General features: G+C 35.1%; 44 protein-coding genes, 2 rRNA genes and 7 pseudogenes (1 of these 53 cut by a window edge). 31 read left to right on the top strand and 22 right to left on the bottom strand.

Translation table 11 applies throughout. From position 1 onward, the window contains the following. The first annotated feature begins 36 nt into the window (after positions 1–36). Together LA754_RS01150 and gshB are read left to right on the top strand one after the other, a co-directional pair. Positions 37–633, top strand: a complete 597-nt coding sequence (locus LA754_RS01150) for a BON domain-containing protein (protein ID WP_006279461.1) — start codon at positions 37–39, stop codon at positions 631–633. A gap of 60 nt (positions 634–693) precedes the next feature. After that, positions 694–1,623: a glutathione synthase gene (gene gshB / locus LA754_RS01145; protein ID WP_015589118.1), complete on the top strand. Its 930-nt coding sequence runs from the start codon at positions 694–696 to the stop codon at positions 1,621–1,623. Here gshB and murG read toward each other — a convergent pair. Beyond that, positions 1,608–2,639: an undecaprenyldiphospho-muramoylpentapeptide beta-N-acetylglucosaminyltransferase gene (murG, locus tag LA754_RS01140; RefSeq protein WP_015589119.1), complete on the bottom strand. Its 1,032-nt coding sequence runs from the start codon at positions 2,637–2,639 to the stop codon at positions 1,608–1,610. The genes gshB and murG overlap by 16 nt on opposite strands. Before the next feature lie 69 nt (positions 2,640–2,708). On the opposite strand from murG, the gene LA754_RS01135 reads away from it, so the two are divergent. Further along, positions 2,709–3,101 carry a hypothetical protein gene (locus LA754_RS01135; protein ID WP_006279962.1) on the top strand — a complete coding sequence of 131 codons (393 nt, stop codon included), beginning with the start codon at positions 2,709–2,711 and terminating at the stop codon, positions 3,099–3,101. A 5-nt stretch (positions 3,102–3,106) separates the two neighbouring features. On the opposite strand, the gene lpdA is transcribed toward LA754_RS01135, so the two are convergent. The 3 genes and pseudogenes from lpdA to LA754_RS01120 form a co-directional block, all read right to left on the bottom strand. After that, positions 3,107–4,480, bottom strand: a complete 1,374-nt coding sequence (lpdA, locus tag LA754_RS01130) for a dihydrolipoyl dehydrogenase (protein WP_006279961.1) — start codon at positions 4,478–4,480, stop codon at positions 3,107–3,109. Positions 4,481–4,555: 75 nt separating this feature from the next. After that, positions 4,556–5,469, bottom strand: a pseudogene (locus tag LA754_RS01125) (IS110 family transposase). Between the two features lie 483 nt (positions 5,470–5,952). Continuing rightward, positions 5,953–6,775 (bottom strand): annotated as a pseudogene (locus tag LA754_RS01120) (IS5 family transposase). 302 nt (positions 6,776–7,077) lie between these two features. Between LA754_RS01120 and LA754_RS01115 the strand changes: the two are divergent. From LA754_RS01115 to LA754_RS01100, 4 genes and pseudogenes are all read left to right on the top strand, one after another. Then, the gene (locus LA754_RS01115; RefSeq protein WP_457923653.1) at positions 7,078–7,380 is read left to right on the top strand and encodes a hypothetical protein; all 303 of its coding nucleotides are present in this window, start codon (positions 7,078–7,080) and stop codon (positions 7,378–7,380) included. Continuing rightward, complete coding sequence (locus LA754_RS01110) at positions 7,377–8,435, top strand: hypothetical protein (RefSeq protein WP_457923652.1); 1,059 nt, start codon at positions 7,377–7,379, stop codon at positions 8,433–8,435. The genes LA754_RS01115 and LA754_RS01110 overlap by 4 nt, the downstream gene beginning before the upstream one ends. 249 nt (positions 8,436–8,684) lie before the next feature. Then, positions 8,685–9,625, top strand: a pseudogene (locus LA754_RS01105) (IS5 family transposase). A gap of 304 nt (positions 9,626–9,929) precedes the next feature. After that, entirely contained in the window at positions 9,930–10,433 is a 504-nt protein-coding gene (locus tag LA754_RS01100) for a protein-disulfide reductase DsbD domain-containing protein (protein WP_006279958.1), read from the top strand. A 265-nt stretch (positions 10,434–10,698) separates the two neighbouring features. On the opposite strand, the pseudogene LA754_RS01095 reads toward LA754_RS01100, so the two are convergent. Together LA754_RS01095 and LA754_RS01090 are read right to left on the bottom strand one after the other, a co-directional pair. Next, positions 10,699–11,647: pseudogene (locus tag LA754_RS01095) on the bottom strand (IS5 family transposase). 417 nt (positions 11,648–12,064) lie between these two features. Next, the gene (locus tag LA754_RS01090) at positions 12,065–12,337 is read right to left on the bottom strand and encodes a hypothetical protein (protein ID WP_353285574.1); all 273 of its coding nucleotides are present in this window, start codon (positions 12,335–12,337) and stop codon (positions 12,065–12,067) included. A gap of 21 nt (positions 12,338–12,358) precedes the next feature. On the opposite strand from LA754_RS01090, the gene LA754_RS01085 reads away from it, so the two are divergent. The 3 genes from LA754_RS01085 (at position 12,359) to LA754_RS01075 (ending at position 16,727) form a co-directional block, all read left to right on the top strand. Further along, a complete protein-coding gene (locus LA754_RS01085) occupies positions 12,359–13,702 on the top strand; it encodes an alanine:cation symporter family protein (protein WP_077190267.1) in 1,344 nt (447 codons plus the stop codon). A 35-nt stretch (positions 13,703–13,737) separates the two neighbouring features. Continuing rightward, complete coding sequence (locus LA754_RS01080) at positions 13,738–13,896, top strand: hypothetical protein (RefSeq protein WP_153296804.1); 159 nt, start codon at positions 13,738–13,740, stop codon at positions 13,894–13,896. A gap of 152 nt (positions 13,897–14,048) precedes the next feature. Next, complete coding sequence (locus LA754_RS01075; protein ID WP_457923651.1) at positions 14,049–16,727, top strand: hypothetical protein; 2,679 nt, start codon at positions 14,049–14,051, stop codon at positions 16,725–16,727. Here the strand turns inward: LA754_RS01075 and LA754_RS01070 are convergent. From LA754_RS01070 to LA754_RS01060, 3 genes are all read right to left on the bottom strand, one after another. Continuing rightward, on the bottom strand, positions 16,719–17,315 hold the full coding sequence (locus LA754_RS01070) for a Maf family nucleotide pyrophosphatase (protein ID WP_077190265.1): 597 nt from the start codon (positions 17,313–17,315) through the stop codon (positions 16,719–16,721). The two genes, LA754_RS01075 and LA754_RS01070, sit on opposite strands and share 9 nt — an antisense overlap. Then, a complete protein-coding gene (gene infA, locus LA754_RS01065) occupies positions 17,293–17,556 on the bottom strand; it encodes a translation initiation factor IF-1 (protein ID WP_077190263.1) in 264 nt (87 codons plus the stop codon). Before infA ends, LA754_RS01070 begins: the two co-directional genes overlap by 23 nt. A 112-nt stretch (positions 17,557–17,668) precedes the next feature. Next, on the bottom strand, positions 17,669–20,083 hold the full coding sequence (locus LA754_RS01060; protein ID WP_457923650.1) for a hypothetical protein: 2,415 nt from the start codon (positions 20,081–20,083) through the stop codon (positions 17,669–17,671). Between the two features lie 269 nt (positions 20,084–20,352). Between LA754_RS01060 and LA754_RS01055 the strand changes: the two genes are divergently transcribed. From LA754_RS01055 to LA754_RS01030, 6 genes are all read left to right on the top strand, one after another. After that, positions 20,353–21,137, top strand: a protein-coding gene (locus LA754_RS01055) for an IS5 family transposase (protein WP_238513981.1) whose coding sequence is annotated in 2 segments (ribosomal slippage) — positions 20,353–20,674 and positions 20,674–21,137 — 786 coding nt in all. Because the reading frame shifts where the segments join, the coding sequence is not laid out codon by codon here. Between the two features lie 109 nt (positions 21,138–21,246). After that, positions 21,247–22,258 (top strand): IS630 family transposase gene (locus tag LA754_RS01050; protein ID WP_410530061.1). Its coding sequence is split into 2 segments (ribosomal slippage): positions 21,247–21,726 and positions 21,728–22,258, totalling 1,011 coding nucleotides; the frame shifts between segments, so codons are not numbered across the junction. 132 nt (positions 22,259–22,390) lie between these two features. Continuing rightward, on the top strand, positions 22,391–25,066 hold the full coding sequence (locus tag LA754_RS01045; RefSeq protein ID WP_082246254.1) for an ATP-dependent Clp protease ATP-binding subunit: 2,676 nt from the start codon (positions 22,391–22,393) through the stop codon (positions 25,064–25,066). A 26-nt stretch (positions 25,067–25,092) separates the two neighbouring features. Continuing rightward, positions 25,093–29,844, top strand: a complete 4,752-nt coding sequence (locus LA754_RS01040) for an NAD-glutamate dehydrogenase (RefSeq protein ID WP_077188567.1) — start codon at positions 25,093–25,095, stop codon at positions 29,842–29,844. A 4-nt stretch (positions 29,845–29,848) separates the two neighbouring features. Beyond that, positions 29,849–30,145, top strand: a complete 297-nt coding sequence (gene tatB / locus LA754_RS01035) for a Sec-independent protein translocase subunit TatB (RefSeq protein ID WP_038250226.1) — start codon at positions 29,849–29,851, stop codon at positions 30,143–30,145. After that, positions 30,117–31,499 carry a PleD family two-component system response regulator gene (locus tag LA754_RS01030; RefSeq protein WP_006279452.1) on the top strand — a complete coding sequence of 461 codons (1,383 nt, stop codon included), beginning with the start codon at positions 30,117–30,119 and terminating at the stop codon, positions 31,497–31,499. Before tatB ends, LA754_RS01030 begins: the two co-directional genes overlap by 29 nt. 144 nt (positions 31,500–31,643) lie before the next feature. Here LA754_RS01030 and recO read toward each other — a convergent pair whose 3' ends face one another. Beyond that, positions 31,644–32,366: a DNA repair protein RecO gene (recO, locus tag LA754_RS01025; protein WP_006279453.1), complete on the bottom strand. Its 723-nt coding sequence runs from the start codon at positions 32,364–32,366 to the stop codon at positions 31,644–31,646. Positions 32,367–32,573: 207 nt separating this feature from the next. Next, positions 32,574–32,900 (bottom strand): DUF1016 N-terminal domain-containing protein, encoded by a 327-nt coding sequence (locus LA754_RS01020; protein ID WP_077190109.1) that lies wholly within the window; start codon positions 32,898–32,900, stop codon positions 32,574–32,576. 171 nt (positions 32,901–33,071) lie between these two features. Between LA754_RS01020 and LA754_RS01015 the strand changes: the two genes are divergently transcribed. Beyond that, positions 33,072–33,692 carry a hypothetical protein gene (locus LA754_RS01015; RefSeq protein ID WP_006279909.1) on the top strand — a complete coding sequence of 207 codons (621 nt, stop codon included), beginning with the start codon at positions 33,072–33,074 and terminating at the stop codon, positions 33,690–33,692. A 184-nt stretch (positions 33,693–33,876) separates the two neighbouring features. Here the strand turns inward: LA754_RS01015 and LA754_RS01010 are convergent, their stop codons facing one another. Next, positions 33,877–34,215, bottom strand: coding sequence for an outer membrane protein assembly factor BamE (locus tag LA754_RS01010; protein WP_006279908.1), 339 nt, complete (start codon positions 34,213–34,215; stop codon positions 33,877–33,879). Between the two features lie 131 nt (positions 34,216–34,346). Here LA754_RS01010 and LA754_RS01005 point away from each other — a divergent pair, with 131 nt between their 5' ends. From LA754_RS01005 to tsaB, 3 genes are all read left to right on the top strand, one after another. Next, positions 34,347–35,336, top strand: a complete 990-nt coding sequence (locus LA754_RS01005) for a ribonucleotide-diphosphate reductase subunit beta (RefSeq protein ID WP_006279906.1) — start codon at positions 34,347–34,349, stop codon at positions 35,334–35,336. A gap of 138 nt (positions 35,337–35,474) precedes the next feature. Continuing rightward, a complete protein-coding gene (locus LA754_RS01000; RefSeq protein ID WP_049973631.1) occupies positions 35,475–36,605 on the top strand; it encodes a cation:dicarboxylate symporter family transporter in 1,131 nt (376 codons plus the stop codon). Beyond that, positions 36,605–37,189, top strand: coding sequence for a tRNA (adenosine(37)-N6)-threonylcarbamoyltransferase complex dimerization subunit type 1 TsaB (tsaB, locus tag LA754_RS00995; protein ID WP_006279904.1), 585 nt, complete (start codon positions 36,605–36,607; stop codon positions 37,187–37,189). The genes LA754_RS01000 and tsaB overlap by 1 nt, the downstream gene beginning before the upstream one ends. On the opposite strand, the gene LA754_RS00990 is transcribed toward tsaB, so the two are convergent. Then, a complete protein-coding gene (locus LA754_RS00990) occupies positions 37,184–37,807 on the bottom strand; it encodes a DEAD/DEAH box helicase family protein (protein ID WP_006279903.1) in 624 nt (207 codons plus the stop codon). The two genes, tsaB and LA754_RS00990, sit on opposite strands and share 6 nt — an antisense overlap. Before the next feature lie 280 nt (positions 37,808–38,087). Between LA754_RS00990 and LA754_RS00985 the strand changes: the two are divergent. Continuing rightward, positions 38,088–38,447 (top strand): annotated as a pseudogene (locus tag LA754_RS00985) (class II aldolase/adducin family protein); the annotation flags it as partial. Between the two features lie 62 nt (positions 38,448–38,509). On the opposite strand, the gene tnpA reads toward LA754_RS00985, so the two are convergent. Next, complete coding sequence (gene tnpA / locus LA754_RS00980; protein ID WP_006279552.1) at positions 38,510–38,947, bottom strand: IS200/IS605 family transposase; 438 nt, start codon at positions 38,945–38,947, stop codon at positions 38,510–38,512. Between the two features lie 103 nt (positions 38,948–39,050). Between tnpA and LA754_RS00975 the strand changes: the two are divergent. Further along, a pseudogene (locus LA754_RS00975) lies at positions 39,051–39,754 on the top strand (IS3 family transposase); the annotation flags it as partial. Positions 39,755–40,198: 444 nt separating this feature from the next. Here LA754_RS00975 and LA754_RS00970 read toward each other — a convergent pair. From LA754_RS00970 to pstC, 4 genes are all read right to left on the bottom strand, one after another. Further along, positions 40,199–40,342, bottom strand: a complete 144-nt coding sequence (locus LA754_RS00970; RefSeq protein ID WP_156518021.1) for a hypothetical protein — start codon at positions 40,340–40,342, stop codon at positions 40,199–40,201. Next, positions 40,323–40,667, bottom strand: a complete 345-nt coding sequence (locus LA754_RS00965) for a F0F1 ATP synthase subunit epsilon (RefSeq protein ID WP_006279902.1) — start codon at positions 40,665–40,667, stop codon at positions 40,323–40,325. Before LA754_RS00965 ends, LA754_RS00970 begins: the two co-directional genes overlap by 20 nt. A gap of 12 nt (positions 40,668–40,679) precedes the next feature. After that, the gene (gene atpD, locus LA754_RS00960) at positions 40,680–42,107 is read right to left on the bottom strand and encodes a F0F1 ATP synthase subunit beta (protein ID WP_006279901.1); all 1,428 of its coding nucleotides are present in this window, start codon (positions 42,105–42,107) and stop codon (positions 40,680–40,682) included. A gap of 101 nt (positions 42,108–42,208) precedes the next feature. After that, complete coding sequence (gene pstC, locus LA754_RS00955) at positions 42,209–43,297, bottom strand: phosphate ABC transporter permease subunit PstC (protein ID WP_006279900.1); 1,089 nt, start codon at positions 43,295–43,297, stop codon at positions 42,209–42,211. Positions 43,298–43,404: 107 nt separating this feature from the next. Between pstC and rpmH the strand changes: the two genes are divergently transcribed. From rpmH to LA754_RS00940, 3 genes and pseudogenes are all read left to right on the top strand, one after another. Then, positions 43,405–43,539 (top strand): 50S ribosomal protein L34, encoded by a 135-nt coding sequence (gene rpmH, locus LA754_RS00950; protein ID WP_006279898.1) that lies wholly within the window; start codon positions 43,405–43,407, stop codon positions 43,537–43,539. Positions 43,540–43,606: 67 nt separating this feature from the next. Further along, positions 43,607–43,882: pseudogene (gene rnpA, locus LA754_RS00945) on the top strand (ribonuclease P protein component); the annotation flags it as partial. A gap of 86 nt (positions 43,883–43,968) precedes the next feature. Next, positions 43,969–44,232, top strand: coding sequence for a hypothetical protein (locus LA754_RS00940; RefSeq protein WP_077188558.1), 264 nt, complete (start codon positions 43,969–43,971; stop codon positions 44,230–44,232). A 63-nt stretch (positions 44,233–44,295) separates the two neighbouring features. Here the strand turns inward: LA754_RS00940 and LA754_RS00935 are convergent, their stop codons facing one another. The 3 genes from LA754_RS00935 to LA754_RS00925 all read right to left on the bottom strand — a co-directional run bounded on the left by LA754_RS00935 (position 44,296) and on the right by LA754_RS00925 (position 48,746). Continuing rightward, positions 44,296–45,678 carry an IS66-like element ISWen3 family transposase gene (locus LA754_RS00935; protein WP_006280014.1) on the bottom strand — a complete coding sequence of 461 codons (1,383 nt, stop codon included), beginning with the start codon at positions 45,676–45,678 and terminating at the stop codon, positions 44,296–44,298. A gap of 129 nt (positions 45,679–45,807) precedes the next feature. Then, positions 45,808–45,914: ribosomal RNA gene (rrf, locus tag LA754_RS00930) — 5S ribosomal RNA — on the bottom strand. 66 nt (positions 45,915–45,980) lie between these two features. Next, positions 45,981–48,746 (bottom strand): 23S ribosomal RNA (locus LA754_RS00925). 335 nt (positions 48,747–49,081) lie between these two features. On the opposite strand from LA754_RS00925, the gene LA754_RS00920 reads away from it, so the two are divergent. The 3 genes from LA754_RS00920 to guaA all read left to right on the top strand — a co-directional run bounded on the left by LA754_RS00920 (position 49,082) and on the right by guaA (position 54,551). Then, a complete protein-coding gene (locus LA754_RS00920; protein ID WP_006279417.1) occupies positions 49,082–50,158 on the top strand; it encodes a methyltransferase domain-containing protein in 1,077 nt (358 codons plus the stop codon). Between the two features lie 58 nt (positions 50,159–50,216). Continuing rightward, on the top strand, positions 50,217–52,001 hold the full coding sequence (locus tag LA754_RS00915; RefSeq protein WP_077190107.1) for a ribonucleoside-diphosphate reductase subunit alpha: 1,785 nt from the start codon (positions 50,217–50,219) through the stop codon (positions 51,999–52,001). Between the two features lie 987 nt (positions 52,002–52,988). Then, positions 52,989–54,551, top strand: a complete 1,563-nt coding sequence (gene guaA / locus LA754_RS00910) for a glutamine-hydrolyzing GMP synthase (protein WP_006279524.1) — start codon at positions 52,989–52,991, stop codon at positions 54,549–54,551. A 107-nt stretch (positions 54,552–54,658) separates the two neighbouring features. On the opposite strand, the gene LA754_RS00905 is transcribed toward guaA, so the two are convergent. Further along, positions 54,659–55,372, bottom strand: a complete 714-nt coding sequence (locus LA754_RS00905) for a TerC family protein (protein WP_006279523.1) — start codon at positions 55,370–55,372, stop codon at positions 54,659–54,661. 397 nt (positions 55,373–55,769) lie between these two features. Here LA754_RS00905 and LA754_RS00900 point away from each other — a divergent pair, with 397 nt between their 5' ends. From LA754_RS00900 to mutS, 3 genes are all read left to right on the top strand, one after another. Beyond that, complete coding sequence (locus LA754_RS00900) at positions 55,770–55,952, top strand: hypothetical protein (protein ID WP_006279522.1); 183 nt, start codon at positions 55,770–55,772, stop codon at positions 55,950–55,952. Positions 55,953–56,137: 185 nt separating this feature from the next. Next, on the top strand, positions 56,138–56,953 hold the full coding sequence (locus tag LA754_RS00895) for an ankyrin repeat domain-containing protein (protein ID WP_077190105.1): 816 nt from the start codon (positions 56,138–56,140) through the stop codon (positions 56,951–56,953). A 275-nt stretch (positions 56,954–57,228) separates the two neighbouring features. Further along, positions 57,229–57,671: the 5' end (the start) of a DNA mismatch repair protein MutS gene (mutS, locus tag LA754_RS00890; RefSeq protein ID WP_049973606.1), read on the top strand. The gene runs 2,053 nt beyond the window's last position; 443 of the gene's 2,496 nt are visible here — the first part of the coding sequence; its start codon is at positions 57,229–57,231; its stop codon lies off the right edge, out of view.

The raw sequence follows: 57,671 nt of genomic DNA, 5'->3' as shown, positions 1-57,671 counted from the left end.
TTTCTTAATGAAAGCTCTAAACCATGAAAATCAATAATGAGATTAATAACAAGCTTCTTACTCGCAATTTTTTTGATTACACAAAGTGGTTGCACAACCCTTATAATAGGTGGTGTGGTGGCTACAGCGACAGCAACAGCAATAACAATGCAGGACAAATCCTTGGGAAATATCATTGATGATACGACTATGGTCATCAGAATTAATAAGGGGCTCTTAAAACATGGGCTATTTTCATCCATAAAGGTTAAAGTAAGTGAAGGAAGAGTATTGCTCATTGGAAGTGTTGACACTCCTGAAAAACAACTTACAGCAGAAAAAATAGCTTGGCAGCAAAAAGAAATTAAAGAAGTGATAAATGAAATAAGAGTAATACCAATTCAAATGGCTTCCATGCTAGACACCACTGTAGATGGCATGATAACAGCGGAAATAAGAACAAGACTCCTGGGAAAAAGAAATATTAAGTCAATTAATTATAGCGTTAATACGGTTGATAGAGTTGTTTATTTGATGGGTATAGCCCAAAACAAAGCGGAATTAAAAGCTGTAATAGCAATTGCAAGAAAAGTAAAGGGAGTAAAACAAGTTGTAAGTTATGTACGATACAGGTACAGTAAGTTACGCCATTAGGCAAAAATCGCTTTCAAATTATAACATTTGTACAGTTGTGACAATAGGTAGAGAACATAAATGAAAATTGCCTTTCAGATGGATGAAAATATAAATTTTGAAACTGACACTACATTCGTGCTAATAAAGGAAGCACAAAGGAGGAAGCACGAAGTTTTTGTCTATGCTCCTAACAATTTAGCACTAAAGCTAAACCATCCAATTGCTCTGGCTCAGAAAGTCAGCGTTGATGATTTTAGTTTTATCTCTAAAGAGGATGTAGCAATCAACTTGAATGAAATGGACATCATATTTATCAGACAGGATCCACCCTTTGATATGCGTTATATTACAACAACATATATCTTAGAAAAAACCAGCGCATTGGTAATTAACAATCCAACAGAAATAAGAAATTGTCCTGAAAAATTGATAACTTCATTATTTCCAGAGCTAATTCCGCCAACTTTGATTACTGAAAATATATCAATGATTAGAGATTTCTACTACAACTATCAAGATATTATTCTGAAGCCATTGTATAGTTATGGAGGAAACGATGTGATAAGAATACAAGATGAGAATAGTATTCAAGTAGTAGTGGATCTCATGATAGCAAAATACGAATGCCCTGTGATTGCACAATCATTTTGTAAAAACATAGATAAAGATAAAAGAATATTGCTACTTTATGGCCAACCAATTGGTGTAATGAAACGAATTCCAAAAATCAGTGGAGAGATCAGAACAAACATGCGACTTGGAGCAAGTTTTGAGCCCGCTCAAATGAACGATAGAAACAACGAAATATGTAACAAAATTGGTCCTGAATTAAAGAAAAGAGGGCTAATATTTGTTGGTATTGATATTATAGATGACTTCCTGCTCGAAATTAACACAACTTCACCCACGGGAGTAGTTTATATCAATAAATTGTATAATATATCGCTAGAAAAGGATCTTTGGGACGTGTTTGAAGAAAAAGCAAGCAGCCATCAACTAAACCTGTGAACAATCACCTTAACAAACTCAGTAGTCCCATTCTTTATCCCTGTTTTTTCTGTACTATTGGTCATATCACGCAATTTTTGAGAATTATTTAATAGATCAAATAGTACCTCTGTTAGATTTTTTTTTGCTTCACTATTCTGCTCAACTATTATAGCTGCTCTCGAGTCTTCAATATATTTTGCGTTATAAAATTGGTGATTATCTTTTGAGTAAGGGTAAGGAATATATATAGCAGAACGCCTAGCAAGAGTGATCTCTGCTATTGAAGTTGCTCCTGCTCTGCTAATTACCAAGTGAGCATTGGCCAGTCTATTCTCCATATCATCAAAAAATTCACTCAATTCACAATCGATCTTTTCACTTTTGTATAGACTTTTGACCTTGTTTACATTTTTCTTCGTACATTGCTGCGTCACTCTAATTTTCTTTTTCATTTTAATAGGTAAATCACAAATTACGCTGCTTACTACATCATCAAAAAAATTTGCACCTTGGCTGCCTGCTATGACCAATATATTTAGGATTTTCTCAGTGCTAGAATGGCTCTGTGCTTTTATATCAACAAAATTTCCTGTAAAAATACATTTATTGCCCTCTGCATATTTAGTCTCCGGAAAGCTGGTTGCAATTAATTTTGCACTCTTGAAAAAGAATCTATTTACTCTCCCTAAAACTGTGTTTTGTTCATGTAAAATTATAGGTATAGAAAGAACTCTTGCTGCAAGAAGAGTTGGAAAAGAAGCATAGCTACCAAAACCAATGACCGATTTTGGTTTTAATTTTCTTACTTGATACAGTGCTAACATAGAGCTGTATATCAAGAAAAGGAAAAACTTAAATTTGTTGCTGCTTGGTCTACGTAATGGTAAGGTGTAGCTTTCTATGTCGGTATTTTTATTTGTTTTTTTATCAGTGAATAATATGCAATTGTATCCTTGTGTCTTTAGTGCTTTTGCTAAAGCTATGGCCGGAAAGATATGCCCACCTGTGCCACCTGTTGCTAAAATAATATCCATCTGTAAATAATAAATCCTAGATTGTTAACTGTTATTTAACAATTTGCACGTAGAATTTTATTAAGCGTTATGATAGTTGAGTTAAAAATGCCTAAAAGTAATAGTAAAAAAGAACCTAATGAGAAAAATAAACCTCAAGAACAAAGAGAAGGCAGAAGCGGAGGTTTTTTAGAACTGCTAAAAAATATAATAAAAATTCTTTTCAATTCGGTCGTTGACCTACCTGAGCACGAGCAGCATAATAAAATGAAAAGCACTAATCTACAACAAGGTTTGGATACTAAAGGAAAAGGCCCAGAAGATCTTCATCCAAAGGCAAAGCTTGAAGTTAAAGAAGCAGCTAAGGGATTGAAAGAAGAGTTACAGAATTCTGATGCTGGTGGTAATCAATCTATTGAAACTAAAGTGCCTAATCAAACTACTACTCAAGACATTGACAACTCTAAAACGATGGAACGTTAGTTCAACTATTTAACATCTGCAGCAAGCACTGATTCATGTATCATCTCTGAAATGGTTGGATGAGGAAAAATCGTAGATTTTATGTCGAAGTCTGTTCCTTCTAGTTGCTTTGCAAGAGCAAAATTGCTAATTAACTCCGTTACTTCTGCACCTATCATGTGGCTACCCAGAATTTCTCTGGTTTTTTTATCTATAATCGTTTTCACTAACCCTTCAGTTTCACTGAGTGCAACAGACTTACCATTAAAGTTAGAATGAAATTTTCCTATTTTTATATCATACCCACCTTTTATTGCCTGTTCCTCAGTAAGGCCGATGCTCGCTATTTGTGGATGAGAATAAGTGCAATTTGGTATGCACTCTTTTTTTAACGCATGAGTACCTTTACCAGCAATCTTTTCAATGCAGATCACGGCTTCATGGCTCGCTTTATGTGCTAAACATGGTGGGCCAGCTACATCACCTATTGCATACACATTTGATTCACTAGTTTCATACCATTCATTTATTTCAATAAAACCAGAAGGGCTTAATTTAATTTTTGTATTTTCTAAACCTATATTTTCAGTATTTGCCTGAATGCCAACCGCAACAATCACCCTATCAAATTCTTTGCTCTCACCACTACTTAGTAGCACTTGAGCAGAGTCTTTATTTTTAGTCAAAGCTTTTACGCTACTATTTGTATATATTTTTATCCCCTGTTTTGTGAATATTTCTTGTGCTAAATCTGAAATGTCTTTATCCTCCAGCGGCAAAATAGTGCTCTTTATCTCTATGATTGTTACATCAACCCCCAAAGTACTATAAAAACTTGCAAATTCTATTCCAATTGCACCAGACCCTATAATTAGTAGTGATTTTGGTAATTTGCCCGGCATCATAGCATGCTGCGCATTCCATATTAAATCTCCATCTGCCTCTATTCCAGGCAGATTCCGTGCCCTCACGCCTGTTGCTAAAATGATATGCTTGGAAACAATTTCTTGTTCTTCCTTATCGCCAGCAACTTTTATAGTACCATTGCCTGCAAGTTTACCAAAACCTTGATGAACTTTGATATTATTTTTTTTCATCAAATATGCAACACCGCTTGACAATTTATCAACAACGTTTCTTGAGTATTTCACTATTGATTGTATATCAAAATTCGCTCCCTTTACTTCTATACCAAACTCTTTTGATCTTTTTATTAGCCTATAAACCTCAGATGCTCTAAGCAGTGATTTTGTTGGTATACATCCCCAATTTAAGCATATACCGCCTAAATTTTTTTCTTTTTCCACAATTGCAGTTTTAAACCCAAGCTGTGCCGCCCTAATTGCCGCTATATAACCACCAGGACCGCTACCTATAACCGTAATATCATACTCATTCATCAGTTTTCTTCGTATTCAAAAAGATTATATATAACAGATGAAACCCATACAATCAATGGTCTGTCATCTACCGTCTTAAGAGTCAAGATAAAAGTTGTTATTTTTTATCATGGCATTTAAACAAACGATAATTTTTCTCATGACAGCAACTAATGCAACCTTAGCAGCTTTGCCAGAATCAACCAAACGCTGATAAAACGCTTTCATTTTTCTGTTGTGGCGCATAGCAACAAGAGCTGACATGTATAGTGCTTTCCTTGCATAAAACCTGCCTCCTTTGATTTGAGCTTTGCCAACTTTTCTTCCACTTTCACTAGTTTTAGGTGCAACTCCAACTAAGCATGCAATTTCTCTATTCTCTAATCTACCAAGCTCAGGCACCTCTGTCAGTAGAACGCTCGCCGTCTTTGATCCAATACCTTTATAGCTGATTAAAAGCTCATTTTTTCCTTTCAATTCAGCTATTGCGTCTTCTATGTCTTGCCTAATTTCTTTCAATTGTTTTTCAGCAAACCCTATCTGTCTTTCTATGTATTCTCTAGCTTTTCCCGTCGCACTTTGCAGGCGACACTTGTTTGCATGAATTGCATCATTTAAATTACGCTCAACTGCCCCCAGCTCCTTTAATTCCTCTTGCTTTTGTGAAATTATACATCCTTTTACTTCACCGTCTTTACTGACAAATTCAGCGTATTTTTCCAGTAATTTAGCATCTAACTTGTCAGTTTTTGCAAAATGATTGCAAGCTTTGGCAAATGCATATACCCGATTCGGGTGAGCTTTATGGACAGTTATCTTGCAACAATTCTATAATGAGCTTTTCATAGCCACCAGTTTACATATAACTTGATGGGTAAATCGACTATATTTGTTTCTATAAACTTAGATATAGCATCACTCACGTTTGCTATGCGCTTATGCTTGCCATTAATTGAGATGTCCAATGCTTCCTTGGAAACATCTACTCCCATGAAAATTATTCTAGCCATTTTTGTACCTATAAATATAATCAAACAATAATGCAAAATGCTGTATACAGGATTGTAATTCGATCTTTTAGATCCACCTACCGTTCGTACTACATTTTGTTTTAAGCCTTACTATTACCCACAAATAAAAACATAGTATTGTATTTACTCAAATAATTTAATTTTATTAACCTGAAAGCTTATTAGATTAAAATTATTAAACTAAGAGTTATAATTTTAGCAACTAAAAGCTGTAAATTGCACCATATAAACAGTTATTTCAAGCAAAAGTTATGCCATTAAGAGCTATGCAACAAACATTTATATTTGTGGGTAATAGTAAGATCTAAATCCGATAGAGCATTGTTGGCACACCATCAAAAGTCGCCTCAGACCTCTAATGCATCAATGTACAGACTTACACCTTTTAGTTGGTAATACCATTTTAGACGTTTATCATTCGTTTTAGAAAATACTATAGGAGGTTGTCCACAAACCAGTAAATCAAGCATATTCCCTACTTAACATAACTTTACTCATAGCCAGATATATGAAACTTTCAGTAGATGTTGTAAGTAAATCGTACTCCTTTGATAGCCTTCTATTTCTATTGATCCAAGCAAAAGTCCTCTCTACCACCCACCTTCTCGGCTGTACTGAAAATCCAGGATCCCGTTGTGGCAATAGTTCTAGTGGTGTATCTTTATGCACCCAAAACCTACATGGAGGCCTTTTGACAATTTCAATATCTATCCCATATTCTCTCTTTACGTAATCCTTTAAATCTTTTCCTTGGTATCCCATATCAGCCCACATTTTCTTAATATTGCTGTATTTTTCCTTCATATTGTCCAATGCCATCTTCACCCCATCTCTGTCATTTTCGCTTGCAGCTCCTACATAGCAACCAAGCACAAATCCTTGAGTATCTGTGATTATATGTCTTTTTCTCCCCTTTACCTTTTTCGCACCATCATAACCTTTGCCCCCCCTTTTTCCGTGGTTTTTACCGATTGACTGTCCACTATGCATGCGCTCGGCTTCCCATTTTTGACCTACTATATTTAGTGATATCATAGTTCATTTTCTCAAAAATTCTCTGCTTTTTCCATCTTCTAAACTGTTCATGCACAGCCTTCCACGGCGGAAAATCGTGTGGTAAATAGCGCCATTGACATCCTGTGCGCAGTATATAAAGAATTGCATTTACTATCTCACACTTACTGTATTTTGGTGGCCTTCCTCCTTTCTTGTACGATACTCTGAAGTGTTTTTCTATTCTTGCCCATTCCCTTTTACTTAAATCTGTTGGATATTTTTTCCTCATCTCTTACCTCAATATTCTTTCTTTATATACTACGTATTCCTTGGTTTGTGGACAAACTCTAGTAGCGGAATGACGAATTTTTGTTTTTCAAATTGTCAGTAAATCTAAGTCAGTTTAGCTATATAAAACATAGTATAAAAAGAGCTATTTTAGCAAAATTTTAAACAAATAAAGTTAATTACTTCACAATTGATACCTTACGAGAAAAGCACATTTGATACAGATTTAAAATACAAGTTAACGGATTATTATGATTTTTACCAAGATAATAATATAGTAAGGTTTGGTAGTGAGGTATCAAAATGGGAAAATACACTAACGCATGGTTTTATAAGAAGACTGACCCAAATCATCACGATTGTGCAAATGATGGCACTTGCGGGCAATCTATAAAGGATTTTAGGATTGGTGATTCTGATATTTTCTTCTATGATAGTAATGGAACAGCGATTGCGCAGATACCTAAGTTGCCTAACGGAAACTCTATTACATACCGTAATAATTCATATAAAATTGCACAATCAAAAAACTTTGGTGAGAATACAAAATACGTAGGATTACAAGATGTATTACCTAATCAATTCAATTTTGAATATGGAAGTTGAATTGCGTAATACATTATGACAATGTATCGCAACGGGAGCAAGATCAAATAAAGCTTGATATTCAAAATGCCTATGAGGCATATAAAGCAAAGTTTTGTATGGATAGTGATACTCAAGTGACTGTGCATACCTATGTTTTTAATAATAAATATGATTATAAGGGATATGGCACTTTGGTTCCTGGGTTTTCATGGAATCAATCTTCGCTCAATATTTCTGGTGGGATGACAAATGGAGAAAGCGTATTGCTCTATAAAAACGCTTATACGGACAACGTTTTAGCCCATGAATTTGGTCACGTATTTCAATTCAAGTTTTCCCCAACAAAAGTAAGAGAATTGGACTATAAAAATAGTCAGCTGATGGCAAATGCAATTGGACTTGAGGTAGAAGAAAAAAATTATAAAGCTATTTGCAAGCAGATGGGTGTAGATGAATATGAAGACCGTGGATGGATATTTAGTTTTAAATACAAAGGCACCACTTATAACGTAAGATGCAAGGACTTTTCAGAAGAAGAAAAATTTCAATTTATCAAAGACATTAAGAACTCTCATGAATCGCTCGTTAGTGAATGTGATGGATTGGGGAACGATAATACAACTTTAGTGATTTACATTGATGAAAATAAGGAGATAAGTCGAATGTATTTTCAAAACTCCGACAAAAATATATTCAAACAGCTAGATAAGACATTTATAAGCAGAAGTAAACCTGAACAAGATGTGGAAAAATCAAGTGAAGTAGAACAAAGTAATGTAGAAGAAGAAAAAAGTAGCCAGCAAGACACTCAGCAACCCAGTAATTTCTTATCCAATATTTTTTCAGCAATTAAATCCATTATTGATTCTATCTCATCACTCTTTTCATGGTTATTTGGGTCGAAAGAGAAAGAGTCTAATCAACAATCTGATGATAATCCTTCTTTGTTTAAGCTCGATGCTAATGAGTTAGATCACGAAGTTAAGCCTGATGCCAATGAGTTAGGTCACGATGTTAGAGATCACTTATCAGACAATTATAACCATTACAACTCATCTGATGGGCTAATGTAATATAGCTAATTTACAGTATCTGTTCAGATGCATGGCTAATGTACAAATATTGAAACAAAAATTCCAGTGCCCCTGTGATGTCATTCCAGTGCTTGACACTGGAATCCAGCTTTTAATCGAAAATGTTGTATAGTGCACAATCAATTTTTCTGGATCCCAGTGGGCTTTGTTGCATCGCTCAAGTGAAAAGAACTGGCAGTTACTGACAAAATTCATTATAAATAGCCATTTAACTGTTGAAGAAAAAATATGCCACAAAAAATGAGAGTCAGTAACTGCCATGAATATAACAAATTTCTCCAAGAAAGAGGAAGCATTTTTTGTTATATCAATGACGCCATAGAAAATTGGTACGAGAATTGTCCAAAAATGCAGGGCGGCAACTATATTTATAGTGATAAAGTTGTGATTTTGGTGCATATAATCGTCAGTTTCTTTAGAATTGGTTTAAGACAAACAGTCGGGTTTATAAAAGGGTATTTGCAACAAATAGGAAGAGATTTGGCAGTTATCAGCTATTCACAAGCATCAAGAAGGTTTAAGAAACTTAATATTAAGATCAATGATTGCAGAAAATAATATGGAAGATATCGAAATTGCTATAGACAGTACAGGAATTAGTATATACAACAACACACAGCAAGGAAAATAGCACTGACAGAAAATATCGTGGCTATGAGCAAACGAGAAAATTGCACGTAATGTTGAATATAAACAACAAAAAAGCCATAGCTGTAAAATACAGTAACGGTGTCTACTCTGATCACTATGGAGCTTGTGATTTGCTAAAAGAAGTTGATTTTCAGCATGCCATAAAAGCACTATATGCAGATAGAGCATGTGATAGGCACAAGTTTTATAAGTTGTGTAACGAATATGATATAAAGACAAAAATTCCACCAATAAACAATGCGGCAGAACATCCAGAAATAGATTATATGTCTGACAGGAATGCTGCTATTAGGTTAATAAAATTATACGGTGAAGATGGCATGAAAGAATGGAAAAAAGAAGTAAATTATGGGAAAAGATCTTATATTGAAGGGTTTTTCTCAAGATTAAAGCAAATATTCGGATTTAGTTTTAGGAATAAATCTGAGATAAATCGAGAAAAAGAACTGCTAATCAAATGCTATTTGCTTAATAAATTCACTGATATTGGTATGGCTAAATTTGAGATAGTTATATGAATTTACCATAAATCACCATCTCATAAAGTGTGATGCAACAAAGCCATCCCAGTGTCAAGCACTGGGATGACACCCTCCTTATGGGCCAAAATCACAATGTTCGTACAGTTGTGGATTCATTCGCGGTATCTCGGCATAGATTCCGCTAACAAGTAGCGGAATGACGAATTTGTCGTTTTTTAGATTGTTGTAAGTCAGTTTAGCTATAGCATAATGCTATATTAATAAATAATCTATATAATGCTATTAAATGTAATAATTAAAATCTAAATCACTTTCTCCATAAAAGGAGAAATTTACCTTAATGAAAATATATATATATTTAATATTATTTTTATTTTTTTCTTGCGCTCAACTATATGCTGACGAGGAAATTGCAAAATTTGATTTACTTATTGGCGAGATAAATGAAGCAAGCTTCACTCTTAAAGGTGCAATAAAGGTTACAGTAGAACCAGGCTGGCACATATATTATAAAGATCCTGGAGATTTTGGCCTTCCCACGTCTATTAGTTACAAAGATAATGCATCAGATATAAATATTCACTGGCCTATTCCAAAGGAACATAAAGATAAAGTAGGGAGAGAGACGTTTGTAAGTAACGTATATGAGGATATGGTATTATTTCCCTTTAAGATGAATATATTTTTAAATCAAGGGTATATTGACCTTAACTTCCATATAAATTATGCGATATGTAAAGATAGGTGCATCCCTAAAAATGTTGAGATAAAAATCAGGCAACCATTAAAGGATTTTATAGATTCTGATATCAATAAACTTATAAATGAGTGGTATGAAAAATAGAGTTCTCATGGAGTAGGTGTCATTCCAGCGCGTGACACTGGAATCTCATTTACTTTTTTGTTCACTATGTGAGGAACTTGGGCCTACAAGTATATAAACATAATGGTTTCGCATAAAAAATTTAGATCCCAGTGTCACGCACTAACTGTACGAACATTGAGATATAAGAGTAATTTGTACCAAGAAAAAAGATGTCATCCCAGTGCTTGACACTGGGATGGCTTTGTTGCATCGCTCTTCGGATAGTAGGTAACGCACAATAAATTTATGAAGCTATCTCAAATTTAGCCATACCAATATCAGTGAACTTATTGAGCAAATAGCATTTAACAAGTAGTTCCTTCTCTCTATTTGTCTCAGATTTATTCCTAAAACTAAACCCGAATGTTTGTTTCAGTCGCGAGAAAAAACTTTCTATATAAGATCTTTTTCCATAACTCATCTCTTTTTTCCACTTCTTTATACCATCTTCATCATATGACTTTATGAGCTTGACTGCAGAATTTCTCTCAGCCATATAGTCTAACTTTGGATGCTCTGCTGCGTTGTTTTTCGGAGGAATTTTCGTTTTTATACCATATTGATTACACAGCTTATAGAGCTTTTCTCTGTCATATGCCCTATCTGCATATAGTACTTTTATGACATACTGAAAATCGACTTCTTTTAGCAAATCACAAGCTCCATAGTGATCAGAGTAGACACCGTTACTGTATTTTACAGCTATGGCTTTTTTGCTGTTTGTATTCAACATTACATGCAATTTTCTTGTCTGTTCATAGCTGCGATACTTTCTATCTTCGCTATTTTCTTTGCTATGACCAGGAGTGTTGTTGTATATACTAATTCCTGTACTGTCTATAGCAATTTCGATATCTTCCATATTATTTTCTGCAATCATTGATCTTAATATTGAGTTTCTTAAACCTTCTTGATGATTGTGAATAGCTGATAACTTGCAAATTTTTCCCAATTTGCTCAAGGTATCCTGCTATAAACCCAACTGTTTGCCTCAGGCCTATTCTAAATAAACAAGTTATTATGTGCACCAAAATTACAACTTTATCGCTATAAATATTGTTGCCACCTGGTATTTTTGGACCATTCTCGTACCACTTTTCTATGGCTTCGTTGGTATAATGAAAAATATTTCCTCTTTTTTCTAGAAATTTGTTATATTCGCTATGGTTACTGACCCTCATTTTTTGTGGCATATTTTTTCTTTCAAGGTTAAATGGCTATTTTATAATGAATTTTGTCAGTAATCACTAATTTTTCTGCTGCTATGCAACAAAGCCCACTGGGATCCAGATTGGACACTAAGCTGGTGAGTATAAAAGTAGCTAACCTTATGTTAAAACACAATATTTTTGGTGAGGGGTTGCATTAAAAGCTGGATCCCAGTGGGCTTTGTTGCATCGCTAGCTATGATGGATTAAAGATAAAAAAGATAGCGAATATCAGTAGCTTATTATTCTGGTATTTATAACAAGAACGGTCAATGAATACCTAAATTTGAGTAAAAGAAATTTCACTACCATTTACCAATCCGGCTAAAATTCAAGAATTTCAATGCTTTAGCTATTTTCAATAGAATTAAATTTATTAATATAAATAACAAATTACTATTCTTAAATTTGATCAGATTGATTGCAAAAAAACAAGATTTTCAATAGGTTACTTATAATCCTAACTATAGTTAGCCTTTCATAAGTAGCGATGCAACAAAGCCATTCCAGTGTCAAGCACTGGAATGACATCGTCTTAACATTGTACCATATTACAATGTTCGTACAGTTATGTGTCACGCTACTTGGATGACAAGAAAAGGTTTCTAGAATGACGGAAACGAAGTCATACATAGAAAATAGGTTAGGTATTTTCAATTTTTGTTGTATACTCAAATAAAAATCTCACTTTTACAGATGGATACAGTAAAGTTTGTTTTATTACTGCCAACAATATTACTCATGCTAGTTGCTGGTGTTTACCTATCGATTAAACTAAAATGGCTACAGGTATTTAGATTACCATACGCCCTTTCACTCCTTGGAGCTAAAAAAGGAGAAAATAAATTTTCTTCTATAGCCGCTCTGTTTACAATTTTAGGGGGAAATTTAGGAGTAGGAAATATTTCAGGAACTGCTGTTGCTCTAAAAACCGGAGGACCGGGCTCTATTTTATGGATGGCAATAATTATTGTTATCACTTCTGTGATAAAATATGTCACTTGTTATCTAAGTATAAAAACCAGAAAGGAAAAGAACGAAAGGTTTATAGGTGGCCCTGTAGCCTACATGACTGATGCGTTTAACTCTAGGAAGGCCACAATTGTCTTTCTAGTTATCATGATGATGGTTTCAATAACAGTTGGTAACCTTGTTCAGGTAAATTCTCTATCAATACCACTTAATATGATAGATGTGCCTGTAGTTGTTGGTGGCATTGTAATGGCCATAATATTTTTTGTTGTTGCAGCTCTCAGCTTAAAAAAAATTAAAATTTTTATATCGGCTATGATACCGATAATGACGGTAAGTTACCTCACACTTTGCGGTATCATATTATTTAAATTTAGTGAAAATATTCTTCCTTCTCTAAAACTAATAACAAGCAGTTTTTTTACAACCAGTAGCTTTAACTCTGGTTTATCTCTAGGTTTGATTCTAGAAATGTTGACTATTATTCAAGTCGGAACTTTGCGAGGTATTTTTGCAACAGATATAGGGCTTGGCCTTGAAGGAATCGTACATTCTTCAATTGTTCCTAAGAAAAATAATAATAAATTTATTATTGAGCAGAGTCTAATTACGATAATATCGCCTTTTATAGTTGCGTTTATAGTGTTTATTACAACAATGGTACTGCTTGTCACAGATTCTTGGGTCACTGATTTAGAGAGCACTAACATGTGCATATTTGCTTTTAGAAAGGCAATGAATTGGCCTTATATTGACTATTTAATTATGGCCATAATGTTTTGTTTTGCTTTTACTACTATTTTTACTTGGTTTTTTTGCTCAAAACAGACAATACGCTATGTGTCTATGGATAATAAATACACTAAAATCTGGATTGTAATTTTTACCATGATCATTCCGCTTGGTGCGATAGGTAAAGTCCGGTTGCTATGGGATGTTGCTGATATCTCGATTGCTGCTTTGTTGTTTATCAACATACTCGCTATACTCAAGCTAACCTCTCAAGATCCAGAAGTGTTTACTATGAGTAGCAGACATTTGAAGTTGCAAAAACAGAGCTATAGCTAAAGCAATTTAGGCTATGCAGCTGTTGTGATATAAGAGTGATTTCCGCCAAGAAGGATGTCATCCCAGTGCCCAGACACTGGGATCCAGGAATCTTGATTGGCACTAAGTTAGTGAGCATAAAAGTAGCTAATCTTATGTTAAAACACAACATTTTTGATGGGGTTCGTGAAAGGCTGGATTCCAGACTGGAATGACAACTTAAATCGTTTGATGTTACCATAAAATAGCTTGTGTCATCACATTAGTAACACAACCTTCCTTAATAAAAATTCAACCAATGCTTGTGATAATTATATTAGCTAGTATTAGCTAGAACTAAAGGCAGAGGGTTATTAGTGAGGGATATATGGGCACTAACGATACACAACAAGAACACATTTATAATGAGCGCATTCAAGAAATTTTTCCTTTATTTGATAAAATAAAAAAGGAAGACGACCCAATTTATAATGCTAGAGTTGATTTTAACACAGTAAAGTTTTTAACAAAACACGCCAACTGGAATTGGGACGAAGAAGAAAACAAAGATAAAGCATATGGAGTTATTCTTCAGAAATGCGACAAGACAAAGAAAGCTGGACAAGACCTTGAAAGTGAAGTTAAAGAAAGGTTGAAAGAGTATGTTGATGATGTTGCAGGAGTTTCAATATACGGTAATCACGCAAGTATTACGCTGGGAAATAACAAAAAAGAGTTTAAAATCAGCGAATTTTTAAACAGTGATTTTTGTGAGAAGAATGAAATCTCGGGATTTTCAACATTGCATAGTGATGGAAAGAGCGGAATGCATGGTTTTGTTGCCGAGGAAGAAGGGAAAAAAATAAGACATTATGTCGTAACTGATGGTTCATATGAAATGACTTTAAAGTGGTATGCGGAGGGGAAGGAATGTAAGATCAAAATTAAGATTGATGCTAACGGTGTAGACCTTGTTAAAGGTGATGATTTTTCTCTAGAACGGTTAGAAGTAAACAGAGATGTAAAAATAGGTGGTTTATTCTTGCATGAAATACAATTCAGGGAGAAAGGACAAGGAAAAGCGAATGAGATGCAACATAATAAAGACAGTAACGAGCTATCATCTGAAACTACAACAAGAATTGATGTTAATAGAGGTGTTAGCGTTCAAGCTACTGATATAACTCAAAAAAAAGAAGACCACCATTCACATTTTGGACTACAATCTAACAGCAGAAGGCAGTCTTACGATAGCGGAATTGGAAAAGATTTTGACGATAAAATTAATTCTCAGGAGGCTAAAGAAAAGCGTGAGCTTAGACAAGCAGCACGAGAAGCAAATTCGGGAGGTCAAGTTTATAACCTACAATCGCTTTTTGAGGAGAATCCTCAGAACAAAAAAACTCCTCCGCCACTTCCACCTAGAACTAGTTCACCACCACCTAAAAAAGGTGTTTTCGATGAGCAAGGGGGAGCCAAATCTGGAAGCCAAAAACCAGATGACTTGCGCGAAAATGAGCAAACACCTAATAATCAGCAAAAAGGTGCAACTTCTGATTCTTCAGATAGTTCTACTTTCACCAAGTCTGTAAGCCACAATCAAGATAATAGGCAAGAAGATGAACGGTATGACAATCCTACATTTGGACATGCTGTACCTGGAAGCCAAAAACCAGATAGAAGTGAGCAAACACCTAATGATCAGCAACAACCTAAAACCCAGCAACAAGAAGGAAATAGCAAAGGCGATCTGTTACAAGACATCAGAAATTTCAAGAAAAATAACTTACGGCACATTGATGTTGATGATAGAAAAGCATCAATTGCAGGAAGTAGAAAAAATAACCCATCACCGTTAGAGACATTAAAGGACATAATTCCTTATTCATCTTCTCCAGATAACAGTGATAACCAAGATGCTAGTGATGCTAAGTGGAAAGAAAGTGAACAGCCGCTCTCTGCTACAGCACTCAATAATAAAAGTGACTCGGGCTATTCATCTCCAACTCATGACAATAATGAACAATCTCAAGTAAATCCTGAACAGTTAAAGAAGAGCTTAGAGAACATTGAACAAAGTGATCAAACTCCACCTGAAAATCTTCTTAAAGAAATCAGAGATAGATCACAGCAGGATAATAGAGGATTAAGGCAAGTTGATCCTACTGATAAACTGTCACAAGATAAAGAAGATGGATTGCAAAAAGACGATTTAGCAGATGTAAAAATAGTGGAAGGTCCAACTGTTAGTGTCTCTGCTTCAACACCAAATAGTATAAGTGATTCAGGCTATATATCTCCAACTAATAGTGATAGTAAATCTCAAACAGATTTAAAACAGGTAGGAAGGAAATTAGAAGAACATATTAGACAAAGTAATCTAACTCTATTTGAAGAACTTAAAAATACATTAGGTCAAGAAAATCTCGGGTTAAAACCAGCTGATCAGAGTCAGATTAGCGAAGAAACTAAAAAACGCTTGAGAGAAGTTGGGTTGCTAAAAGACAGCTCAACAGACATAAAAGCAAACGATTCGGGCTATTCATCTCCAACTCATGACAATAATGAACAATCTCAAGTAAATCCTGAACAGTTAAAGAAGAGCTTAGAAAACATTGAACCAAAAGAAATCGGAGATACGAGTGAGTTAAAAGGAGCATTGGGAAACCCGGATAAAGGGTTAAGAGAACCGGCACAACAGGCTACTAAAGAAAATATTCCTAAAGATTCATTCTCAGAAAACATTTTAGAAAAGATAGGAGAAGGTAAACAATATGACCCTATACGTAAGTGGTTAGAAAAAACAGTGGCAGAACGAGAAAATAATGACACTAATCCAACTGTAGATAAAAATAGCGAACTATATAAATTACTAGAGAAAGATGAAGCACAACTGAAAGCTGGAGTAATAGAAGAAGAAAGAGGAGATACTTTAACAGAACACACTGATGGTTATGATCGCAATAGAATTGCATTAGCTAACAGAAATAAAAGACCACTAGATTGGGCTAAACAGGTTGCTGAGTCACAACAAAAAAAAGATACTAATAAAGGTATTTCAATATAAATTGAAGTTAAAATAATTGCTTAGCAAACAATAGGTTTCATGTAATGGTAACCCTATAACGGAAGAGTAGGAGCCGCGTAAGAACAATACGAACACTCCAGCTAGGCCTTGTATATTGCATCCCCCCGCCCTATTTTTCCACTCTTCTGATGCTAAATAATACTTAATTTCTTGTTCACTGAGACGTTTAAATTTCACTATTGTAACCACAGTCCTGATATGTTGTTTAGATTGATCGGGAGTTAATAGACATACACTGGTGTATACTCTATGCCTTCTTCCTGATAACAAGCGGATACATTTTTCTGCTTGCTCAACGTTTTCAGCTTTGAGCAATATCCTTCTACCACAAGCAACAACTGTATCAACACCAAGCACAAAGTAATTTGGATTTGAGCTTTGTATTTTCTCCGCTTTACTTTTTGCCATACGGATTGAGTAATCCTTCGGAAGTTCCTTTTTTAAAGGGGCTTCATCTATATCTGCTGGCAAAATTAAACCTGGCTCAATGTTTATTTGTTTTAGTAAAGCTATACGCCTTTTCGATGATGAAGCAAGAATAAGATTATTTAGAGATCGTTCTTTCACTTGTACCTTTAAGCCTTCTAATGATCCTACCCTTTCTCGCATTCCTATCGTAAATGCTCATCTCAACTAACACCCTATCCCCTATAATGATGCGTATTTTACTTCTTCTCACTTTCCCTGATACATGACAGATAATCTCATGTTCATTGTCCAGTTTCACTCTAAATTCTGCTGCAGGTAGTAAAGCAGTTACTGCCCCTTCCACTTCAAAAATTGTTTTCGATTTCTCGTCTTTTATCATATGCTATATTATAATTTAATAATCTTTTTTAGTCTACTATAGATTTTAAATTATTATCAACACAAAAGACCTTTTGCGCCCCACTTAAGTTGCAACTTAACCCCAACCATCTTCACAATGATACCCTACCTACGTTTCTACTCTCTGCCACCTTCTCAATAGAACTTATAGGACTTATGTTGAAAGATAAATCATTATCACAATTTTCTTCATCGCTATCAAGTCCACTATCAACGCTTAAAGATCTGAGTAATGTTGTCTTCTCTCTCAGTGGAACATAAGACTCATTATCAACGCTTGAAGATTTGGATAACCTTTTCTTCTGTCGTGGAGCATTACCAGACTCATTAGAAATTTCTCCCGTTAATTGATTGTTGAAGCTCCTTTGTTCATCAGCACGAATTTTTTCTTCCAGTCCATCAAGTATTCCTACCAATTCATCACCCCATTCATTTTCTTCTTCTAATAATTGTTTACACTTTTCTTTCTCACGCTCTAGCTCGTTTCTTAACTCTTCGACTTTATCTTCATCTTTAGTGAGTTCAAGTGTAAGCACCTTATCTCCTGGAAATTCCTCGTACTCGTTTTCTAGCTCTTCAATGTTGAGTTTTAGTCTCTCTTCTCCAAGTGTATCTTGTAAATTGCTATCCTGCCTATCTGATTCTTTAATCTTTTGCCCAATTTCTACTTGTACCTTATATTCCTGATCTAATTCTCTTAGCTGATCTTTCAAGCGCTCTTTCTGCTGGCGTCGTTCAACCATTATCTGTTCCGCATCTTCTCGTGCTTGATTTAGCTCTTTTTCCAAATTCTTCTTTCCTGCATTAACAATTTTCAGCTCTTCCTTTAGCTTTCTTTTTTCTTCATATACACCTTTAAGTTCTTGTGCTTTCCTTTGTAGCTCTTTTAACACACCTGCTAATTCTTCATTTTTTTGTGCCAATTCAGTTTGCAATTCCGTGTTTTTTTGCTCCTCTTTTTCAAACCTGTCTTGTAAATTGCTATTCTGCTTCTCTAACTTTACAATTGTTTGATTAGCTTCTGCTTGGGTTGTTTCTAGTTTCTCCTGTAGTCGCTGATTTTCTTGTATTAATTCATGGTGCTTTTTATTTATCACTTGCAACCCTGCTTCTATTTCTTGCTTCAATTCAACAGCTTCTTTTTTCAAATTTGACATTTCTTGCTTCAATTCAACGTTTTTTTCGGACAGCATCTGATTATTTAAAATCAATTCATCCATTTGTTGTGAAGCAAATTCTGTCTGAGTTCCAGTGTGCTGTAAATTGACTTCCGTTTTAGTTTCAATTTGTTGTGAAGCAACTTCTGTTTGAGTTTCAGTGTGTTGTAAATTGACTTCCGTTTGAGTTGATGCATTGCTATTAATAGAAGGAGGAAGGCTATTGTCAGCATCAACTTTAGGGTCTAATTCCCCCTCTGGTTCCTCGCGATAGGCCGCTATAGACTCATTTTGAAAATTATTATTAGCAGTAGGTACAACATCAGCAGCCTTACCTTTTTCTGGTACAGCATCATATAAGGAGAGACCTTGAATATATAATTCATCGTTTTGCTTTATTAATTCTAAGATCTCATCCGATAGCACAAAATCTTCATCATTAAATTTTAGTACTTCAGTTATGCCATCGCTACTCACATTCATAATCATGGTACACATTTCGGATCCATCCTTTACAGGCCAAGTGCTTTTCATTTCATAATATCTTTCCTTACCTTTCCGATGAGCGTGTATTTCATGTTTTTTATTGCAATAGATATTCAGCTCTTTAATATCTTTCTCTTGCTGTAAAATGTCACTAATCCTGGTTGGCTCACTTCTATTGTAATTAATAGAGTTGATATTCAAAACTCTATAAGCGTTATCAGTTTCTGTGTAATAAGCTTGAAGCTCTACGCCTTTCCTTCCAAGATATTTACTTGCAGCTTTTTTTCCCTGCTCTGCCAACTTTATGCATTTATCTATATCTTTCTTAAAGCTCTTATTAGCAGACTCTGTTACTGCTTTATCTATGTACGTTTTTTTAAAATCTCTATCATTTATTAGGTCATAAAAACTCCACTCATCTCTATAAGCCTCCTGTATAGCAGTGAAGTCACTTTCTTCTTTCAAAAGCATTAAGAAGCTTACCTTGTCTTCTAGGTCTTTTAGTTTAAAGCCTGTTATTATCTTCTCTAATTGAGAAAAATTTTCAGCAGGATTATTTAAATTTTTTAACTCTTTGTATAATTTATTATTTTCTGCAATTGAGCGGCAGAACTTTATTATAGCAGAGTCCTTAGTGAAAGAATTGTCTTTTTCCATTTTATTGATACAGTCCTTGAGGGATGTAAAATGCGATTCAAGCCATGACGAATATAGATCGTATTCATAAGATGCCAACAAGCAATGTATTGCATTCCAAGCACATGATGCTACCCTTATAACTGATTCAACATCATAATTCTCTGACTGATTACTTGTTTTTCCTGCCTCTGCTGTTTTTTCTTCCTTAGCCAAACTTCCAGTCATAATACGCCTCCTTAAATATATTTATATTATACCAATTAACATATATTAAAAGAAATCAAACTGTATAACCTCGTCCTACACTAACTTTTATGATTACTTAATTGTGTAAAAATAACTGCAAGTGTTAAACTTGAGCTTTTATTTTTCATTATACATTTCTTAGAGGTTGTCCGGAAACAAGTAAAAGGCTATAATATCTGAAATTTTAGTACGGGGTAAAGATGAGAAAAAAGTATCCAACAGATCTAAGCGAAAGGGAATAGGCAAGAATAGAAAAACACTTCAGAGTATCATACAAGAAAGGAGGAAGGCCGCCAAAGTATAGCAAAAGAGAAATATTAGAAGCAATTTTCTATGTATTGCGTACAGGGTGTCAATGGCGGTATTTACCAAATGATTTTCCGCTATGGAAGACTGTGTATGAGCAGTTCAGGCAATGGAAGAAGCAGGGAATTTTTGAGAAAATGAATTATGAAATTACAAAATATAGTAGAAGAAAAATAGGAAGGAATGAGCAGCCAAGTGCCTGTATAGTAGATAGTCAATCTGTAAAGACTACAGAAAAGGGGGGATCAAAGGCTATGATGGAAGTAAAAAAGTAAAGGGTAGAAAAAGGCATATAATTACAGACACTCAGGGTTTTATACTAGGTTGTTACGTAGGCGCTGCTAACGAAAATGATAGAGATGGTATTAAAATAGCATTAAACAATATGAGAACAAAATATACTAAAGTTAAAAAAATGTGGGCTGACATGGGATACCAAGGAAGAAATTTAAAGAATCACATAAAGGAAGAATATGACATAGATATTGAAATTGTTACAAGGCCTCCATGTAGATTTTGGGTGCACAAAGATACGCCACCTGAGCTACTACCAACAAGAGAACAAGGGTTTAAAGTACAGCCAAGAAGATGGGTTGTAGAAAGGACTTTTGCTTGGGTTAATAGGAATAGAAGGCTATCGAAGGAGTATGATTTACTCACAACATCCACTGAGAATTTCATATACCTAGCTATGAGTAGGGTTATGTTAAAGAGGGAATATGCTTGAATTTACTTGTTTCCGGACAACCTCTAATACCAATTCCCATTACAGGGCAAACAGATGGACAATGATGGAAGAAAAGCCATACTGAAGTAAGTAAAATAGCGAGGTTTAAATGGCATTAAGATCAAAATTATTGGATGAAAAAGTAGTAGAATCAGCAAAAGAAATGCTGAAGAAAGTAAGGAATAATGCATATGTTTCAAAAAAACTAAATGCTGTAATTGCAGCAAAAAAGTACAGTATAACGGCTGTAGCAAAAATATATTGCATTTCAAGAAGCGCACTAACTTCGTGGGTAAAACTCTTGAAAATTGGCAGAGAAGAAAAACTGTTTGCTCCTTCACAACGTCGTAGAAAAACTAAATTAAATCAGGCTCAACTACAGCAAATTGAAGAGTGGATAGAAGAAAATCCTAATATCACCATTAAAGAAATGAGAATAAGAATCCAGGAAAAGTTCGGATTAAATATCAGCAAATCTACAGTACACCGCCATATGCAAAAGATGAAATTCTCATATATTACACCAAGACCAGTTCATAATGGACAAGATAAAAGCAAACAAGAGGAATTCAAAAAAAAATCTCAATTGAGCTATTAGCAAGTATCCAGAAAAAGAGCTATTTTTCTTTGATGAATCACGGTTTGGCACACATTCAAAAGTTGGACATGGGTGGTTTAAAAAGGGGATTAGAACACAGGTTAAAACAAAATTAGGTAGGCAAAATTTCTATCTCTATAGTGCAGTTAATCCTAGAAATGGAGAGAGTTCTAGCTTATTTGCACCAAATGTCAACACTGATTGCATGAACATATTTCTTGAGCAAATTTCGCAATATCTAGAAACACGAGAGGCTTTTCTCGTTATGGACTGTGCTAGTTGGCATAGGTCAAAAAATTTAAAGGTACCTAAAAATATCGACATTATATACCTACCTCCATACTCACCTGAGCTAAATCCTGTTGAGAGGCTTTGGTTATATATAAAACAGAACATTTTGCGCAATAAAATATACGATACAATTGCTCTACTTGAGGGTGCTTTGTGCAAATTTATTACTTCTCTTGCCAGCTCCACAATTAAACAACTCTGCAATGTTTCCTATTTGACTGGACAACAATGAGAATTGGTATTACTATGATAGTTCCTTTTTTAAGAAAGTTTTAAATTTCATACCTAACAATAAACAACTTTAGGTTTAAATTTATGAAATCAGTTGTTATATACATCAGCAAATACGAATTTAACTGGTGTTATGGACTTAAATAAATTTACCGAAAAAGCAAAAAGTATAATTCAAAGTGCTCAAATGAAAGCGTTGGGAGCTGGGCATCAGATTTTTATGCCTGAGCATTTACTAAAAGTGATGCTTGAAGATGAATCAGGTTTAGTTCAGGATTTGATAAACGCTTGTGGTGGAAGTGTGCAAAGTATTTCTGATGCTGTGGATAGCGCAATAAAAAAGTTGCCAGTAATTGAAGGTCCAGGAAGTGGTGGCCTTCAACTTTCAAGAGAAATAGCAAAAGTTTTTGAAGATTCAATTGGTATTGCAAGAAGAAATAAAGATTCATTTGTTGCTGTTGAGCGTTTACTACAGGGCCTCACTGCACAAAAAGATGATACTGTAGGCAAAATTCTGGCAGAGAATGGTGTGACTCTACAAAAACTGAACTCAGTTATTGCAGAAATGAGAAAGGGCAGCAGTGCGGACTCGCCAAACAGTGAGGAAAAATTAAACGCGGCAAAGAAATATACAAAAGATGTTACAGAGCTTGCTATGCAAGGAAAGCTTGATCCTGTAATTGGTCGTGATGAAGAGATCAGAAGAACTATGCAGGTATCACTGAGGCGGACAAAAAATAATCCAGTGCTGATCGGTGAACCTGGTGTTGGAAAAACTGCAATAGTTGAGGGGCTTGCAAATAGAATTGTTGCAAACGATGTGCCACTTGGTTTGCATGATGCAAAGGTCTTAGCTTTGGATCTTGGAGCACTAATTGCTGGCACTAAGTTTAGAGGAGAGTTTGAGGAAAGGTTAAAAGCAGTGATTAATGAGATTTCGAGAGCAGAGGGAAAAATTATATTATTCATCGATGAATTGCACACTTTAGTTGGAGCAGGAGCAACAAGTGGTGCAATGGATGCCTCGAATCTGCTGAAGCCTGCTCTTGCGCGTGGAGAAATTCGCTGTATAGGAGCCACAACTTTAGATGAATATCGTCAGCATATAGAAAAAGATCCTGCACTTGCAAGGCGTTTTCAGCCTGTGTTTATCTCTCAACCAACTGAAACTGATACCATTTCAATACTCAGGGGTTTGAAGGAAAGATATGAGGTGCATCATGGTATAAGAATTACAGATGGTGCAATAATTGCTGCTGCAACGTTGTCCAATAGATATATAACAGATAGGTTTTTACCTGATAAAGCAATTGATTTGATTGATGAAGCAGCAAGCAGGGTGAGAATTGAAATGGATAGCAAGCCTGAAGTTATTGATGAACTTGAGAGAAAGGTTATACAGCTAAAGATTGAAGCAGAGGCTTTAAAAAAAGAAAGTGATGAAAATTCTAAACAGCGTTTAAAAAAGATAAATGAAGAGATCGAAAATCTAAACAGTAAATTTGCTGACTTGAACAGCAAATGGCAGATGGAAAAGAATAAAATAGCTAGAATACAAGAAACAGCCGAAAAATTAGATAACGCTAGAAAAGAGTTGGAATTAGTTCAGCGTAGTGGGAATTTGGGAAGAGCAGGAGAGCTGATGTATGGTGTGATTCCTCAGCTTGAGAATGAATTAAAAAATCAGGAAAAGGTTACTGATAGTTTCTTAAAGAAAGAAGTGACTGGAGATGATATTGCAAACATTGTTTCAAAGTGGACAGGAATTCCAGTTGATAACATGATGCACAGCGAAAAGGAAAAACTTCTCAACATGGAGAATGAAATAGGAAGAAGAGTAATAGGGCAGAAAGATGCAATAGAAGCGATAAGTAATGCAGTTAGGCGCTCTCGCTCTGGTGTGCAAGATACTAATCGACCTTTTGGTTCATTCTTATTCTTGGGTCCAACCGGAGTTGGAAAAACAGAATTGGCAAAAGCCCTTGCTGAATTTCTGTTTGACGATCAATCAGCGCTTTTGCGTTTTGATATGTCAGAATATATGGAAAAACATTCTGTTTCAAAGTTAATTGGCGCGCCTCCAGGGTATGTTGGCTATGAACAAGGTGGCAGATTAACTGAAGCAGTGAGGAGAAGACCATATCAGGTAGTCTTATTTGATGAGATAGAAAAGGCAAATCCTGATATATTTAACCTATTGCTACAGATCTTGGATGAGGGTAGACTCACTGATAGTCATGGCAGATTAATTGATTTTCGCAATACCATACTGATTTTAACTTCTAACCTTGGTGCTGAGATAATGCTTAAAGGAGCAAAAGAAAATAGCCCTCTTGAAAAGCCCTCTGTCATCCAAGTAGCTGACACTGGGATCCAGGAAAAAAAGTGGATTCCAGCGTCACGCGCTGGAATGACATCGGAAGGAGGAGTTGCTAACTCTGTAAAAAGCGAAGTGATGCAAATAGTTAAATCAACATTTCGTCCAGAATTTTTAAACAGACTGGATGAAATTATTATATTTCACAGTTTAACCAGAAATGACATCTATAAAATTATAGATGTTCAATTTTCTTATTTACAAAAAACACTTGCTAAGCGTAAACTGAGTATAAGTTTGTCGCAGGAAGCTAAAGAACTAATAGCACAAACTGGCTATGACCCTGAATATGGAGCAAGGCCCCTAAAAAGGGTGATACAAGAGTGTATTCAAAATAATTTAGCTAAATTAGTTTTATCAGGGGAAGTAGTAGAAAATGATGAACTAATAGTGTACGCTCTTGATAATGAAATCTTAGTTAAAAAGGTTTAAGTTCACTGTGTATTTTTGTTAAAAAAATGTGTATAGATCATAATGTTGACACTGAGTCTTTATTTAAGTTAGCTGATCAAGAAAATCAGCAAGATAAAGAAAAAATTAAAAAATTTATTAAGTATTTTTATAGTTTTGTTTATAAAAGCGACCTAAAAGCCAATGATAAGTTTTTGCTATATATTGTAAACGATGCTTACAATTTTGTTTCTCAAAAAGAGAAAGATGAAAGTAAGTTAGTAGTAAGTAATATAGATGATATACCAGGAATAGAAGGCGATTTTACCACGATTAAGATAACAAACGATGATATGCCATTTTTGGTTGACTCCGTTATTGCAACTATTAAGTCGCACGATTTAACCATATGCTATTACAGCAACAGCATAATTAACATTAAAAGAAAAGATGGCCTAATAGATGAGATTTACCCTTTGGAAGAAAGTAATGGAATAAAAGAGTCAGTTATATATGTAATTATCAAAGGTATAAGTGACAGTTTTGTTGATACATTAAAAGAATCTCTACAAAAAACGCTGAAAGCAGTTAATTGTGTTGTGAAAGATTGGCACTTAATGCTTAAGAAACTTGATGAGGCAAGTCTTTCTGTCATCCCAGTACTTGATACTGGGATCCAGGAAAAGGACACGTGGATTCCAGTGTCACGCACTGGGATGACACCAGACCGAAATCAAGAGCAAAAAGATTTTCTAGTTTGGTTAAAGAATAATAATTTTGTATTTCTAGGTTATCAAGAATATATTGCTGGTAAAGATGAAAAACTCGTCTGTGATGGCAAAAAGGACCTTGGCCTGATGAGAGTAGGTCAAAGTACGTTGATTCCTTCTGCAAACCTTGATTCCCTATACATATTGAGATCAGATCTAATCTCAATAGTCCATCGGCGTACATACATGAATTGTATAGGAGTAAAAGAATTTGATGACCAGGGTAATGTAGTAAAGGAACGGCGTTTTTTCGGGCTATTTACTTCTGTAGCGGAGGTCCAAGATATTCGAACTATTCCAATAATAAAAGATAAAGTTAAAGTTATAGAAAAAAATGCAGGATTTGTAACCGGGGGCCACAACAATAAAGCTTTGATTTCTATTTTGCAAGTGTTCTCTTGTGATGAATTATTCCAATCAAATGAAGACGAATTATTTAAAATTTGCATTTCGATCATGTCTCTTGCGATTAGGCCAAGGGTCAGATTATTTTTAAGAAGAGTCGGGGATTTTATTAGTTGCATAGTGCTGATACCGATGCGTTATGCTAGCGCTAGGCTAATGTTCAAGATACGTGACATATTGAAGGATGAGACAAGTGCAGGAAGTTCAGATATTTATAACAATCACATTATCAATGAATATGATTTGATGAAATTGCATGTAGTGCTAAAGGCTAAAAACGCTAGTGTTCCTGATGATGAAGTTTTGCGTATCGAAAACAAATTAAGGAACATTACGGAAAAATGGGAAGATCGTTTTATAGACAATTTATATAATACTTTTAGCACTGTTGAGGATATATTCATCCGTTATTGCAAGGCATTTCCAATAAGCTATCAAGAGAGTTTCGAACCTCATGACGCATATTACGATATGAAAAAATTGGAGATAGTGAGGAAAAAAAGAGTTAGCGAGGTCGATTTAAGACTTACTCGTGACAATCTTAATTATCAATTAAAGGTTTACACTTCGAGCAATGGAGGTCTTGAATTATCGAAGATATTAAGAATTACTAAGAATTTGGGAGCTAAGATTCTATCTCATAATGGCTATTACATAGAAATTAACGGCGGAATATGGATACACCATTTTGTGTTGTCAAGAGTCGATGAATTAATAGACAACATTACTCTAAAAGAGCAATTTGAAATAACACTTGCGAAAGTGTTTAGCAAGGAAATTAAAAATGACTATTTCAATAGTTTGATCATTATTGCTGGGCTCAAGTGGAAAGAAGTGCTTCTGGTTAGAGCGTTAAGTGCTTACCTAAAGCAGACGTCATTTAACTACAACCCAGAATATATCCAAAAGGTAGTCTCAGAGTATCCAAAAGTAGTAAAGTATTTGATACAACTATTTCATGCAAGATTTGATCCTAACATAGACATTGATAGAGCAGAAACTACGGACATTGTCAGAGAAAAAATTGAGGAACTTCTAAAAGAGATCAGCAATGTTTCACATGATTACGTTTTACGCTCGATATTTAACTTGATAATGGCTATTTTAAGGACCAGTTATTATCAAGACGATAAACCATATTTATCTACAAAATTTGACTCAAGTAAAATAAATGGTTTGCCTGATCCTCGTCCGTATCGCGAATTGTATATTTATTCAAACCTTTTTGAGGGAATACATCTAAGAGGAGGGAAATTAGCCCGTGGTGGCTTAAGGTGGTCGGATAGGACGGAAGATTTTCGCACTGAAGTTTTGGGGCTCATGAAAGCTCAGATGACAAAAAATGCGGTTATTGTCCCTGTTGGTGCAAAGGGTGGATTTGTAATAAAGCAAGCTTATAAAGATAAGAATATTTTAAGAGAGAAAAGTGTTGAGTGCTATAAGAGTTTTATTAGAGGAATGCTTGATATTACTGATAACGTGGTTGATGGTGAAATAATTCCACCAGAGAATGTGATTAGGTATGATGAAGACGATCCATACTTGGTAGTTGCAGCAGATAAAGGCACTGCTTCATTTTCTGATTATGCCAACCAGATAGCCTCTGAATACAATTTTTGGCTTGGCGATGCATTTGCATCTGGTGGATCAGCAGGTTATGATCACAAAAAAATGGGTATTACAGCCAGAGGTGCATGGATTGCAGCACAGAGGCATTTTTGGAAAATGAATAAGGATATTTACCAGGATACAACTGTTATTGGAATTGGAGATATGGCTGGCGATCTATTTGGAAACGGTATGCTGCTTTCAAAAAATATACATTTAATCGGCGCATTTAACCATATGCATGTTTTTGTTGACCCAAACCCTGATGCAGAAAAGAGTTTCACAGAGCGTAAACGTCTCTTTGAGTTACCATTTTCAACTTGGATGGATTATAATAAAGATTTGATTTCTAAGGGTGGAGGAGTATTTGAGCGTAGCAGCAAGCAAGTAAACATTTCTCAAGAAATAAAAGAATGCTTTGATATAACAGAAGATATGCTACCTCCAAGTGATTTGATTAGATATCTGTTGAAAGCAAAAGTGGACTTCATATGGAATGGAGGAATTGGCACGTTTGTTAAGGCAAAGAGTGAAAATCATAGCATGGTCGGTGACAAAGCAAACGATGAGCTGAGAGTAAATGGTAAGGATATTAGAGCTTCTATGTTTATAGAGGGTGGAAATCTTGGTTGTACACAGCTTGGAAGAATAGAATATGCTGAAAAAGATGGATATATCAATGCAGATTTTGTTGATAATTCAGCCGGAGTGATATGTTCGGACCTTGAAGTTAACATTAAGATTGCATTTGTTTCAGCTATGAAAGCAGGGGGTATTTCTTTAGAAAAAAGGAATGAAATACTGGCAAGTATGGTGGATGAAGTTGCATCCAAAGTGCTTGAGAACCACAACAAAATTGAAACAAAAGCATTACTTCTTGAGTGTTTGCAAGCTAAAGAGAGATTGGAGCAGCACCACAGGTTACTGCTCAGTTTAGAAAAATCTGGGCTGTTAAACCGAAGCGTAGAATTTCTTCCAACTGAAGAAGAGATAGCAAGGATGTTAACTGGTGCAGAAGGTTTCAGTTCTCCTCAGCTCTCTGTTCTAATGTCTTATGCTAGAACAGCAATAAAAAATGAAATTATACATTCCGATCTGTCTGAAAAAGATCTTATATCTCATGACTACTTGCTAGGTTATTTTCCTAAAAAGATGGTAACAAAGTTTAAGGATTTCATATTAAAACACCAACTTCGTAGAGAAATTATCTCTACTTGCATTGCAAATGATGTAGTGAATAGAATGGGCTGTATATTCATCAATAATTTGGCTGAGAACACTGGAATTAAGATACAAGAAGCGGTTAACATATATATTGTTGTTAACCACCTGTATGATTTAAACAGCCTGTGGCAGAAAATTGATGAATTGGATGGAAAAATTGATGTTAACTCATACTTACAAATAGTGAGGAACGTGCAGAAATTTATTGGCAGAGTATCATTTTGGCTAGTGAAAAATCTTGGCAAGCTTAGCTTTGTAGAATTGGATGATGTTACAAAATTTAAAGATGCAATTGAAACTTTAGGCCAGAACTTAACTGATGTTTTAGATGAACACCTATTAAAGATCTATAGCCATGGATCAACTTCTTTAGTAGAACTTAATATAAATAAAGATCTAGCAAAAAAAGTTGCTGATCTATGCGTTCTTGCTTATGCACTGGACATTATATCTGTTGCTGAACAGACATCTTTGTCCATTCTTGATGCTGGTAAAATATACTTTGAGTTAAAGTCGCTGTTAAGATTCGATCTGATTAGAACAATTGCCATCAAGATGAAAAGCCGCTCTTCTTATTGGGATCGCAGCTTAGTTAATGATTTATTGGACGATTTAAGCAATTACCATCACAAGCTAGCTGTTAAAGTCATAAAAGCTACTGATAACCCTGAAGATAAGGTTCAAACCTGGGCTTGTAATGATAAGGACTACATAGAACGTTATAATAGTTTTTTAGATGAGATGGTTGCTTCTAAACTTGATTTAAGCAAATTAATATTTATAATCAGAAGGATTAAAGTACTTGCTTCATAGGAAAATGTTCAATATAGGTCTTTCAGAAATTTTAGTTGTAGCTTTAGTGAGCATAATTGTTCTTGATAAAAATAAGGTGCCTGTATTTATTGATCTTATTAGGAATGTGTATAAGTATCTTATGATTATAAAATCAAAAGCTAGGAGGTTATTGAAAGACGCAGGAGTTGAAGACTTATATAAAGAATGTAATGCTGAGAAAGTAAATTACATAATTGGTAAAAATGGTAAGCTTTATCCTACTTATGATATAGATAATACATCTAAAGATAATGACAGCAAAGATTCTGGTAGTAGATGATGTACTATCTAATGTCAAGCTTTTAGAAGCTCGACTAAAAGCAGAGTACTATACGGTTAGCGTAGCTCATGATGGTGAAGAAGCTATAGATTTAGTAGCAAAGCAGCAGCCCGATATTATATTACTTGATATCATGATGCCAAAGATGAATGGCTTTCAAGTTTGTAAGGAGCTAAAGAGTGATCCCTTGACAACCCATATTCCAATAATTATGGTAACTGCGCTGCATGATACTCATGATAGAGTGCAAGGTATTAATGCTGGCGCGGATGATTTTCTGACTAAACCAATAAACGAAACTGCTTTATCTGCACGAATTAAGTCTCTCACACGCTTAAAGATGATTATTGATGAATTGCGTTTGAGAGGAGAAACTAACGCTGAGATTGGTGGAGTCGCAGGAAACAGTATTATGGATTATTCCAATCAGATTTTTGATGCTAACATACTTGTTATAGATGAGGATGTTCATCAAGCAGAGCAGATATATAATATATTAAAGCAACGCTTTAGGTCAATTAAAATACTGAGTGATCCAATGGAAGCATTGAAGGTTGGTATTGAGAATGGTTACGACCTGATCATTTCTGATATGCAATTTTCAAAAACTGACGGCTTGCGTTTGTGTTCTGAGTTTCGTAGTAAGGTGGAAACACGTTATACACCAATTCTGATTCTTTCTGAGGATTATGATAAAAACAATTTAGTAAAAGCACTTGATGTAGGTGCTAATGATTATTTAACAGTACCTTTGGATGAGGGTGAGCTAATAGCAAGGGTTAATTCGCAAGTAAAACGCAAAAGATATCAAGATGCCTTGAGAATGAATTTATTTAATAATGCGGAAATGTCTATAAAGGACCCATTAACTAACTGTTATAATAGAAGATATTTTGATGCACACTTAAGAAACATTGTTAAGGACTCTGTGGAAAAGGATAGAAGGTTGTCTCTTATGATACTTGATATAGACTATTTTAAGATAGTGAATGACAGTTTTGGGCATAGTGCTGGAGATGAACTTTTAAAGCAAATACAGAAAAGAATTTCTGAAAATATCAGAGTGACAGATTTACTAGCTAGGTTTGGTGGTGAGGAGTTTGTTGTTGTAATGCCAGATACCAATGTATCAGATGCGTATACTATTGCGGAGAGAATACGAAAAATTATTGCTAAAGAACCTTTTGTACTTGCGGATAAAAATACAACCCATAATGTAACTGTGAGCATTGGAATTGCAGAAATGCAAGGATCTGACTTTGATGATATTAAAAAATTTATAGTACGTGCTGACAGATATTTATATAAAGCAAAAAACAGTGGTAGAAATAGAGTGGTTACTGGCTATAGCTAAAGTGGCTTAAGTTTACCGACAACCGTCATTCCACTACTCGTGAGCGGAATCTATGCTGAGATACCGCGAATGAATCGCGGTATGACGTGTTGCTTGGGTTAGCTATAGATTTCTGAAATGATTTCAAAAAAATGATAACTAAGATTAAAGCGACAACATGAGGTTTCTCAGCTCTGGAAATTTCACGTTTAACTGCAAAAATAGATACTTATTTAAAAAATATCCTGTGACTTTCAGTCCTAACTGAAATTCTTGGAATGAGTAGCTGTTTTGTAGGGTATTATTGTATACATCATGCAACATTTGTGGAAAAGGTAGGAGTTTATCTGCATAATAATCTCCTACTTTTTTTGACACTGCTCTACCAGTTTTTGGAGAAATAAATTGCAGATTTTCCTTAACACCTGTTACAGCGCATTTGGATAAGTCTAACTTGAATCCCAATTGCGTAAGAAGCAGAAGCTCTAAGTTAAGATAATGGCTTTGCCAAGACTGATTGTTGTGTTTAATTACATCGATGAAATATCGAAAATTGTCATACAGCATGGCACAGGGTTCACTTTCTGGAAGCACTTTTTCTAAAATAGAGGAGAAAGAAACAATAGTAATGCTTTTTAACCTATCTTGAAAGAAATGATGGAATGGAGATTCGATTAATTCGCACTCAAAAAAACCTAGATTTTCAGGTAACTTAGCACTCCATTCTGCATGTAATAGATTACTTATCTGAAACTTATAATTGCTATTGTTTGTTAGCTTAGTTAATCCCCTGCGCTTTCCATGATTTTTTGTAAACAGAGAGAGAATTAAGTTTTTATCGCCGTATTTTTTAGCAGCTATAATGATGCCTTCATCTTTCCATCTCATTTAGAGTATATTGACCGTATGATATTATAGGATAGTACACCTAGAGCTTGTAATCCATAAAAATCACTTACTCCGTTACTGTCTGCTTCCAAAGTTTCAAGGCTATGAGAGAGTAAGGTATTGGCTGCCACCCTTCTTCCTGAGCCTCCATGCTGAGCTTTTGGTTTTTGGTTTGCTAAATAATTGTTTGAATGATTTTAGTAACCATTACTTTTCCTTATCTGAAATTTTGGATAATTCAGCTTCTAATTCTTCTATCGTCGGTAAAGCTGTTTTTATGTTCTCTGGTAGATTTTCAGTTATTCGATATTCCGCTAATCCTATTGGTTTATTTATGTCTTTACTTAATTGATCAATTACCTTAGCTCCCCAGGTATGTTCTTTTTGGCGTTTTAGGATCTCTGTACCAATATGGTGGTAAAGCAAAATAAGCTTACTATTTACTGCAAGTGCTGCCTTATAACGGTTTGTTGCAATACGATCTTTCAACTGCTCTAAAAGTTCTGTATATTCTTTTCCTATAATTTTTGTCATACGGTCCCTTTTAATCCATTATACAATTCTTTGTCTGTCGAGAAGACAATCTTTCGCTTGCCTGCAACTTTGAAGGGATTCCTTATTGACTTCAAAGTTGTCCATCAACTAAAATATATTGACTTTACGTGCAATATTAGCTTTAAACCAGTAAAACAAGCTGCTTAACATATGCGTTTTTTCTATTCTAATTATATTCTTTTTTTGTCTTTATGTTGTTTTCTGCTTTTTTCGTTACCTTCAACAAAAGCCCAAACGAATGATACGTCAGTTGTTCCTATACCACAAAGGAAAAAAGAATTGGTTGAGCACACTGTTGTAGCACAACCGAGGCAAATTATCGAAATGCAAGAAGAAGTCATTATTAACGAGGGTAAAGAATTCATTCCAATTCCAAAAAGAAAAAAAAGTGTAGAGAAAAAACTAAGAAGGGATGTTAGAGGGGCAAAAAATGAAATAGGAAACGAAAAAAGCGTTGAGAGCAAAAAGGATGAATTAGTTGTAACAGAAATTATTAACTCTATAAGAGACAAGCTCACAAAATGCTGGAGCATTCCTGAAAGCATAGCTTACAAAGAAAATTTTAATATAAAAATTAACTTATTGTTATCCAGTCAAGGCGAGATAATTATGGCGGATGTAGCAGACAGTGATTCCTATCGAAATAATCCACTTTTCAGGTCGATAGCAGATAACGCAATGCGTGCAGTATATAAATGTAGCCCATTAACCGGCTTGCCTACTCAGCACCACCACATTTGGCGTGAAGTAACACTAGACTTTATTCTATAGCTAAAGTAATTCTATAATTTAATAAGCCCACTGTATCCGTTCAGGATAGCAGCAAGGTAGTATAACCATAGAGTAAAAGTGAGTTTACAACAAATGGTGTCATCCCAGTGCTTGACACTGGGATGACGTTATACGGTTCTTGGATGCAAAGAAGAGTGAGAAAAACTCCATAGTTAGCAAACTTTCAATCAGAAACAGCCAAAGATCTCTCTAAGATGTCAGTTTCTTTTGTATCTTCAACTTTACCGTCCTGGTCGAATGAAATTTGCAGAGACTTACTACTATACTTCCTTTTTCCTAAAAAGTTGGCTTGTTTAATTTTATATGAGACATAGTACCAAACATTGTCATCGAACTTTGATACTAATGTTGGTGATCCTAAAGTGTGAACCACTTTTTCTTTATCGTCACCTACTTTTATCTTGCTCCACAATTCAACACTAATGCCAGGAGCTCCGTGATTGTGAATAGTGTGAGTGCAGCTCACTGTAAATAATAAAATAAAAGATATTAATACTCGCATTTCTGTTGATAAATTACTTGAAGCTATAATACACTAATAAATTATCTGCCGTCAAATTTCAAAAAAGTTAAATTGACTGATTCTCAATATCACTTAATATAATATTTACTTTAGAAAGTAATAGGTGTCTTATGTCATTGTTAGAAGCAGATCCAATATACAAACCTTTTAATTACCCTTGGGCGTATGATGCGTGGCTGCAGCAACAAAGAATCCATTGGATACCTGAGGAAGTTCCACTTGCTGATGACGTAAAGGATTGGAAAACTAAACTTTCAAGTGTAGAAAAAAATCTACTAACCCAGATCTTTAGATTTTTTACTCAGGCAGACATTGAAGTAAATAACTGCTACATGAGGCATTATTCAAATATATTTAAGCCAACGGAAATATGCATGATGCTTGCAAGCTTTTCCAATATGGAAACTATACACATTGCAGCTTATTCTTATCTTTTAGACACAATTGGCATGCCAGAAAGCGAGTATCAAGCATTCTTAAAGTATGATGCTATGAGAAAGAAGTATGAATACATGTTAGAATTCGAGGAAAGCAAAAAACACGATAAAAAACATGTAGCTAAAACTCTAGCGGTGTTTGGTGCATTTACCGAGGGGTTGCAGTTATTCGCATCATTTGCAATTTTGCTCAATTTTCAACGCTTTGGAAAAATGAAAGGCATGGGACAAATAATTGCCTGGTCAGCCCGTGATGAAACTTTGCACACCAATTCAATTATCATGTTGTTTAATACATTTATTAAAGAAAATAATGAAATTTGGGACGACGAGTTTAAAGAGGAATTATATTCTGCATGTCGCACCATTGTTGAACTTGAGGATGAATTCATAAAGCTTGCTTTTGATTTCGGAGACGTTGAAGGACTATCCGCAGAAGAAGTGCGCAATTACATACACTACGTAGCAAACAGACGGTTAATGCAATTAGGTCTTGAGTCCATATATGATGTTAATGATAATCCTATTCCGTGGCTTGATGAAATACTAAATGGCGTGGAACATACGAATTTCTTTGAAAATAGAGTAACAGAGTATAGCCGTGCAGCAACTCAAGGCACATGGGAGGAGGCTTTTACTGAAAACGACACGAATAATAAGTGAGTGCTAATTTCACTCTTCTTTGTCATTCCAGTGTCAGCTACTTTCATTACACCATTTGCTGTGCAGTTTAGACAGTTTTGCTTTACTTAACAACTAACTTACCATATATATGTCCATAGGACATTGGTACATAAGAACGTGCTACAACTATTAATCTTACTCACGGTCATCACTTCAGTTGCATTCTTTGGTCATTTAGTTCCAATGGAAGCAAAAACCTTCTTGTACTCAACGAGCCTGAGTATAAAAGAGGTTTTGCTATTTATAATGCCTTTTATTATTTTTGCGTTAATCTTTAGCAGTGTTAACAATCTTAAGCAGTCAGCTATAAAGTTCATATTGTTACTTATTATAATGATCTTCTTGTCAAATCTGGCTTCAAGTTTAATAGCTTATTCTGTTGGGCATTTCATCATACAAAACACTCATTCAATACAAGATATAACGTATGAAGAAACAATTGTTCCCTTATGGTCGTTTAGGCTGCCTGCATTGCTTTCTAATTTTTATGCCCTTGCCTGTGGATTTGTGTCCAGCATAGTAGTGTCCACACTGCTACCCAAGAAAAGCAAAGAGCTTTCGAACAAAATGTTAGATTTAACTCTCTTTATTTTGAAGACGTTTTTGACGCCGATTATTCCAATATTTGTACTTGGGCTTGCTTTAAAAATGCAGCATGATCAAGTTTTATCTATAATATTTAAGGATTACTCAATAATTTTCATTATTATAGCATCTGCAACCTACCTTTATGTTTTCCTCTTATATGGAGCAGCAAATTCATTCAAGATCACAAGCTGGATAGCTAGTATAGGCAATATGATACCGGCATTTATTACTGCGATGAGCACAATGTCTAGTAATGCAACTATGCCTCTTAGTCTTGAAGGAAGCAAAAAAAATGTAAAGCAACCTGACATAGCATCGTCTGTTGTGCCAATAACTGCTAGCTTTCATTTAGTAGGTGATTGCTTTTTTATCATAATATTATCAATGATAATTGCCTCCGGTTATTCATTGTGCACAACAGACTATGTAACTTTCCTTCTCTATTTTTTGTTATTTAAGTTTGCTATCGTTGCAGTGCCGGCAGGAGGAATTATGGTAATGCTACCTATTCTTGAGAAATACCTCAAATTTTCTCCAGAAATGCTTTCGTTAATCACAGCATTGTATATAGTGTTTGATCCAATAATCACTTCAGCAAATGTTATGGGTAATGGTGCCTTTACTATGATATTTTCAAAACTCTATGATAAGCTTAAGTAATGTCTATTTTAGCGATTGATACTGTAGGTATTGGTAGTTCAATAGCAATAGTTGATTATGATGGTAACTGTTTTGTAGAGCACAATTCCACCAGCAATAGTCATGCAGAATCATTTTTTCAAATACTAAGTACTTTATTTGATAAGCACAACTGTAATTATGATAAAATAGATCATTTGGCGGTAGTAGTTGGACCAGGAAGTTTCACTGGAATTAGAGTTGGTATATCAGCTGCACAAGGTATAAATCTTGCTACAAATAAGCCGTTATACGGGGTTAGTGCGCTGGAAGTTCAAGCCTACGCAATATCTTTGCTTTGTGCAAATAGCAAAAAAAATATCAGAGCTATAATCAAAAATGCTCAAGGGTTTTATACACAGTTATTTGATTTCAATTTGTTGCCGCTGTCTGGTCCAACTGCAGCATGTGACCCTGGTCACGCTACAAGCAGTACACATATGGATTGCAATTTAAATGCTAGCCATGCAGGGCTATTAGTTCATTATAGACTAAAGAACAAGCAAAAATTAAATGAAGTTGAAGCTCTATATTTAAATGAGCCTCAGTATATGAAATTGCTATAGACTATTTTTTTGCATACACGCAATTTGGCTAAGCTTGTGCATCTGGTTTACTATCTCTTGAGCTACTTCTTTTATACTCATATTTGAATTTTCTATCTCTATAGCACTCGGTGGTGTAAATAAGTTGTTAATCCTACATTGCTCTATCATGCTATTTAGATTAATCACCTTCCTATTTTTTCTTTGCCTTTTTAATGCAATACGCTTTTGTAATGTCGGTAGATCACACCTAAGTACCACAGGAAGGATTTCTGTGTTCATTTTTTTACTAAGCCTTACTATTGAATCATACATCCTCATGTTCTGGTCATTATTTTCCATCAACTCATCAATAAATATGTAATTTTTTGAGTGAATCGGATAATTTTCTATTACCTGAAGCATAATTTGCATAATGCCATATATTCTATCTTGAACTTCTTTAGGTATTTGATCACGTTCAAAGACACCATCGTATATAGAGCAAGCTTGAACATTGTTATAGAACTTACTATTTACAATTAATGCGTTTATCATATTAGATAATTCTATTGCTGTGGAAAGTTTACCACTTCCCGAAAGACCAGAGAGATATATGAAAAATCCTGCTGGCTGTTTCCTTGTGTTAATATTTACCATATTATTTTCAATCTTGAAACTTACATTTATAATAACATAAAAATGAGGCTTTAAAACATATGAAATATTATATAGAAAATTATTTTTGTAGTTAAGATATTATGTAATTTAAAAACATAAATTCTGTATATAAACTCTATAATAACGATAACTATTTTTAAGCAAGCTACAACACAAAAGTGTTTGGTATTCAGAAAGCAAGACAGAGTGGCATAGACTTATTAGTTTACTACAAGTCTCTTTTCGCGTATAAACCTTCAGAAGATTCTAACAGAGGATTGTGTTGTTAACAAAGAGCAGAGTAAAAAGGGATCTAGTCTATGCCTATCAGATTTTGTCCTACCTTAAGTTCGATGATCATACATATACTCACCTTTCAGTGCGTTCTGAAGATCAAAAGTCGTTTTATATTTATCCGTTTGGTATGCGTTTTGATGAAGTAGATGAACGTTCGTTAATGAAAGTATCATTTGATGGAGATGTAATTGAAGGCAAAGAATATCAATATAATAGAACTGGCTATATAATTCATGGTTTTATTTATCAAGCAAGGAAAGATATTCAAGCAATTTTTCACTTGCATACACCTTCTATTGTAGCGGTTTCTTCTCTCAAAGATGGGCTGCTTCCTATAACTCAACCACTATCGGCTGAGAGCCGAAAGGTTGGATATAGCGCTGGAAGCGCGATGAGAAGCTAAAGCTACTCCAATCTTATACTAGATATAGAATGAGGCTGATGTGCATCTGTATGTTTATTGATGTACTCATTAATGACTTCATCTGTGATATGTCCGCTGGTAGCACTAAAGTATCCTCTTCCCCAAAAACGCTTTCCCCAGTACATTTTATTTAGCTCTGGAAATTCTTGTTGAACTTTGCGTGAAGACCTGCCTTTGGCTCTTTGAACAAAATCACTCACAGCTATATGAGGAGGTATTACTACGAATAAATGTAAATGATCTGATGATATTACTCCGTTTTCTATCTTAATCCCCATTTCTTCAGATACTTCTGCTATGATTGTTCGTATTCTCTCCTTCATAGCCTTAGTTAATACTCTGTACCGATATTTTGTAATCCAGACTATATGGTACCTATGATAAAATACAGTGTGTTTTCCTTTGTCATATTCCGTCATAACTATACTTTATAAAGTACAGTTATGACATTGACAAACTAAAGTTTCTCCACCTAGAAGGTGGAGGCTTGTACCATCTTATGGAAAGTAAAGTATTCTTTTATATAGAAATTGCTATAAAACACAGGAACTATGTAGGGTTTTGTACTGGTGGTATGGGTTGCTAAGGAAAAAAGCAGTAAAGAATTAGCAAAAGAAGGGCTTCTAGCAGATATTCAAAAAATACATCAAGCATTCTAAATGCAGATATGGAGCCCCTAAAATTCACGCTGAATTAAAAGCTTTAGGCAAAAATTAAAACAGTACAAAGTGTTATGCAAGAAAATGGCATTAAAACCAAGCTTAGACGAAGGTTCAAAAATAAAAAACAGCAAATAAGCAACCGAGTTGTGGCTCCGAACACATTGGATCAAAATTTTACTACTGATCAGCCAAATAAAGTTTGGGATTACCTACATAAAAACTAAAGAAGGTTGTTGGCGGCAATAATTGACCTATATTCACGCATGGTGGTTAATGAGTAACATGATAATTAGTTATAGATTCTTTATTGATGGCCGTTGATAAACGCAAACCCGATAAAAATCTGCTGTTACATAGCGATCAAGGGTCACAGTATACCTCTCAAAATTACCAATTTCTATTGAATACAAAAAACATCATTTCCAGCATGAGCCATAAGGGCTGTTGTTACGATAACTCTGTTGCAGAAAAGTTCACTTAAAAGGGAGCTGCTCATTGATACTTCTCGCTCAACAAACCAGAACTGCCATATTTGAATACATAGAAATCTTTTATAACAAATAACGTAGACATTCTACTATTAACTATTGCATTCCTGCACAATTTATTCTCATGATAAAAACGTCTTAACTTTCTCTCTACTTTTTCTGGGTAAGGTCAAACATGCAATACCAATAATGCTAATATATTTTATAATTTTTCTCATAAGATATTTTACAATGCTTCTAATAATATTAGATATCATCTATAAAATTAAAAAATCCATGAAAGGGGATGAAAATATGTAAAAAAGTATTATTGATTAATTAAAAACAGATTTTGATTTGATAATACTAATAAAATCGATTTATCTTAAATTTACGTTGATTTTTACCTGTTATTTTTTGTAGTTTATCCAACGTAAATTCCAGGTAAAACAAAGTCGTTATCTCCAACCGTTACAACCAACTCTCCTTCTTTAATTTTTATTTGATTAGGTGTATGGTCCCATACCATCACACTCTGGGATCATACACCTAAAGTACTCCGACACTGGGATGACACCCCGGGGTTTCTGGGATGACAAAAAAGAGCCCCCTGAGCAAAAATCTTATAGCCACTTGAATGATAATTGACTTTTTGCCTAAAATAACTAAGAAAGAAACTTCTCATCAAGATAACTTAAATATATACTAATTCTCTTATTTTTAAACGATTTCTCATCATGAATTGCACGATCAAAAACCTGAATTTGACTTGTTATAATGCTACAATTATTATTTGCAACTTCTAATACGCCACTATCAATTACAACCTTCTTTTCTGTTTGGTTACTCATTTTAACAGTAATCATACCAGGCAATAAATAAATTAAGTAAGGAGCATGGTGAGCTAAAATCATAAGCTCCCCTTCGAGCCCAGTTACTGAAAGAGAAACCACTCCACTGAATGAAATTTGATCATCAGGAGAGAAAAATTGCACTTTAAAAGTATTCATAATCTTTAACTTTTATTTAGCTTCAGCTTGTATTAATTCAGCCTTTTTTATTGCTTCATCTATATTCCCCACCATATAAAAAGCAGCCTCTGGTAAGTGATCATATTTGCCTTCAACAATCCCTTTAAAACTGGAAACAGTATCAGAAAGTGAAACAAATTTACCAGGCATGCCAGTAAATATTTCTGCAACGTGAAAAGGTTGAGAAAGAAATTTCTGAATCTTACGAGCCCTATCAACAATAATTTTATCTTCATCAGATAGCTCATCCATACCAAGTATTGCGATAATATCTTGCAGTGATTTATAAGTTTGCAATATACGTTTCACCTCAGAAGCTACATTATAATGTTCTTCACCAATGATTTCAGCAGATAAAGACTGAGAAGTTGAATCAAGTGGATCAACAGCAGGGTATATTCCCATTTCAGCTATTTGCCTTGACAACACTGTGGTTGCATCAAGGTGAGAGAATGTAGTTGCTGGGGCTGGATCAGTCAAATCGTCCGCAGGAACATATATAGCTTGCACAGAAGTAATAGAGCCAGAAGTTGTTGAAGCTATTCTTTCTTGCATTGCACCCATATCAGTTGCAAGGGTTGGCTGATAACCAACAGCTGACGGTATTCTTCCAAGTAAAGCAGAAATTTCAGAACCAGCTTGTGTAAATCTAAAGATATTATCCACAAAAAATAGAACATCTTGGTTTTCACGGTCACGAAAATACTCTGTCATAGTAAGTGCTGTTAAAGCAACTCTAGCCCTTGCTCCAGGAGGCTCATTCATCTGACCATAAACCAAAACAGCTTGAGATTTTTCATGCTCATTTATATTTATTACATTTGAAGTGATCATCTCGTGATAAAGATCGTTACCTTCACGCGTTCTCTCCCCTACCCCGGCAAACACAGAAAATCCTTTATGAGCTTTTGCTATATTATTAATTAATTCCATTATTAGGACTGTTTTACCAACACCGGCTCCACCAAATAAGCCAATTTTTCCTCCTTTAAGATAAGGTGCAAGAAGATCTATAACTTTTATTCCCGTAACTAAAACTTCTTCCTGTATTCTCTGTTCAGTAAAACTTGGAGGTGCTCTGTGTATAGGCTCTAAGTTATACTTTCCCTTCAGTGGACCACACTCATCTATAAGCTCTCCAACAACATTAAAAATCCTTCCTAAAGTTGAACGCCCAATTGGCACCGATATTGGTGCACCTGTATCAACAAATTCATCCCCCCTTGACATGCCATCTGTGCTATCCATAGCAATACAACGAACTATATTGTCACCTATATGCTGCGAAACTTCTAAAACCAGCTCCTTATCCTTATATTTTAGTTTGCTTTTTAAAGCATTAAATATTTTAGGCAATTCACCTTCAAATTTTATATCAACAACTGCTTGAGTTACCTTAATCGCTCTACCTATATTCATCTCTTTATTTTTATCACCTAACACTATAATTCCATAAAAGAACTTCTAAAGAAAATAAATTTTATATTATTAATAGAAATTTTGCAACATTAAAACGCTTACTAGTTACGCTTCATTACAAACAATGCAAATGCATTTAATAGCCAAGTAATAATAAACAATACTAAACTAAGCGCATAAGCAGCAAGAGTTTGTACACTATTGAAATCCTGATCTCCGGTAAGTAATGTAGCGATCTGCACGGTAATGGTAGTAACTGAATTAAGAGGGTTAAAAGTCAAATTTGCGTTGATTCCCACAGCCATTAGCACAATCATTGTTTCACCTATCACTCTTGAAATTGACAATAAAATTGCACTTAAAATTGTAGGCATTGCATAAGGTATTGTTATATGCCATATAGTTTCCGCTGGAGTTGCACCAAGTGCCATGAAGCCATAACGCAAGCTTTTTGGAACAGATCTTATGGCATCTTCGAGTAAAGAAATAATAAAAGGAAGAATCATTATCCCAATCGATAAACCGGCAACTAAGGCACTTTCTGAGTGTATACTTAAACCAAAAAAATTTGCTACCTGCTTTATAAAGAAAGACAAAAACACAACCGCGAAATATCCATATACAACCGTAGGAATAGCAGACAAAACTTGCAAAGTTGTATTAACAATATAACGCACTTTCTCACTCGCATATTCACTAATATATATTGCAGAAAATAAACCAAGCGGAACGACAACTAACATTGCTATAATAGTTATAAGTAATGTACCAACTAAAAGCGGCGCTATACCAAAACATCCTATCTTCTCTTCATTGATAGTGACTACATTGTGGCCCCATTTCAAGCAAAACAAGAATTCTGAAATAGCTACTTTATTAAAAAAACTAATGGATTGAATAAAAATAGACAGCATTATAAATAAAGTGGTAAAAAATGATATGGCCAAAGCCACAAATAACGAAAGTTTTATTATCTTATTTCTTTTATTTTTAAAGATAAAAGCAAGCATGAAAAAAAGTAACGCTATAGAAATAAAAGTTACAAAACAATTATTATAGAATACTAACAACCAAGTTAGCATCCATACACAACTAAGATATAGATAAGATTTAACCTTATTTACTTCTTGAAACCTACTAAAACAAAATAAAAGGATTAGTAAGACAGGTATGACTATCACCGAATTCATTCTTCCATGCATCAAATTTTATTCTACGAAAATGTCATACAAGTTCACCATTATTTGACAATAAAGTAAAACAATTTAAAATAAATAATTATATTAATATAAAAACAATGAAGAGAACATTTCAACCAAAAAATTTGATAAGAAAGCGCAGACACGGATTTCGTTCACGTATGGCAACAAGAGCTGGAAGAAAAATCCTTAATAGGCGCCGTTCATTAGGGTGTAACAAATTATGCGCATAGTAAGTATAAAAAAAAAGATTTTTCTTCTGCTTTCAAAAATAAGTTAGCACTCAGCAGTCTTTTTTATCGTGGGCTTTATATATCACTGTACGCTATAAAAGAAAGAGAACCTGAGAAGTACATTCATACTATTAGAGTAGGTCTGGCTATCAGTAAAAAAACCGGAAAAGCAGCAAAAAGAAATAAAATAAAAAGGCAACTACGAATGCTTGCTAAAATTAGCATTTTAAATATAAGTAATATAGGACACTACTACATAATACTAACTCATAGAAACATTATGCAAGCAAGTTATAAAAATTTACAAAAAGATCTAACTATTTGCTTAAAAAAGATAAAATAAAAAAAAATCTCAATTAAGGTATTTACAACTATATTTTTTATGATAATATAGGTAAAATTTTTAAAAATAGTTAATGGGTGTGGTGAGTGGTAGAGCATATAAAAGAGGTAAATAACACAGGCTTTGGTCAGATGTATCAATTCTTATTTCTTCCTAAAGGAACAGGAACAGATTGGAGGTCAGCATTTCGCCAACAAGAAGAATTATTTAAAAAAGTGGGAGGTAATGTAATATTACCAGAAATCAGTAATTCTCCTTCAAAAGGGAATCAATTAGGGGAAGTAGGAACAATGCTAAATAATGTAGAAAATGACCAAGAGCATATAAGAAAAAAAAGATATCGTAGTTAAAGTAAAAACTTAAAGAATAGTAACAAAACAAGAAAGTTAAAAGTATCCGTTCAGGAGAGTGGTTTAAGAAACAATAGATAGGAGATTTTGGAAAGGATTGAGACCCCTTTGTTTCCAAGTTAAGTATAATGAAATTATCCGCTCAAGGAATGTATTTCCCCGCTTTGATTGTGTAAAATATGAGTTTTTGCGATAAACGACATAATGCCGAATTTGCCGTTCAGCGTGGTTATTTGTCAGCGGAATATTTTCTGGGTCATCTAAAAATTTCCACATCATTCTTTCAGATCTCAGAACATTTTTTGCAACTCGAGAGGCTCCAATTGCTTCAGGTAAACGAGATATCTCCTTCAAGTAATACTTTGTACGTTTTCTTAATTTTCTGGCACGTCTGACAAACCTCAAAACATCTATCTCACTTTTTAGTAAAGCTTTTTTTAGTGCAAATAATTCAGTGGCCACGTTTCTCAAGTAACAACCCAGAACTTTAACTTCAATATTCCAACTATGTGCTAATCTTTCAAAATCTCTTGATAAATGTGCCCAACAGATTTGCCTGTTTTTATCGGCAAAATAATTGTATGCTGCATACCTGTCAGTTATTACCAAGCTATTGCGATTGCAGAATTTACTATTTTGTAAAACTTTCATTCCTCTTGACTCTGTAAATTTTACAAAACTTGCCGTATTGCTTGCAAACATCCAACACCAAGCGAGTTTACCTTTGTTATAATGGCTCGTTTCATCAATATGTAGAACTTTACTCCTACTTATCTCTTGTTCGATCTGCTCATACATTTTTTTGCATTTTGAAGCAACTCTATGTTCACTACTTGATATGCTACCGACGCTTATGTTCAAATTGAAGATATCATTTACGACACTCGCTATTTCGCGTTTTGAATTTTTGTAGAATCCGCTGAACGCTGCAATTATTGACTTAACCCTTGGACCAAATGTATTTGGCGTAACACCTTCCGGTAACTTGCTACTTCTTCTCTTTCCGCATCTCCGACAACGGCCATGTTCTAACTGATATTCCACTACATAAGGCTTGATTTCTGGAAGATCAACTTTCTGATGAATATATGGTTTTTCACATATTGCAATTTCTCCTCCGCATTCGCAAGTATTAGGCAACTCTATCTTTACTACTTTATCTGCATCCATGTTGGCGCGAAAACTTCCTTTATGACCAACCTGACCGCCAATATTCCTTTCGCTTTTCGGCTTATTCTTTTTTATTTTATACAACTCTTTGGAACTTGGTATTGATGAATTTTTTGAGCTTAAACCGAGTCTTTCTCTTAACTCAGCATTTTCTATCTTTAAAGCCTTATTTTCTGCTTTTAAACTTTCATTCTCTTTTTCCAATCTTTCTATTTTTGCTTCTAACCTTTCTATTTTTTGCTGTAAATTTTTGCAAAGTTCTAAAAGGTTTACCATATTATTTCACTTTTGCTCTATGATTATCTTTTTAGATCACCTTGTCTACCTTATTCTGCCACTCCGCTTAACGGATACAGTTAAAATATAAGTATACCTACTGTCTAATTAACAAAGAAATTTTTATAAACTTGGCGGCGACCTACTCTCCCTTTTCAAGTACCATCAGCGCTAAAAAGTTTCACTTCCGAGTTCGAGATGAGATCGGGTGGTTCATTTTTGCTATAGCCACCAAGTCAATAAAAATTTCTAACTTAACAATTTTAACTTAATATTTAACACTGCATACACACATATAGAAAGCAAATAAATCAATCAGGCTATTAGTACTAGTTAGCTTCACATGTTACCATGCTTCCACACCTAGCCTATCAACGTGGTAGTCTCCCACGGCCTTAATTGGGAAATCTTTTTGAAGAGGGTTTCTTGCTTATATGCTTTCAGCAATTATCCCATCTATACATAGCCACCCAGCGATGCTATTGGCATAACAGCTGGTACACCAGAGGTATATCCATCTCGGTCCTCTCGTACTAGAGTCAGACCTTCTCAAATTTCCTTCACCCACGGCAGATAGAAACCGAACTGTCTCACGACGTTCTAAACCCAACTCACGTATCACTTTAATCGGCGAACAGCCGAACCCTTGGGACCTTCTTCAGCCCCAGGATGTGATGAGTCGACATCGAGGTGCCAAACGGTGTCGTCGCTATGAACGCTCGAACACCATCAGCCTGTTATCCCCGGCGTACCTTTTATCCGTTGAGCGATGACCCTTCCATACAGAATCACCGGATCACTATGACCGACTTTCGTCTCTGCTTGGCTTGTCAGCCTCGCAGTCAGGCAAGCTTATGCCATTATACTATCAAGCTGATTTCCGACCAGCTCTAGCTTACCTTCGCACGCCTCCGTTACTTTTTAGGAGGCGACCGCCCCAGTCAAACTACCCACCATACAATGTCCTAGCTCCAGATAATGAAACATAGTTAGATATCAAAAGTGTAAAGGGTGGTATCTCAAGGTTGACTCCATTATAGCTAGCGCCATAACTTCAAAGTCTCCCACCTATCCTGCACATCACACTTTTAATAGCAATGTAAAGCTATAGTAAAGGTGCACGGGGTCTCTTCGTCTAACCGCGGGTACCCCGCATCTGCACGGGGAATTCAATTTCGCTGAAGTGATGTTGGAGACAGTGGAGAAATCGTTACGCCATTCGTGCGGGTCGGAACTTACCCGACAAGGAATTTCGCTACCTTAGGACCGTCAGTGTTACGGCCGCCGTTTACTGGGGCTTCAATTCGGAGCTTGCACCCTTCCTATTAACCTTCCAGCACCGGGCAGGCGTCAGACCCTATACTTCCACTTACGTGTTTGCAGAGTCCTGTGTTTTTAGTAAACAGTCGCTACTCCCTATTTTGTGCCACCTACTCATAGTTGCCTAAAAGCAGGTTACCCTTCTTCCGAAGTTACAGGTATAATTTGCCGAGTTCCTTCAACATCATTCTTTCAACACCTTAGTATACTCTACTCATCCACCAGTGTCGGTTTGCGGTACGGCCTCATAAATATAAGTGCTATTTCCTGGAGCTTCTTTTAAGCATAGATCAATCCAATAAGATCTATACAAATACGAAACCCGTCACACTTAAGAGGTTTAGGAATATTAACCTAATTGCCATCGACTACTCCTTTACGGACTCGCCTTAGGAACCGACTAACCCTACGCAGATTAACTTAACGTAGGAACCCTTAGATCTTTGGTGAGAGTGTTTTTCACACTCTTTTACGCTACTTATGTCAGCATTCTCACTTCCGATATCTCCAGCAGTTTTCACAAACCACCTTCACAGACTTACGGAACGCTCCGCTACCGCGCCTATTGATCGAAATCAATAAGCACTCACATCTTCGGTATACAGCTTTAGCCCCGGTACATTTTCGGCGCAGAAAAACTTATTTAGACAAGTGAGCTGTTACGCTTTCTTTAAAGGATGGCTGCTTCCAAGCCAACCTCCTAGCTGTAATGGTTTTTCTACTTCCTTCCCCACTTAGCTGTAATTTTGGGACCTTAGATAGTGATCTGGGTTGTTTCCCTCTTCACCACGGACTTAGCACCCGCAGTGTGCCTGCTGTATAATTAGTTGTTGGTATTCGGAGTTTAGTTAGATTTGGTAAGACGGTGAATCCCCCTAGTCTATCCAGTGCTCTACCCCCAACAACATACATACAACGCTCTACCTAAATAGATTTCGCGGAGAACCAGCTATTTCCAAGTTTGATTGGCCTTTCACCCCTAATCACAACTCATCCAATAATGTTGCAACATTAACTGGTTCGATCCTCCAGTGTGTTTTACCACACCTTCAATCTGGTCATGACTAGATCACTTGGTTTCGGGTCTAATCCATAAAACTAAAACGCCCTATTCAGACTTGCTTTCGCTACGCCTACACCTAACGGCTTAAGCTTGCTTCATAGATTAACTCGCTGACCCATTATGCAAAAGGTACGCTGTCACTCTAAATATCAATAAATTGATATAGAGCTCCAACTGTTTGTAAGCACTTGATTTCAGATTCTATTTCACTCCCCTCCCGGGGTTCTTTTCACCTTTCCCTCACGGTACTTGTTCACTATCGGTCGTTAAGGAGTATTTAGGCTTGGAGGATGGTCCCCCCATATTCAAACAGGATTTCACGTGCCCCGCTCTACTCAAGGATTTAAAAACTTTCTACTTATACAGGACTATCACCTTCTATGGTTACTATTTCCAGAGTATTCTAATTCTTATTCTTAAATCACTAGCCTTTTCCGCTTTCGCTCGTCACTACTAACAGAATCTCGGTTGATTTCTTTTCCTTTGGCTACTTAGATATTTCAGTTCACCAAGTTTGCTTTACATACTTAGTACGTAATAACTAGCTAAACTAGTTGGGTTTCCCCATTCGGAAATCTGCGGATCAAAATTTGTTGACAATTCCCCACAGCTTATCGCAGCCTGCCACGTCCTTCATCGCCTCTTAACGCCAAGGCATCCATCAAGTGCTCTCAATAATTTATTTATCCGACTATATGCAGAATATGCAGAGTTAAATATTATTAAAATTGAATTGAGATTAAATTAATCTCTACCATAAAACTTGTCAAACATCTAAAAACTAAATTAATCTTTTATATGTTATAACCTAATAAATAATATGTCAACGCCTTTTTGCACAAAACATTTACTTATATTATCAACAACAATATACTAGCAATCCTAAACAGTATAATCTGAGAAATATGTGGTAAACTTATATATACAGTAAAAATTAATAAAAAAGATATTTTGTAAGATAAAATGTGTTAAAATCAATTGCCTAAAAATGATAATAAACATTCGGAGTATTTCTAACGTATGAAAAGTAATCTCTCTTTTATAAAAAACGTTGCTTTAAATTGTATGTCTAAGCTCATTGGCGTATTAAATATTAAGAAAGTAAAACACTTCATTGTGAATAAATATAATACTCTTCATAAAGAAATGACAGTGCTTCTTAAAAAATCTAAGAACCTGTTAAACACCAACATTGAAATCGGTTTATATCACTTTTATGAAGGTAGCATATCAGATGCAAAGTTACGATTTTGGTTAATTAGCATATTTTACCCCCATTTACCTATAGTCTGGTATAACATCGGAAGGTGTCATTTTGCGGTAGGGAATACTAACAAAGCTTATAATTATTTAACAAGGGCACTAAAATTAGATAATGACCACGAGGAGGCGTCTTACTATATAAAAAAAATGACAAACTCAGCGCCTATTACAGAATTGCCAAAAAACCTCATAAGACAATATTTTGATTACACAGGTGAATATTTTGTTGAGCATTGGTTGATTGCCAAACAATATAGAGGGCATGAACTTGTACACATGATAATTACAAAAATCTTCAACAACTCCACTTCTGAGCTCAATATACTCGACCTTGGTTGTGGAACTGGAATATGTGGTCATTTCTTGAAAATAAATGGTATTGGAAACCATATAACAGGAATTGACATTTCAAGTAGAATGCTAAATATCGCAAGAGGATGCTTTATAAAAGGTAAGCCTGTTTACAATGAATTAATACATATGGAAATGAAAGAGTTTCTTAAACAAGAGAAAAACCAGCAGTATGATGTAATTATCTTTGCTGAAGTGCTACATTATCTACATGACTTTCAAGAAGAATTGGAATTAGCAAAAAGATCTACGAGCAAAAAAGGGGTTATTGTATGTTTAATAAGAAGAAAGGAAGGTGAAGGTATTGACTTTGTAAATAAAGGAGACTATTTTCGTCACTCAGAAAGTTATGTTCAACATGTTGCAAAAGAAATAAATATGCAAATAAGTTATATGAGTTACTGTAAAATATATGGCAGTCAGGTTGACGGTATCTTGTTTGCATTACAGCATCAACAAGAAAGTCCGAAAAACCTAACTTAAAAATCGCTCAAAATGACTTTTAAGTATCTATATATAATAAAAGAATAAAAGGAACTTTATGAATAACATTACCATTAATTACGCAAAGGACAGCAAATTAACCGACTTTGGAAAAGCAGTTCTATCAGACAGGTATTTAATAGAAAATGAAAGTTATCAAGACCTCTTTGCACGTATTGCTAATTACTATTCTGATAATAAAGAACATGCGCAGCGTCTTTATGACTACATGAGCAACTTGTGGTTCATGCCTTCAACACCAATACTCAGCAATGGTGGCACTAAGAGAGGGTTACCTATCTCTTGCTTTCTTAATGAAACCGAAGACAGCTTGCAGGGAATAGTTGATCTATGGAACGAAAATGTTTGGCTTGCTGCACGTGGAGGAGGCATAGGTAGTTATTGGGGAAATTTACGCTCAATAGGCGAAAGCGTAAAGGGTAGCGGCAAAACATCAGGAATTGTTCCATTTATTGTAGTGCAAAATGCTCTAACGCTTGCAATTAGTCAGGGATCCCTAAGGCGAGGAAGTTCAGCAGTCTACCTTCCTGTATCTCATCCGGAGATAGAAGAGTTTCTAGATTTACGCAAGCCAACAGGCGGTGACCCAAATCGCAAAGCGTTAAATATACATCATGCTGTAATAGTAACAGATAAATTTATGCAGGCTGTTGAGAATGATCAAGAATGGAATTTAATAAGCCCTCACAACAATAAGGTTATTTCAACTGTAAAAGCGCGGGATATATGGATCAAAATATTAACAGCAAGAGTTGAAACTGGAGAACCTTACATTATTTTCCTTGATGCAACAAATAACAATAAGCCAGAATCTTACAAAAAGCTCAACTTAGACATCAAGATGTCAAATCTATGCAGTGAAATAACTTTAACCACAGGTTATGATCACCTGAATAAGTCACGCACTGCTGTGTGTTGTCTATCATCCGTAAACCTTGAGTACTACGAAGAATGGGAAGACAATAAACTCTTCATAGAAGATATAATGCGCTTTCTTGATAATGTATTGGAAGATTTCATAAATAAAGCACCGAATGAAATGCAGCGAGCAAAATATTCTGCAGCCAGAGAACGCAGTATTGGTCTTGGTGTGATGGGCTTTCATTCATTTTTACAAAGCAAAATGGTTCCTTTTGAATCAGTAACAGCACAACAATGGAATAAAAAAATATTTAAGTATTTACGCGAGCAAGCAGATATAGTTTCTAAAAAATTAGCAGAAGAAAAGGGAGCATGTCCTGATGCCAAAGAAGTTGATCTAATGGAAAGGTTTACACACAAACTCGCTATTGCTCCTACTGCCTCGATCTCCATTATTGCAGGTAATACCTCCCCTGGAATAGAACCATACGCAGCAAACGTATTCATACAAAAGACACTTACAGGCTCATTTGTAGTGCGAAATAAATTCTTGCAAAAACTATTAGCAGAAAAAAATCAAGACAATGATAAAATATGGTCTTCAATTTCAACAAACGAGGGTTCCGTTCAGCATTTAGATTTTCTTAGTGAGCATGAAAAATTGACATTTAAAACAGCGTACGAGCTTGACCAAAGATGGATTATAGAACATGCAAGTAATAGAACTTCGTATATTTGTCAATCTCAATCAGTAAATCTGTTCTTACCTGCCAACGTACATAAACGTTACTTGCACAAAATACACATGCTTGCTTGGAAAAAAGGATTGAAGAGCTTATATTACTGCAGATCACAATCAATGCAGAGAGCCGATAAGGTCTCGCATGACATATTCAAAAAAAGTGAAATATTGCAACAAAAAACAGACATTGACTACGATGAATGTCTGTCATGCCAATAGCGGCCTTACTCAGAAAAAGTAGAGAGAAAGTTAAGCAAATGGGTAAATAGACTTCTTGCATAACCATATAACGCACTTTTATTGGGAATAGAAACGAAAAAACTTTCTTGACAAACTCCGCCAGCCCTCTTATCATAAAATTGAGGCTATTTATTTATCTTCTCTGTACAGATTAAATGACAAAAAAACTCACGTATCTGGCGTCTCATGTTTAATTTTTTGCACTATGTGCACCTTATGTCTTTATAAAACTTCTACCTACATAAGCTGAAACGCGCTTATAAAGCGTTTAAAACATAAAAAAACGCCAACTTAAAAAATGGATAGTGAATAACTAGCTACCCTAGGGTTTCTTTTGCCTTTTTTTCTGTTTAGTAAATTTCTTAAACATTTATAGCTAAGGTTAGTTGCATTTAAAAGCAGCTGAGTCGCGGTTATTAAGCGTTTAGAATAAAAAAACGCCATACTTGAAAGTATAATGTAAGTAATTAGCCAACTACGGGGCTTCTTTTGCCTTTTTTTTCATTTGGTAAATTTCTTAAACATTTATGGCTAAACGACAATCGTTATCCCGCTACTTGTTAGCGGGATCTATTGCCAAGATACCGCGAATGAATCGCGGTATGACGGTTCGCGGTGGCATGACGATAAAGTTTATACCTCGTCATCCCGCTGCTTGTTAGCGGGATCTCTTGTTAGCGGCTGAGATACCGCGAATGAATCGCGGTATGACGGTTCGCGGTGGTATGACGGTTCGTGGCAGCATGAAGATAATCCCGCTACTTGTTAGCGGCTGAGATACTGCGGCGGTATGACGTAGATTGCTGTCATTCCGCTACTAGTTAGCGCCGCAGCGGTATGGTGTAGGAAAATTAGCTATATAGCTAACTTGTACCACGCGTTAAAGCTTTTAAACAGGTCTTGGTTTACTTACTCCATTATTTTCTTTATTATCAGATATCATTTTAAATAATATGGAGGAGCAAATTGTCAGCAATTGCCATTATTGATTTTGGTTCACAGTTTACACAGCTTATCGCAAGACAAGTAAGAGGAATGGGTGTTTATTGTGAGATATTTCCAAGCAACATCAGTTTTGAAACAATATCAAAATTCAATGGGTTTATTCTCTCTGGAGGACCACAATCTGTAAATGATGATTGTTCTGAAACAAGTAGAGTAGTACATGAAATTATAAAACTTAATGAGGCAACAAGCGTTCCTATACTTGGAATATGCTATGGACAGCAACTCATTTGTCATTATTTTGGAGCAAAAGTAAAAGAGAGTTTCAAACAGGAGTTTGGTAGAACTAAAATCAAGATACTAAAAGAATCCCCCATTGTAAAGGATACCTGGGATGTTAATTCTGAAGTGGATGTATTAATGAACCATGCGGACAGTGTTGATACTATACCACAGGGATTTACTGTTATCGCATCAGGTGTGATAAATCAAACAATTGCAATGATTGTCAACGAACAGCGGAAGATTTACTGTACTCAGTTCCATCCTGAGGTTAAGCCCACAACAAATGGCAGTAAATTGCTCTCTAACTTCTTGGATATTGCAAATTGCAAAAGAGACTGGACAATGAAGTCGTTTATTGAGGAGCAAAAGGAAAAAATCAAAAATGTAGTAGGAGAGAAAAAAGTAATCGCTGCAGTAAGTGGTGGGGTTGATTCAAGCGTTGCAGCGGCTCTCACACATAAAGCTATAGGAAAACAATTGAACTGTATTTTTATCGATACTGGGTTGTTACGCAAGAACCAAACCATCGCTATGTTGAAAGAGATTCCGATAAATTACGTTGATAAATCAAATTTATTTTTGAGTAGGTTGAAGGGAATAACTGATCCAGAAGAAAAGCGAAAAATTATCGGTAACACTTTTGTTGAAGTGTTTGAAGAAGAAGCAAAAAAAATAGGTGATGTGGATTTTTTGATGCAAGGTACCATCTACTCTGATGTAGTTGAGTCAGGGCATGCCTCAAACAACACTAGTACAATTAAGTCTCACCATAATGTTGGTGGGTTGCCAGAAAAGATGAACCTGAAGCTAGTGGAGCCTTTACGCTACCTCTTTAAAGATGAGGTAAGGCTACTTGGAAAAGAAATTGGGCTTTCAGATGAGATAATATTTCAACATCCATTTCCTGGACCTGGACTTGCAGTGAGGATTATAAGTGAAGTCGATGAAGAAAAGGTGCGAATATTGCAAGAAGTAGATGAAATATATATTAATACGATGAAAAATTACGATCTATATGATAAGATATGGCAAGCTTTTGCTGTATTATTACCAATAAAAACTGTAGGCGTTATGGGAGATGGTCGTACGTATGGATATGTTTGTGCTTTAAGGGCTGTAACATCATCTGATGGTATGACAGCCGATGCATTTCCATTTGAAGATAAGGATCAACACTTGCTAGTATTTTGGGATTTTTTACGCAATGTCGGCAGTATAATTGTTAATAATGTTCCCGGAGTAAATAGAGTTGTTTATGATATCACTTCTAAACCACCCGCAACTATTGAGTGGGAGTAAATCAAAAAGATCCCGCTGCTTGTTAGCTGGATCTAGAGATACCGCGAATGAATCGCGGTATGACAGTTCGCGGCAACATGACGATAACCTCGTCATCCCGCTGCTTGTTAGCGGCTGAGATACCGCGAATGAATCGCGGTATGACGGTTAATTTTCTTTATTTTGCTTATAATTTCCACAAGCAGTGCAAACATAAATGAAGAATACAAATATCCTTTTGGTAATTCTATATGAAATCCATGAAGCATGAGGTACACACCGACAAGTAAAATAAATAAAATGGCGATTATTTTTAACCCTGGGTTAGATTTGATTAACTGGGCGGTATAACTTGATAAAAACAGCATTGCTAGCATGGAAAATGTAAATGCTGTAGCAATTATTACCATGTTATAAGTTAGTGCTATAGCAGTTAATATCGAATCAACCGAAAAAACTAAATCTATTAATATAATTTGTAGCACAACTAAAAAAAATTTTGATTTAACGTTTGCTTTCTTTTTATTTTTCTTACATACAAAGATGTCATCCCGTAACTCCATAGAGCTCTTAACAATAAGGAATAATCCCCCTGCGATCATAAGTAAATCCCTTGCTGATGCAGTGTGAAATATAGGTTTTTGCATTGATAATATAGATGATGTAAAAAATAGTATTACAAAACGCATTAATAGTGCTAATCCAAGGCCCATAAGGCGCACTCTTTCTCTCAGCGCATTTGGTACCTTATCTATTGCTAGAGAAATAAAGATTAAATTGTCTACACTAAGTATAGTTTCAAGTAGTGTAAGTGTCAGTAAAGTCCAAGCATCAGTTAGCATTTTTGTTTCAAATTCGGTTCTTCTTACTCTACAATAGATGTGTAAAAATTAAGTGACTTCACTCAGAAGTTTTATAGCAGTTCTCCAGAAAAACAGGATACATAAAGTTCAGCAGCTTCTTCTATTTTCGTTTTTGAGCAAAATCAATAATAAGAGAGTTTCTTATTTTCATGCACGCAAATAAGATAAAGCCTTATTTTCATTTTTGACTTTATTTGAAAATAATATATACTATAAAAATAGTGTGCTCGGTTGAATGAATGTATATTAAAGGATCACCATCAGGCAAAGTATTCGCTGGTTATCAGGCATTTATACCAAGCCCCTTGCCACAAAAATTTGAATGGGACAATGATTTAGTTAATAGTCTTTAAACCCTTACTTTACTATAAGGAAAGTGGTTGAAAACTTAGGTGTCGTATTTACAACAGCCCAAAGAGCAATCGTAAAGCTTGAAGATTTAGGCATCGTTTCACAAACTTCTCAAGGAAAGAGAGATCGGGTTTATTGTGCAACTGATATTTTGAATATTCTAGAAGAACCAACTAAGATTACAGAGAACTTCGATAGCACATTGTAGCTATTGTGATGAATAAATTCAGCAAACAGCAAGCTTAAAGAGTCTGATCCAATGGACATGCTGAACAAAAAGTAAGGGGCTCCTTTTGGAGGATTATATTAACTTATTAATTAATTGCTTGACTTTTAGCAGGATTTATTATATTATTTATTAATGAGTAATGCAATCAAACCAAGGAGGATAGCATGATAAATAATTTGGATTCAATAATTCTTGGAATAAAAGATGGTGAAAAGGCGATTGAAGATTTAAGGGTTGTTCTTAAAAAAAGAAAAGAAGAAGTTATTACTACACAGACATTTAATTACGCTTTACGATGCCCAAAAACTACAAAGGAAGCGATAGTACACGAAATTCTGCTTCATTTTATACAAAATCCTGGCGAGCAATCACTAGAACAAGTGATACAATGCTTAGATAGAGCAATACAATCTGGGATATATGCAAAAAACAACCCAATAAGAAATCTAGATGAAGAATTTCGTACTCATATAAACTTTAAAGATGAAGAGGGAAATACATTACTACATCATGCAGTTATAGTTAATAAAACTGAAGAAATAACCACCCTTCTTGTTACATATAGTGCAAATCCTTTGATACAAAACGCGGATAATAAAATTCCTTCAGATTTAGCTCAAGGAAAAACAAAAGAAGTGCTTATTAAAAGTATGAAAAAACAAGCTCATACGAAAAAAGAAAGCGCTATGATAGGCAGTTTAGTGCCTGGCGTAATAATTGGTGGTTTTCTTGGTGTTGTACTTGGAGCTGGTGTGTATGTTGCAGTAAGTCTTTCTGGTGGTATGATACTAGGTGTAATGATAGCATCTGTTCTTGTTGCTAGTATAGCTGTTGGACTGGCCATGTATTTTTTGAGTCAAGACTATGAACAGGCTAAAGCGATAGAAAAAACTATTAGCACTGTTAGCTCTGTTAGCTCTGAAATATCTGTTGGTGCTGCAAATGGTAAAAATGATAAAGAAGGGCAACAACTTATATAGAAAAAGCTATAGTATTTTTCAAACTAAATAATAAACCTTGTAATTAGGATATTCTGGATTCCAGCGTCACGTGCTGGAATGACAACTGCGTTTTTTGTTTTTTTGTCATCAAATACTCCTACTCTTTATGTCATCCAAGTGTCCTGACTACTTGGATCCAAGAAATTTAATTGTTTTAAATTTTCCCCTCTATACACCTATTTAAATTTTATATTATCCACATGTACAATATAATCTATAATAACGTTTATCAATACAATATATTAAAAAATATTATGAGCTTCGTAAAAGAAAAAAACACCCCTGTGATGGAGCAGTATTTGAACCTGAAAGCTCAATACAAGGATCATCTGCTATTTTATAGGCTAGGAGATTTTTATGAGTTGTTTTTCGATGATGCTATTAAAGCTGCGAAATTGCTGAATATAGTGCTCACTAAGAGAGGTAATTCGTGTGGGCAAGAAATACCAATGTGTGGAGTACCAGCACACAGTAGTGAATCTTACCTACACAAGCTAATAGATTTAGGATTCAAAGTAGCAATCTGTGACCAATTAGAAACTGCTGATGAAGCAAAAAAGAGGGGCTATAAATCCATAGTAAAACGTGATGTAGTGCGAGTTGTAACTCCAGGTACAATTATAGAAGATTCACTACTGGAGGATAAAAGCAATAATTATCTCGCGTCCATAGTTGAACAAAATGACGAATATGCTAT

Source organism: Wolbachia endosymbiont of Muscidifurax uniraptor (assembly GCF_054149795.1).
The sequence above is the reverse complement of the archived record's forward strand: the minus strand, read 5'-3'. Positions and strand labels throughout refer to the sequence as shown.

Excerpts from the sequence above, each read along its gene's own strand:
- LA754_RS01150 (WP_006279461.1), top strand. The coding sequence starts at position 37 with ATGAGATTAATAACAAGCTTCTTACTCGCAATTTTTTTGATTACACAA.
- gshB (WP_015589118.1), top strand. The coding sequence starts at position 694 with ATGAAAATTGCCTTTCAGATGGATGAAAATATAAATTTTGAAACTGAC.
- murG (WP_015589119.1), bottom strand. The coding sequence starts at position 2,639 with ATGGATATTATTTTAGCAACAGGTGGCACAGGTGGGCATATCTTTCCG.
- LA754_RS01135 (WP_006279962.1), top strand. The coding sequence starts at position 2,709 with ATGATAGTTGAGTTAAAAATGCCTAAAAGTAATAGTAAAAAAGAACCT.
- lpdA (WP_006279961.1), bottom strand. The coding sequence starts at position 4,480 with ATGAATGAGTATGATATTACGGTTATAGGTAGCGGTCCTGGTGGTTAT.
- LA754_RS01115 (WP_457923653.1), top strand. The coding sequence starts at position 7,078 with ATGGGAAAATACACTAACGCATGGTTTTATAAGAAGACTGACCCAAAT.
- LA754_RS01100 (WP_006279958.1), top strand. The coding sequence starts at position 9,930 with ATGAAAATATATATATATTTAATATTATTTTTATTTTTTTCTTGCGCT.
- LA754_RS01085 (WP_077190267.1), top strand. The coding sequence starts at position 12,359 with ATGGATACAGTAAAGTTTGTTTTATTACTGCCAACAATATTACTCATG.
- LA754_RS01075 (WP_457923651.1), top strand. The coding sequence starts at position 14,049 with ATGGGCACTAACGATACACAACAAGAACACATTTATAATGAGCGCATT.
- infA (WP_077190263.1), bottom strand. The coding sequence starts at position 17,556 with ATGATAAAAGACGAGAAATCGAAAACAATTTTTGAAGTGGAAGGGGCA.
- LA754_RS01060 (WP_457923650.1), bottom strand. The coding sequence starts at position 20,083 with ATGACTGGAAGTTTGGCTAAGGAAGAAAAAACAGCAGAGGCAGGAAAA.
- LA754_RS01045 (WP_082246254.1), top strand. The coding sequence starts at position 22,391 with ATGGACTTAAATAAATTTACCGAAAAAGCAAAAAGTATAATTCAAAGT.
- LA754_RS01040 (WP_077188567.1), top strand. The coding sequence starts at position 25,093 with ATGTGTATAGATCATAATGTTGACACTGAGTCTTTATTTAAGTTAGCT.
- tatB (WP_038250226.1), top strand. The coding sequence starts at position 29,849 with ATGTTCAATATAGGTCTTTCAGAAATTTTAGTTGTAGCTTTAGTGAGC.
- LA754_RS01030 (WP_006279452.1), top strand. The coding sequence starts at position 30,117 with ATGACAGCAAAGATTCTGGTAGTAGATGATGTACTATCTAATGTCAAG.
- recO (WP_006279453.1), bottom strand. The coding sequence starts at position 32,366 with ATGAGATGGAAAGATGAAGGCATCATTATAGCTGCTAAAAAATACGGC.
- LA754_RS01020 (WP_077190109.1), bottom strand. The coding sequence starts at position 32,900 with ATGACAAAAATTATAGGAAAAGAATATACAGAACTTTTAGAGCAGTTG.
- LA754_RS01015 (WP_006279909.1), top strand. The coding sequence starts at position 33,072 with ATGCGTTTTTTCTATTCTAATTATATTCTTTTTTTGTCTTTATGTTGT.
- LA754_RS01010 (WP_006279908.1), bottom strand. The coding sequence starts at position 34,215 with ATGCGAGTATTAATATCTTTTATTTTATTATTTACAGTGAGCTGCACT.
- LA754_RS01005 (WP_006279906.1), top strand. The coding sequence starts at position 34,347 with ATGTCATTGTTAGAAGCAGATCCAATATACAAACCTTTTAATTACCCT.
- tsaB (WP_006279904.1), top strand. The coding sequence starts at position 36,605 with ATGTCTATTTTAGCGATTGATACTGTAGGTATTGGTAGTTCAATAGCA.
- LA754_RS00990 (WP_006279903.1), bottom strand. The coding sequence starts at position 37,807 with ATGGTAAATATTAACACAAGGAAACAGCCAGCAGGATTTTTCATATAT.
- tnpA (WP_006279552.1), bottom strand. The coding sequence starts at position 38,947 with ATGACGGAATATGACAAAGGAAAACACACTGTATTTTATCATAGGTAC.
- LA754_RS00970 (WP_156518021.1), bottom strand. The coding sequence starts at position 40,342 with ATGAGAAGTTTCTTTCTTAGTTATTTTAGGCAAAAAGTCAATTATCAT.
- LA754_RS00965 (WP_006279902.1), bottom strand. The coding sequence starts at position 40,667 with ATGAATACTTTTAAAGTGCAATTTTTCTCTCCTGATGATCAAATTTCA.
- atpD (WP_006279901.1), bottom strand. The coding sequence starts at position 42,107 with ATGAATATAGGTAGAGCGATTAAGGTAACTCAAGCAGTTGTTGATATA.
- pstC (WP_006279900.1), bottom strand. The coding sequence starts at position 43,297 with ATGAATTCGGTGATAGTCATACCTGTCTTACTAATCCTTTTATTTTGT.
- rpmH (WP_006279898.1), top strand. The coding sequence starts at position 43,405 with ATGAAGAGAACATTTCAACCAAAAAATTTGATAAGAAAGCGCAGACAC.
- LA754_RS00935 (WP_006280014.1), bottom strand. The coding sequence starts at position 45,678 with ATGGTAAACCTTTTAGAACTTTGCAAAAATTTACAGCAAAAAATAGAA.
- LA754_RS00920 (WP_006279417.1), top strand. The coding sequence starts at position 49,082 with ATGAAAAGTAATCTCTCTTTTATAAAAAACGTTGCTTTAAATTGTATG.
- LA754_RS00915 (WP_077190107.1), top strand. The coding sequence starts at position 50,217 with ATGAATAACATTACCATTAATTACGCAAAGGACAGCAAATTAACCGAC.
- LA754_RS00905 (WP_006279523.1), bottom strand. The coding sequence starts at position 55,372 with ATGCTAACTGATGCTTGGACTTTACTGACACTTACACTACTTGAAACT.
- LA754_RS00895 (WP_077190105.1), top strand. The coding sequence starts at position 56,138 with ATGATAAATAATTTGGATTCAATAATTCTTGGAATAAAAGATGGTGAA.